This is a genomic window from Allobosea sp. NPDC003192 (assembly GCF_050275675.1).
In the GTDB taxonomy this organism is placed as follows: domain Bacteria; phylum Pseudomonadota; class Alphaproteobacteria; order Rhizobiales; family Beijerinckiaceae; genus Allobosea.
On the sequence record NZ_JBNNPK010000001.1, the window covers coordinates 1 to 56534 of the forward strand.

The window sequence follows — 56534 nt, forward strand, 5'->3', positions numbered from 1 at the left end:
CTCGATGATCGAGGCCGCGGCCGATCGCATTGCCGGCCATGCCCGCACCACGCCGGTGATGCGACTCCTGAATTGAGGAAGACCGATGCGACGTGTCGTCGTCACCGGACTGGGCATGGTGACTCCGCTCGGCTGCGGGGTCGAGCCGAGCTGGTCGCGTATTCTGGCTGGCGAAAGCGGCGCCGGCCCGATCACTACTTTCGACGTCTCCGATCTGCCGGCCCAGATCGCCTGCAGCATCCCGCGCGGCGACGGCTCCAACGGCACCTTCAATCCCGATGATTGGATGGAGCCGAAGGAGCAGCGCAAGGTCGACGATTTCATCATCTTCGCCATGGCCGCGGCGACGCAGGCGCTGCGCGATTCCGGCTGGAAGCCCGAGAGCTACGAGGACCAGATCGCGACCGGTGTCGCCATCGGTTCCGGCATCGGCGGGCTCGGCGGCATCTACGAGGCCTCGCTGCTCCTCAAGGAACGCGGACCGCGCCGGCTCTCGCCCTTCTTCATTCCTGGCCGTCTGAGCAATCTCGCCGCCGGCTATGTCTCCATCGAGCACGGGCTGAAAGGCCCGAACCACGCCGTCGTCACGGCCTGCTCGACCGGCGCCCACGCCATTGGCGACGCGGCCCGCATGGTCGCGCTCGGCGATGCCGAGGTCATGCTGGCGGGCGGTGCCGAATCGGCGATCAACCGCATCGGCATCGCTGGCTTCTGCGCCTGCCGCGCGCTCTCGACCGGTTTCAACGAGACGCCTGAAAAGGCCTCGCGCCCCTATGACAAGGATCGCGACGGCTTCGTCATGGGCGAGGGCGCCGGTGTCGTCGTGCTCGAGGAACTCGAGCACGCCAGGGCCCGCGGCGCGCGCATCTATGCCGAAGTCGTCGGCTACGGCATGTCGGGCGACGCCTATCACATCACTTCGCCCTCCGAGGATGGCGATGGCGCCTATCGCTGCATGCAGGCGGCGCTGAAGCGCGCTGGACTGCGCGCCTCGGATGTCGACTACATCAACGCGCACGGCACCTCGACGCAGGTCGGCGACGAGATCGAACTGCGCGCCGTCGAGCGCCTGCTCGCGAATGCGCCGAACCGACCGGCCATGTCCTCGACCAAGTCGGCGACCGGTCATCTGCTCGGCGCCGCCGGCGCGATCGAGGCGATCTTCTCGGTGCTGGCGATCCGCGACCAGATCGTGCCGCCGACGATCAATCTCGACAATCCCTCCGTCGAGACCGAGCTCGATCTCGTGCCGCACAAGGCCAAGAAGCGGAAGGTCGATATCGCGCTGTCGAATTCGTTCGGCTTCGGCGGTACGAACGCCTCGCTGGTGATGCGCCGCCTGGTCGACTGAGGACAAGCGCGCTTTCGCCACAATTTTCGCTAGCCTGTCGCCGCCGTCGTGCCAGTATGCGGCCGGCATTGCCATTGGATCGGGTCGGCGCCGGCATCGCCGGTCGCGATGTCAGGGAATCGAGCGAAAGAATCATGAGTCAGCCGCCTCGCGTCGCGCCCCGGAGTCCAAACGAGGCGTTGAAGCCTGTCGCGCCGCCGGCCCCGCCGCCGAAGGTGCGCAAGCGCCGGCGCTCGCCTTTCATCGCACTGCTCAGCGGGCTGTTTACGACTGCTCTCATCCTGGCCGGCGCGCTCGGCGGCGGCATCGCCTATCTTGATAGCCGCAGCAAGGCGCCGGGGCCGCTCGCGACCGATCGCGTCCTGATCATCCCGAAGGAGCACGGGGTGACGGAGATCGCCGACTTGCTGCAGCGCGAGGGGCTGATCGAGCACCCCTGGGCCTTCAAGGTCGCGGCCTACACCTCGGGCAAGGCGGCCAGCCTCAAGGCCGGCGAATACCTGTTCAAGGCACGCGCCAGCCAGAAGGACATTCTCGACGTCATCGCCGAGGGCAAGGCGGTCGAGCACTCGATCACCATCCCCGAGGGGCTGACCAGCGAGCAGATCATGGCTCGCCTGCAGCAGAACGATATGCTCTCCGGCGATGTCATCCAGGTGCCGCGCGAGGGCGCGATCCTGCCCGATACCTACAAGTTCCAGCGTGGCTCGACGCGCCAGGCCATCGTCGACCGGATGACGCGCGACCAGCGCCGTATCCTCAACGAGGTCTGGGCAAAGCGTCCGGCCGATCTGCCGATCAAGACGCCGGCGGAGTTGGTGATCCTCGCCTCGATCGTCGAGAAGGAAACCGGTCGCGCTGACGAGCGGCCGCGCGTCGCCGGCGTCTTCATCAACCGGCTGAACCGCAAGATGAAGCTGCAATCCGATCCGACGATCGTCTACGGCCTGGTCGGCGGCAAGGGCACGCTCGGCCGCGGCATCACGCGCCCCGAAATCACCCAGGCGACGCCCTACAACACCTATGTGATCGAGGGCCTGCCGCCGGGGCCGATCGCCAATCCGGGCCGCGCGGCGCTGGAGGCCGTGGTCAACCATTCGCGCACCAAGGATCTCTACTTCGTTGCAGACGGCAGCGGTGGCCATGCCTTCGCCGAGACCCTGGAGCAGCACAATCGCAACGTCGTCCGCTGGCGCCAGGTCGAGTCGGCCCGCCGCGAATCCGGCCGCCCTGCTCCTGATGGCGGTGTCGACCGCGCCGAGCCGCCTCCGGGACCGGATCAGCGCACCGAGGCGCCGGCTGGCTCCCGCCCTGAGAACCAGGCGGCGACGGCGCCTGACGGCGCCGAGCCAGAGACCTTCCCGGTTCCCGGCAATCGCCGTGCGGCCATCGGCCAGCCCGTCCAAACCGGCGCAGCGAGCGGTCCGGCCGGCACGCGGGCGCGCGCTTTCGACGCCTCGGAAGGCACGACGCGGGATCCGCTGCTCAACAAGACCTTCGATCTCAACAGTCCCAAGCAAGTGCCGCAGCTGAAGCCCTGACTTAGAGGCTGTCAGCGCCTGGCTTTCCACATCTGCCGCTTGTCGTCGCCGCTGGGCCTGAATAGGGTCCGCGCGCAACACGACAGGAAAGACGGCGGCTGATGGCAATCGAGAGCATGACGGGGTTCGCGCGGGTGGCCGGTACGTCCGGAGCGCACGCCTTTGCCTGGGAGGTCCGTAGCGTCAATGGCCGTGGCCTCGACGTCCGCGTCCGCGTCCCGACCGGCTTCGACAGCTTCTCGGAAGCGGGACGCAAGCAGTTCTCGGCTGCCTTCACCCGCGGCACCCTCCATGTCAGCCTCGCCATCACCAGCGAAGCGTCCGCTCCGCGCCCACGCATCAACCAGGAGGCGCTCGCCGCCCTGATAGAGGCCGCGAGCCAGGTGAAGCTGCCGGCCGGGATCGCTCCGGCGACGCTCGATGGCCTGCTGGCGATCCGCGGCGTGGTCGAAGTCTCCGAGGAGAGCGGCGATGCCTTGTCCGAGCTCGAAAAGCCGGTGCTCGCGGCACTCACCGAGACGATCAGCGCCTTGAAACAGGCGCGGCTCGCCGAGGGGCGGGCGCTCGAGGCGATCATCAACGGCCATCTCGACACCATTGCCCGCCTGACGCTCGAGGCCGAAGCCCATCCCGGCCGCAGCGTCGACGCCATTCGCGCCCGCCTTGCCGGGCAGGTCAATGCTCTGCTGGAGGCGAGCACCGCGCTCGAGCCGCAGCGCCTGCACCAGGAGGCTGCGCTGCTCGCTGTGAAGGCCGATATCCGCGAGGAGATCGACCGGTTGCATGCCCATGTCGCGGCGCTGCGTGAGCTGCTCGCCCAGGGCGGCCCGATCGGCCGCAAGCTCGACTTCCTGGCGCAGGAATTCGGCCGTGAGGCCTCGACGCTCTGCGCCAAGGCGGGCGATCCCGGCCTGTCGCGCATCGGGCTGGATCTGCGCACGACCGTCGACCAGCTGCGCGAGCAGGTCCAGAACGTGGAGTGATGGGGATGGCCGATCTCATCCGCCCGGCCCGTCGCGGCCTCATGCTGATCCTCTCCTCGCCCTCCGGTGCCGGCAAGTCGACGCTGACGCGGACGCTGTCGCAGAAGGAGACCAATCTCGATCTTTCGATCTCGGTGACGACGCGCGAGCGGCGTCCCTCCGAGATCGACGGCGTGCATTACCGCTTCATCGGGCGCCAGGACTTCGACCTGCTGCGCGAGCGCGACGATCTGCTGGAATCCGCCGAGGTCCACGGCAATGGCTACGGCACGCCGCGCCGGCCGGTCGAGGACGCGCTGAAGGCGGGGCGCGACGTTCTGTTCGACATCGATTACCAGGGCACGCAGCAGATCCTGGAGAAGGCGCGCGAGGACGTCGTTGCGATCTTCATCCTCCCGCCGTCGATGGCGGAGCTGCGCTCGCGCCTTGTCAGAAGGGCGGAGGATGCGCCGGAGGTGATCGCTCGCCGGCTCGCCAATGCCCGCGACGAGATCGCGCGCTGGAACGTCTACGACTACGTCATCATCAACGATGATCTCGGCGCCGCCTACGAGTCGGTCCGCTCGATCCTGGCGGCCGAGCGGCTCAAGCGCAGCCGCGCCACCGGCATGCCGGCCTTCGTCGAGACCCTGCTGGGCGAGCCGGTCGGCTGATCAGGCTGGCTGCGCGAGGGCGTTGGCGAGCGCGACGAAACCGCTGACCGGGACTTCCTCGGCCCGCATGGTCGGCGACAATCCTGCCGCCTCGATCATCGCCGCCGGCTCGGCGAGCACGGCTTTCAGACTCTGGCGCAGCATCTTGCGGCGCTGGCCGAAGGCGGCGAGCGTCACTCGTTCGAGCAGCCGGCGGTCACAGGGCTCCGGCCGCTGGCGCGGCACGAGCTGGACGATCGAGGAGGTGATCTTCGGCTGCGGCACGAAGGCGGTCTTCGGCACATCGAACAGGATCTTCGTCTCGCAGCGCCAGTTGGCGAGCACGGCAAGCCGGCCATAGGCAGCGCGCTGCTCCGGCGTCGCGACGATGCGCTCGGCAACCTCGCGCTGGAACATCAGCGTCAGCGAGGTCCACCAGGGCGGCCAGGGCTCGGCGCTGAGCCAACCCACGAGCAGCGGAGTGCCGATGTTATAGGGCAGGTTGGCGACGATCCTTGCCGGATTGCCGCCAAGCAAGCTGGAAAGATCGACCGCGAGCGCGTCGCCGTCGACGACTTCGAGCCGGCCCGGATAGTGGGCGGCGATCTCGCCCAGCGCCGGCATGCAGCGCCGATCGCGCTCGATGGCGATGACGCGGCCGGCGCCGTTCGCCAGCAGGGCGCGGGTGAGCCCGCCCGGACCGGGGCCGATCTCGACGACGGTCTGGCCTTCGAGCGGCCCGGCGGCCCGGGCGATCCGGCCGGTCAGGTTGAGATCGAACAGGAAGTTCTGGCCGAGCGCCTTCTGCGCCATCAGCCCGTGGCGCTCCACCACCTCGCGCAAGGGCGGCAACCCGTCCTGTGCGGTTGCGCTGCTCACGCCGGCTCTCCGCATTCGGCGGCCGCCATCCGGGCCGCAAGCCGCAAGGCCGCGCACAGGCTGTCCGGCCGGGCGATGCCCTTGCCGGCGATGTCGAAGGCGGTGCCGTGATCCGGAGAGGTCCGGATGAAGGGCAGGCCGAGCGTGACGTTGACGCCGTCGTCGAAGGCGATCGTCTTGATCGGGATCAGCGCCTGATCGTGATACATGCCAAGGGCGACATCGTAGCCGGCGCGGGCCCGCGCATGAAACAATGTATCGGCTGGATAGGGACCGCTCGCCTCGATTCCGAGCGCCCGCAACTGCGCGATCGCCGGTGCGATCACCGCGTCATCCTCCTTGCCGAGTGCCCCGCCTTCGCCGGCATGCGGGTTGAGGCCGCACAGCGCCAGCCGGGGACGCGCGACGCCGAAGCGGCGCTGCAGGTCCGCGGCCGCGATCCGGCCGGTCTCCACGATCAGCTCGGTCGTCAGTTGCGCCGGGACGGCCTCCAGCGGGATGTGGATCGTCACCGGAATGACGGCGAGCTCTTCCGACCAGATCATCATCACCGGCCGCGGCGTCGCCGCGCGCCCGCGGCCCGCCAGCTCGGCCAGGAACTCGGTATGGCCCGGGTGCCGGAAGCCGGCGGCATAGAGCACGCTCTTGGCGATTGGATTGGTCACGAGCGCGGCGGCTAGCCCCGCCTGGACGGCTTCGACCCCTCGCTCGATGGCTTCGATCACACCGGCTGCGTTGGCGGGATCGGGAACGCCGGGTTGCGCTGACGAGCCGTTGTCGAGCTCGATCACCGGCAGGGCGGTGGCGAAGCAGGCTTCGGCATCATCCCAACCGACGCTGCGTAGCCGAACCGGCGGCCCGATACGCTCCGCCAGCCCGCAGAGATGCGCGATATCGCCGAGATAGACGAAGGGAGGGATGGCTCGCTCCTCGCGCTGCCGCCAGGCGGCGAGCGCGAGCTCGGGTCCGATCCCGGCCGGATCGCCTTGTGTCAGGGCGAGCAAACGCTGAGACAAGTGCCCTCAGCGGCTGGAGGAGACGCCGTCGCCAGCACTGCTCGAGCCGAGATTCTGCGAATAGCTGATCTCGCCCAGCGTACGCAGTTCGAGGCGGAGCATGACTGTCCGGGTGTCCTTGGTCGAGCCCGCCTGCCGGTCGGCATAGGACTGCGAATAGGACACGTCGAAGATCGTGCACTCATCCTGATAACGCAGGCCCACTGAGGTCGACGCCGTCTGGAACGGGCCAGTGTTCGGATAGGACGGGATCGCATTGCCGGCCGGATTCGCGGTGTAGAGCGCCAGTGCGTCGCGATAGCGCTCACGATCGTATTTGTACTTGTCGAGATCGAACAGCACGCTGCCGCGCACGCTCCAGTACTGAGCGAAGGTGAAGGACTGGCTGATGCTCAGGCCTTCCCGGCGCCGGGGAATGCCCAGTTCCGGCTGCGGCTCGTAGCGGCTGTAACCGATCGACGTCGACAGGAACTTGTAGCCGAAGACGGCGGAGGCATCGATGCGCTGAGCCTCGAACGTCGTCTCGTTGAAGCGCCCGCCGGCCTGGAGCAGCAGGCCCTTGAACGGCTGGAACTGCGCCTTGGCGATATAGTCGGAACGGCGGGTGTCCAGGCCCGAATTGAGGCCGGTATTGGCGAGGTCGCCGGTGGCGTAGGAGTTGCGGCCGCCGAGATGGTAGGACTGGCCGACCAGGAGGTTGGCGTAGGATTCCTTGCCGAACGTGCCGCTGTAGCGCAACCCGACATTGGCCCGGCTGCCGCCCTCGACACGGTCGAAACCAGAGAACTTGTTCAACTCGAACAGATTGGTGTCGTCGAAGACGAGGCTCTGCGAATCCTCGTTGGCGACCCGCAGGCTGCTGGTCTCGTTCGGCCGCGCGATAACCTGCGCGACGGGTTCGACGATATGTGTTCCCCACGAGGTCGAGGCGACGAAGGGGAAACGGTACATCAGGCCGGCTGCCGGCATCGCACGGCCGAACACCTCGTCCGAGGGGTCCGCGATCGTGGCGACGTGGGCATTGGCATACTTGGTCGTGTTCGGGTTGATCGAGAACACATCGGCCCGGACCGACGCAAAGGGGGTCCAGACCTGGCCGATCGGGTCGATAAAGTTGCGCCGCCAGTCTACCTCGGCAGTGGCGCGCGCGATCGAGCCGGCCATGCCCGTCACCAGGCACTGTCCCTTCTGATAGACCGCGCAGCCGTCGAACAGCGAATAGTTCGGTGTCGTGATCAGATAGGTCTTCTGAGCCGGCAGCTCCTTGAAGGATGCCGCCTCGCGCGTCAGATGGGTGAGGTTGACGGTGAACGACAGCTCGCCGCCGATCATCGACGGCTTGTGGATCCGCTTGTTGTAGTCGACGACCGGCGCGACGATCGGCTGCTGCTTCTGCCAGTCGTAATAGGTCAGGGGCTGGAAATAGTAGCCGCGCATGTCGAACCAGGCATCCGCGCTCTGGCCGTTGAGCGAGACGGTCGAGGTCGATTCCTGCAGATAGGTCGAGGCGGTGAGGCTCTCGCTGCGGATCCGGTAGTTCTTGAAGAAGAACCTGTCGGTCGCGGCTGCGACGTCCCAGCTGAAGTTCCAGCGCGGGTTGATGTACACCTTGCCGGAGCTCTCGACCGAGCCGCGGAACTCGTCGTCGCCAGCGCCGAACGGGCTCGTCAGGAACGCCTTCCTGTCCTGCTGGAAGATGCCGGCGGCGCGGATGTTGTACGAGCCGTTGACGAAGCGATGGCGCCACTCGACCTGGCCGAGCAGGCCCTGGCGCGAGAGGTATGTCGGCGTCACCGTCAGATCGTAGTTCGGCGCGAGATTGATGAAGTAGGGTAGGCCGACGCCGTAGCCGAGCGCCGACGTGTTGATGAACTGCGGAGCCAGGAAACCGGTCTTGCGCTTAACGGTCGCGTCCGGCCCCGACATGAACGGGATATAGGCGATCGGAACGCCGGCGAATTCCAGCCGAGCATCCTCGTAATAGATCATCTGCTCGGCTTTTTTGTGAATGATCCGGGCAGCGCGCACCTGCCAGAAGGGCGGGCGTTCGGGTTGATCGACGCAAGGCTCGCAGGCGGTGTAGATGCCCTTGTCGAAGACGAAGACCTCGCCGTCTGTGCGCTCGGCGCGGGGCGCCGAGAAGCGGGTCTTGTCGGTGTTCACGACGCGCAGCGAATCGATGAAGCCGTCGCGGAAGTCGTCGGTCAGGTTGAAGCGGTCGCCGGTGATCACCGTGCCGTTGGATTCGGTGATGCGCGCATTGCCGGTCGCAACGACGCGCTTGCTCTGGCGATCGTAAACGACACGGTCGGCCTCGATCGTGCGGCCTTGATAGAGAATCTGGACATCACCGACCGCCGAGACGGTGTTGTTGTCCTTGTCATAGACGAGCTCGCGCGCGTCCACGACCATGCGCTCCTGCGGCTTGGCCGCTGGAGCTTGGGCATAGGCAAGGCTCGTCCAGCCGAGGACCGGGGCGAGCGTCGTCGCCAGCGCGGTCGCTGCTGCAAGGCGCGTGATGCGTCTTACGCCGGAAGCCATGAACTCAATCCAAAATTAACCATAGCCACCGTATTCTCAGCCATCTTCCTGATGGAGGAGCGCAAGCGCGCCGAGCAGCGTGCCCACGATCGCGGGCAGCCAAGCGGCCACCGAGGCGTTGACGATCCCCGATGAGCCCAGCTCCTCAGATAACTGTGTCGCAACATAGAGCACGAACCCGGCCGCGACGCCACCTACCACCAACTTGGTCACACCACCAAACCGGAAAAATCTTAAGGAAACGGATGCCGCCACCAGGATCATTGCGATGAGCAGCAACGGCCGCGCCTTGAGAGCTTCGTAGCGCAGCTCATAGCGTGTCGTGTCGAGCCCTGCCTTCTGGGTCCGATCGAGCACGGCGGGCATCGACCAGAACCCGACCGAGTCGGGTGGAGTGAAACTTTGTCGCACCTGGTCGGGCTCCAGCGTCGTCGCGACCAGGTATGTCGAGTAGCTCTGTGGCTCTTCCGTGGCCGAGGTGACACGCGCCTCCGACAATTCCCAATAGCCGCGATACAGCACCGCCTGCTTCGCCTCGATGCGCTCGCTGAAACCGCCATCGGGCGAGAAGGTGAAGAAGGCTACCTGGGTGAGCCCGACGCCGTCCTGCAGCGCCGCCGCTGCCCGAATGATCGCCTGGCCATCGACGCTGCGCTGGCGAATCCAGATCTCCTTGCCGACGACCTGGCCGGTCCTGACGAAGAGAGAGGCTTCGAGCGCGGTGGCGCGCTGCTTCAACTCGGCGGCGATCGGATTGTAGATGCCGATCGAGACGAGCCCGACCATTCCGGCGACCAGGGCCGCAGGCTGCAGGAATTGCCAGGCGGAGATGCCAACCGAACGGGCGACGACCAGCTCGAGCTTCCGGCTCAGATTGAGCAGGGCGAACATGCCGCCGAACAGCACCGCGAACGGAAAGATCTGCTCGGCGACGGAGGGGGCGCGGTAGAGCGCGAGCTGGATGATGCTCGGCGTGGTCGCGGTCGGCGAGTCGCCGGCGCGCCGCATCAACTCGACGAAGTCGAGCGTCGCGATCAGGAAGAAGAAGGTGCCGAACACGCTGAGGATCGCGCGCAGGAAGCGCTGCGTCAGATAGCGGCCGAAGGTTGTGAAGAGCAGCATCAGGCCCGCCGAAATCGAGCTGTCAGCGCGACGAACGGCGCGATCAATGGCTCAGTCAGCCTGTCGATGAGGACCCGGGTGCGTGAGCCGAAGCCGATTGCGAGGGCCGAGAGCAGGATCGTTCCGAGCGGCAGGATGTAGAGCAGGGCAGCCGCGAGGGGCGAGCGCACGCTGGCGGTCCAGGCGGCATAGGCGCCGATCCGGATGGCGCCGACGAGGAAGATGGCGATCTGGATCGCGGCGGCGCGGCCCTGGCGGGTGGTGCGTGCCTCGCCGAGGATGGCGAACGCGACCAACATGAAGGCGATCGGATAGAGCGGCGCCGAGAGCCGGTTGTGCAGCTCGGCCCGGAAGCGTCCTTCCTGGATCTTGTAATAGGGCTCGTCCTTGTTCTGCGTTAGCAATGCCCAGGTCGTGCGCTCGCGCGGCTTGTAGATCACCTTGTCGCCATCCCCGCCGCCGGCGCCGTCGGATTCGCCCGTCAATGCGGACAGGTTGAGCGCATAGCGCTCGAACGAGATGATCGAGCTGGAGTTCTGGTTGCGGCTCTCGCGCTGGATCGTGCCCTTTTCCAGCATCAGGAAGCTGTTGCCGTCGGCCTCTGCCGACTGGCCGCGCTCGGCGATGTAGACGGCAGGCTGGTTTGGATCACGGCGGTCCTGCATGAAGATGCCGAGCAGGGCCTGTCCCTGCTTTTCGCGATAGTGGAAGGTGACGCCGGAATCGAGCGAGACGAACTGGCCTTCCTTGACCACGTTGGCGACGAAGTCGGCGCGGATCAGCGTGATCAGGTCGCGCAGCGAGCGGAAGCCGGCTGGCATCACCGAAAGCGCCATCCAGCCGACCAGAGCGGAGGTTATCAGCGTCAGCGCGATGAAGGGGCGTGTCAGTCGGCGTGGCGCGACGCCGGCCGCGTTCATCACGATCAGCTCGGAATCGCTGTTGAGCTTATTGAGTGTGTAGAGCGTCGCCATGAACAGCGCGACCGGCGCGATGCCAGCGATCAGCGCCGGCAGCGAAAGCAGGGTCACGGTGAAGAAGATCAGGACCGTCTGGCCCTTGCCGGTGATCAGGTCGACCTCGCGCAGCGCCTGCGTCACCCAGATCACGCTGGTCAGCCCGACGAGCAGAATCACCGCCGCGCCGGCGGCGATCTTCAGGATGTAGCGGTCGAGAAGTCCGAAACGCACGAAGGTGATGATCCCGGGGGCTGCTAGCCTTGAAGAAGGCGCTCCCCTTGGACGGCTCGCCTCGAACTCCCTATGGTATAGCTTCGATCATGGCGCAAACGGGAATCGTTTGTGGCCTTTGCGAGCCCCGATCCGGATCAGCTCTTCCCAGCTCTGTCCCGCAACCCGTGAGCCTTCGATGTCGCAGCGCCTGAAGCTTGAGGTCAAAGCCCTGAACGCCATTGCCGGGGAGGATCTCGTCATTCTCGTCTCGGACAGGCTGGCGCCGCCGAAGGCTGCCGAGGACTGGATCGGGTCCGGCGCCCATGCCCTGATCGCGCGTGCGGCCGCCGCCGACCGCTTCAAGGGCAAGGCGCTCTCCGGGCTCGCGCTGCTCGCGCCGGATGGAGACGGCTACGAGCGCCTGATCCTGGTCGGCGTCGGGCCGGAATCCGAGCGTGGCAAGCTCGATTTCGCCGCGCTCGGCGGCGCCATTGCCGGCCGGCTCGGCCATGGGCGCAGCGCGGACATCGTCGCGGCGATGCCCGAAGGCGAGCTCTCCGCCGACGAGATCGCCGAGATCGGGCTCGGCCTGCGGCTGAGGAGTTATGTCTTCGATCGCTACAAGACCAAGAGCCGCGACAAGGACCAGGCCGAGCCGAAGACCGTGACGCTGCGCGTGGCTGATCCAGCCGCGGTCAAGAAGGCGCTGAAAGCGCGCGAAGCCATTGCCGGCGGCGTCGAGTTCGCTCGCGATCTCGTGAACGAGCCGCCGAACGTGCTCTTCCCCGAAGAGTTCGCCGAACGCGCCGGCAAGCTCGAGAAGCTCGGTGTCGAGGTCGAGATTCTCGACGAGAAGGAATTGAAGAAGATCGGCATGCGAGCGCTGCTCGGCGTCGGCCAGGGCTCGCATCGCGAGAGCCGCGTCGTGGTGATGCGCTGGAACGGCGGGGCCAAGGGCGACAAGCCGGTCGCCTTCGTCGGCAAGGGCGTGACCTTCGACACCGGTGGCATCTCGATCAAGCCGGCGGGCGGCATGGAGGACATGAAGGGCGACATGGCCGGCGCCGCCTGCGTCACCGGGTTGATGCAGGCGCTGGCCGCCCGCAAGGCCAAGGTCAACGCCGTCGGCGTGATCGGCCTGGTCGAGAACATGCCGGACGGCAAGGCCCAGCGGCCGGGCGACATCGTCACCTCGCTCTCCGGCCAGACCATCGAGATCATCAACACCGATGCGGAAGGCCGGCTCGTCCTCGCCGACGTGCTCTGGTACACGCAGGAGCGCTTCAAGCCAGTCTTCATGGTCAATCTGGCGACGCTGACCGGTGCGATCCTGGTCGCGCTGGCGCAGGAGAATGCCGGGCTCTTCTCGAACAGCGATGAGCTATCGGAGCGGCTCACGGCGGCCGGCAAGGCGACCGGCGAGACCGTCTGGCGCATGCCGCTGTCGCCTGCTTACGACAAGATGATCGATTCCAAGTTCGCCGACATGAAGAACTCGGCTGGCCGTCATGGCGGTTCGATCACGGCGGCGCAGTTCCTACAGCGCCATGTCAACGACACGCCCTGGGCCCATCTCGACATCGCCGGCACCGGCATGGGCTCGCCGAACAGCGAGACCAACCGCTCATGGGGCTCGGGTTGGGGCGTGCGCCTGCTCGACCGGCTGGTGGCGGACCACTACGAAGACTAATTCGGTCTATCAGCAGAATCTCGCAAAGAACTGATCGAACTGGGTTATGGCCGAAGTCCTGTTCTACCATCTCCAGGCGCGACCGCTCGAGCAGGTGATTCCGACCTTGCTTGAGCGGTCGCTCGCCCGCGGCTGGAAGGCGGTGGTCGAACTGTCGAGCCGCGAGCGTCTCGCCGCGCTCGACGACCGGCTCTGGACCTATGTGGATGAATCCTTCCTGCCGCATGCGACGGCGGCCGAGCCGGATGCCGCTGCGAACCCGATCGTGCTCACCACCGCCTCCGACAACCCGAACGGTGCGCAGGTCCGTTTCTGCGTCGATGGCGTCCGTATTCCCGACGCATTGGACGCTTACGAGCGCGTCATCCTGATGTTCGACGGCGACGATCCCGATGCGCTCGCCTCGGCCCGTGAAGACTGGAAAAAGCTGCGGACGCTCGGTGTTGCCGCCACCTATTGGCAGCAGGACGAGACCGGCCGCTGGGAGAAGAAAGCGTGAAAGTTCCTGTTGCCCTGGCCTTGGCGGCTGCGCTCGCCGGCTGCTCCGTCGACATGGGCGGATTTTCCTTCGTGTCCAATGAGCGCGGCACCCGTACCAGCAGCGCCTCGGCCCGTGTCTCGACGCAAGAGGCGATGCTGACGCCGGAAGGCGAGTGCAGCGCCGATGTCTCGCTCGATCCCTCGACCCGGCCGCTCCCGAAGGAGATTGCCGTCGGCATTACCGAATGCGAGCTCGTCCGCCTCAAGGGCAAGCGACCGACAGACGTGCTGATCGGCGACAATGGCAAGGGGCAGCGCGAAGTGCAGGTGCTCTATTCCGAGCCGGGCAATCGCGAGATTTACATGTTCACTGACAACCGCCTGGGCCGGATCGTCAAGCCGGGCCAGCCCGAGCAGCAGGGCTGACGCCTGCCGATCGGCCGAGGATTCCGTCTCTGACGTGGCCAAGGAAACCGTTCGATCACTTGGCTCGTTTGTGAGTCGATCGGAACGGCCGAAGGCGCAGAGCGGAGTGTCGAGATGCAGGTTCAGTGGCAAAGACAGGCGGCACTCGGCGGCCTGGGACTTTTTGGCATTGCGCTTATGGCGGCATCGCCTGTCGCAGCGCAGGTGGTCGATTTCCGCTCCTCCGACCGCGAGATGAATCGTGCGATCGCCGAGGCACGCCGGACGCTGCCGGATTTCGTCGCGCTCTATCGCGCCGGCAAGGGCGAACGCCATGCCGTGAAGGTTGCGATCCCCTATGATCGCGGGCGCGAGCACGTCTGGATGAACCTGACCGCCATCGAAGGCGACGTCTTCGTCGGCCAGATCGCGAACGTTCCCGTCCATCTCGAGAAGCTGAGCCGGGGAGACAGCTATCGCGCCGCCAGCGCGATGGTCAGCGACTGGAACTACATGTCGGACGGCCAGATGCATGGCAGCTACACCACCCGCGTCGCGATCAAGAAGCTCACCCCGACACAGGTCAGGGAACTCGGCCTCAAGCTCGCGCCATTGCCCTGAGCCTCAGGCGCTCTCCAGCTCCTCGCTCAACATCAGCCATTCCTCTTCGGCTGCGGCCAGCGCCTCGGTCAATTCGCCGCGCTGGCGCGAGAGCTGCAGCGCCTTCTCCGGCTCGCGCGCGAAGGCGCCGTTGGCGAGCGCGCCGTCGACCTTCTCGATCAGCCCGGTCAGCTTGGCGATGCGTGCTTCGGCGAGGTTGAGCTTCTGCCGGAGTGGCCCCTGCGACTGGCGTTTGGCCGCCGCGCCCTTGCGCTCGTCGGCTTTACTTGCGCCATCAGCCTCCGCCTTGCTGCGTTGCGCCGGCTTGTCGCGGCCCAGCACGAAGTCGCGATAATCGTCCATGTCGCCGTCGAAGCTCTTCACCGTGCCGTCCCCGACCAGCCAGAGCCGGTCGGCGCAGGCCTCGATCAGGAAGCGATCGTGGCTGACCAGGATGACGGCGCCGGGATAGTCGTTGATCGCCTTGACCAGTGCGGTGCGGCTGTCGATGTCGAGATGGTTGGTCGGCTCGTCGAGGATGAGAAGATGCGGGCCGCCGAAGGTGGCGATGCCGAGCATCAGGCGCGCCTTCTCGCCGCCGGAGAGGTTCTTGACCGGCGTGTCGGCCTTGTTGGCGGGAAAGCCGACCTGCGCGGTGCGGGCCCGCACGCGTGCTTCCGGAGCATCCGGCATCAGCTCGCGGATATGGCCGACGGGAGTATCCTCCATCCGCAATTCGTCGAGCTGGTGCTGGGCGAAATAGGCGGTCTCCAGCTTGGAGGAGCGCCGCATCTCGCCCGAGAGCGGCGCGAGCCGCCCGCCGATCAGCTTGCAGAAGGTCGACTTGCCGTTGCCGTTCGAGCCGAGCAGGGCGATGCGATCATCCGGAGCCAGCGAGAGGTTGAGCCGCTGCAGCACCTTGCGCTCGCCATAGCCGGCGCTGGCGCTTTCCAGTATGATCATCGGCGGCGAGAGCGGCCGCTCAGGCGCCGGGAAATTGAACGGCTGGACGTCGCGATCCTCGATGATCGCGATCTCCTGCATTTTCTCCAGCCGCTTGACGCGCGACTGCGCCTGCCGCGCCTTGGTGGCCTTGGCCTTGAAGCGGTCGACGAAGGATTGCAGGTGCTTGCGCTCGGCATCCTGCTTCTCGCGCGCCTTGGCGAGATGGGCCTGCTTTTCGGCCCTGAGCTTCTCGAAAGCACTGTAGCCGCCGCGATAGATCGTCAGCTTGCCCTGGTCGAGATGCAGGATGTGGTCGACGCAGGTGTCGAGCAATTCGCGGTCGTGGCTGACCACCAGAACCGTGTGCGGATAGCGCTCGAGATAGTCGTAGAGCCAGAGCGTGCCTTCGAGGTCGAGATAGTTGGTCGGCTCGTCGAGCAGCAGCAGGTCAGGCTCGGAGAACAGCACCGCGGCGAGGGCGACGCGCATGCGCCAGCCGCCGGAAAAGTCGGAGCAGGGGCGCTGCTGCGCCTCCTCGTCGAAGCCGAGCCCGTACAGCACGGTCGCGGCCCGCGCCGGAGCGGAATGGGCGCCGATGTCGGCGAGCCTGGTCTCGATCTCGGCGATCCGCATCGGATCGGTCGCGCTCTGCGCTTCCCTCATCAGCGCCGCACGCTCGGTGTCGGCGGCGAGCACGACTTCGATCAGCGTTTCGGGTCCACCCGGAGCCTCCTGCGCCACCCCGCCGATGCGCATGCCCTTGGGCAGGGCGACATTACCGCCCTCGGGCGACAGATCGCCGGTGATGATGCGGAACAGCGTCGTCTTTCCGGTACCGTTGCGACCGACGAGGCCGACGCGCGAGCCTGTCGGCAGGAAAGCGCTGGCCTTGTCCAGCAGGAGGCGTTCGCCGAGGCGGTAGGTGATGTCGTTGAGGGTCAGCATGGCGAGCGGGGTTTAGCCTGCTTTGGACCCGCCTGGAAACGGTGGGGTGGCAGGAAATCTGCCGGCGGGTATGCGTGGGCCCGGCTGCCCTTGGGGCATGGCCATGGTTTCTCCATGTTTCCGCCACGGCATGGCCGGGCGGCCCCGGCATGCAAGGGCAGGGTAACGCACTGATTCGCAAAGAGCATCCATGGAATTAGGCCCGCTGGTCCGGCGTCCGCGCCGGGTATCTCTCGCAGCCGCGCTCGTCGCGCTGCTCGCTGTGGTCCTCGGCAGCGCCGCCGCGCTCGCTGCTTTCGCGCCGTTGCCCGGCGCGATCTGAGGTGGTTGCGGCGCGTTCCGCGCTTCAAGCAACGTTAACCGCGCTCGTGTTGGCTGTTTCGACCCAGTCGACGTCGGGCGGAGACCTGATTCGTGTTCAGCCTCAGGATCAGGCTTCCGGTCGCCATGCTGGCGTTGGCGCTGCTGGCTGCGCTGGCGGTGGGCTCGGCGGCTTATCTTGCCGTGTCGAGCTGGGCACAAGGCGCGGTGCGCGAGCGCATGCATGCCCTGGCCGAAAGCCATGTCCGCGCCATCGAACGGCGCTGGTCGCAGCTGCGCGCCGAACTCGCCGTCCAGGCCCGCAGCGCCTTCACCGTCTCGGCGCTCGACGAGATCGGCAAATGGTTGGAGCTCGGCCAGCACGATTACCGGAGCATTCTCGGCCATTACCAGGGCGATGGCTCGTTGCCTTTGGCCGACCGCATCGCCCGCACCGGCCGCGAGCACCAGCATGGCTACTCCTGGCGGCATGTGCCGATCCACGAGACGTATTCGGCGGCGCTGAAACAGTTCAATTACGCCGACATCTACCTGGTCTCGCGCAAGGGCAGGGTGGTCTACAGCGTCACCAAAGGTCCCGAGTTCGGCCGCCTGCTGAACGACGAGGATCTCGCCGGCACCGGGCTCGCCAGATCCGTAGAACTGGCGCGAGGCAAGGCCGCCGGCGAGCAGGTGGTACTCGACTTCGCTCCTTATGATCCGGCCGGCGGCGATCCGCGCGCTTTCCTGGCGGCGCCCTTCTACGATGCCGAGGCAGGCGGGGGCGAGCAGGTCGGGACGATCGTCATCGCCGTCGATACCCGTCTGATCGACGATGTGCTTGCGTTCAACCCGGTCGGTTCCAGCGCCGAGCGGATCTTTGTCATTGGCTCCGACGGGTTCATGCGCTCGAATCCTGCGGCTCGGCGCAACGAGGCCTCGCCGCGCGAGACGCTCGACCGTAATCGGCTGGCGGCGCAGCCGGAGAAAACGCTCATCCGCATGACCAGCCAGGACGGCCAGCCGCTCGTCGCGAGCGGCGAGGAGGTCGTGATCGGCGATTGGCGCTGGCTGCTCTGGCTGACCGCACCGGAGGAGAGCGCCTTCGCCGTGGTCGGCACGATCCGCAGCGCCGTCGTTTCCGCGGGCCTGCTGGTGCTGTTGCCGCTGTTCGGCATCGCGATCCTGCTCGGCTGGTCGGTGGCGCGCCCGATCGCGCGGCTCTCGGACAGGCTTGCGGGCGTCGCCGCGGGGCGGACCGAGGAGGAAATTCCCGGTGCCCGGCGTCGCGACGAGATCGGCGGCATCGCCAAGTCGATCGAACTGATCCGGGAAACTCTGCGTGGCGAAGCAAGGCGGCGGGAAGCCGAGCAGGACACGCGCCGAGCCGAGGCCGAGCAGCATCAACGCGCCCTGCTGAACGAACTGGCGGGCGAGCTGGAGGATTCGGTGCGGACCGTTTCGGCCTCGGTCTCGGTTTCCGCGGAAACCCTGGGTACGACGGCGCATCAACTGGCGGAGGGCGCGCAGGAGACCCAGGCCGGCGCCGCCGATACCGATAGTGCGACCGGCAATGCGATCCGCAGCGTGCAGTCGATCGAGCGCGCGGCGCAGGACCTGCTCGGCGCTGTCGATGCCCTCGCGATCGAAGTGCGCACTTCGGATGCGACCGCGGGCCAGGCGCGCGAGCATGCGGATTCGGTGAGCGGGATCGTCGACGGCCTCTCCAACGGCGCGGCGCGCGTCTCCGAGGTGGTCGGGCTGATCTCCGCGATCGCCGGCCAGACCAATCTGCTCGCGCTCAACGCCACTATCGAGGCGGCCCGCGCCGGCGAAGCGGGCAAGGGCTTTGCAGTCGTCGCCAGCGAGGTGAAGTCGCTGGCGACGCAGACCGCCAATGCAACGCAAGACATTGCGCGCCAGATCGAGGCGATGAACCAGGCCACCGCGGCAACCGTAGAGGGCATCGCCGGCATCCGCGCGCTGGTCCAGGAGCTTAACGAGGCGACGCGCCGCACCAGCCAGACCATGCAGCGCCAGCATGAGGCGGCTCACGCCATCGCCGCCGATGTCCTCGCTGCGACGCAGGAAATCGTCCTGATCGGCCAAGCCACCAGCCAGGTCGCACTCGCTTCGCGCAACACCGCCGGCGCCTCGGACGCAGTGCTGAAGGCGGCGGGCGAATTGACCGAGCTGGCCCAGGCGCTGAATGCGCGCGTCGATCACGTCATCGGCGAATTGCGCGTCGCATAGAGCCGGGCTCTAAACTTCGAAGCGAGAGCCGGATCGGACCCGGCTGAAACAGCCTGGTCCGATCCGGCTCTACGGCTTGTCGCCGGAGCCCGTGTTGGCTAACGCTCTGAGCATGAGCCATACCGCTTTCTATGCCGGGTCGTTCGACCCCGTCACCAACGGCCATCTCGACATGATCGAGGCCGCCTGCCGGCTGGTCGACAAGCTGGTCCTCGCCATCGGTGTCCATCCCGGCAAGACGCCGATCTTCACCGCCGAGGAGCGGGCCGAGCTGTTGCGCGCCGTTGCAGGTCCCGTAGCAGCCGAGTTCAAGACCGAGCTCGAGGTCACGACCTTCGCCGACCTGACCATCGACGCCGCGAAGCGTTCCGGCGCCACAATCCTGGTGCGCGGCCTGCGCGACGGCACCGATCTCGACCTCGAAATGCAGCTCGCCGGCATGAATCACACCATGGCGCCCGACCTGCAGACCGTGCTGCTGCCCTCGACGCCGCAGGCGCGGCACATCACCGCGACTCTGGTACGCCAGATCGCCTCGATGGGTGGCGACGTCTCCGCCTTTGTTCCGCCCATTGTCAGCGACAGGCTCAAGGCGAAGTTCGCCAAGCGCTGACGCGTTCGCAAACGCCATCGATGTGCATTTGCCTGACGGCGATCTGCATTAGCGTTTGCAATTTGCAAACGCCGATGGTGTCTCTGGACTAATCTGAATCGGTGCGCGGTCTCGGCGCATCGCCCTCCAACGAGTGTTCCATGCGCCTGTCCCGCTATTTCCTGCCGATCCTGCGCGATACGCCCAAGGAAGCGGAGATCGTCTCGCACCGGCTGATGCTGCGCGCCGGTATGATCCGCCAGCAATCCGCCGGCATCTATTCCTGGCTGCCGCTCGGTCTCAGGGTCCTCAACAAGATCAGCGCCGTCGTCCGCGAGGAGCAGAACCGCTCGGGCGCGATCGAGATCCTGATGCCGACCATCCAGTCGGCCGATCTCTGGCGCGAGAGCGGGCGCTACGACGCCTATGGCAAGGAGATGCTGCGGATCAAGGATCGCCACGACCGCGACATGCTCTACGGCCCGACCAATGAGGAGATGGTCACCGAGATCGTCCGCTCCTACGTCAAGTCTTACAAGGACCTGCCGCTCAACCTCTACCACATCCAGTGGAAGTTCCGGGACGAGGTCCGGCCGCGCTTCGGCGTGATGCGTGGCCGCGAGTTCCTGATGAAGGACGCCTATTCCTTCGATCTCGACAAGGAATCGGCGCGTCACGCTTACAACCGCATGTTCGCCGCCTATCTGCGCACCTTCACCCGGCTCGGTCTGAAGGCGATTCCGATGCGGGCCGACACGGGCCCGATCGGCGGAGACCTCAGCCATGAATTCATCGTGCTCGCCTCGACCGGCGAGAGCGAGGTCTTCTGCCACAGCGACTACCTGACCTTCGACACGCCGGCCGCGGACACCGATTTCGACAGCGTCTCCGGCCTGCAGGGCATCTTCGACAAGTGGACGAGCCTCTACGCCGCCACCGAGGAGATGCATGACAAAGCCGCCTTCGAGGCGATCCCGGAGGACAAGCGCGTCTCGGCGCGTGGCATCGAAGTCGGTCATATCTTCTATTTCGGCACCAAGTACTCCGAGCCGATGGGTGCGAGCGTCACCGGCCCGGACGGCCAGCAGGTTTTGCTGCATGGCGGTTCCTACGGTATCGGCCCGAGCCGTCTCGTCGCCGCGCTGATCGAGGCCGGTCATGACGAGGGAGGTATCGTCTGGCCCGAGGAGATCGCGCCCTTCGACATCGCCGTGCTCAACCTCAAGACCGGCGACGCCGCGACCGACGGCGCCTGCGAGCAGCTCTACAGGGGCCTCGCCGCCAAGGGCTACGACATGGTCTATGATGACCGCGACGAACGCCCGGGTGGCAAGTTCGCCACCGCCGATCTGATCGGTATCCCCTGGCAGATCATCGTCGGCCCGAAGGGGCTGGCCGAGGGCAAGGTCGAGCTCAAGCGCCGCGCGGGCGGCGAGCGCGAGCTGGTCTCGCTCGAGGCGGCGCTGGCGCGCTTCCCGGGCAAAGGCACGGAGACGAGGGCGTGAGCGGAGGAGGGCGGTCATGAGCGCCGTCGCCGAGGCTCCGGCCGCCGAGAGCGTGCCGACCGGCACGAAGGCCTTCGCCGGCTTCGAGTGGCTGCTCGCCGGCCGCTATCTGCGCACGCGCCGGCGCGAGGGCTTCGTCTCGGTCATCGCCGGGTTCTCTTTCCTCGGCATCCTGCTCGGCGTCGCCACGCTGATCATCGTGATGTCGGTGATGAACGGCTTCCGCAAGGAGCTGCTGGAGAAGATCGTCGGCGTCAACGGCCATATCTTCGCGACGCCGATCGACCGGCCGCTCGACGATTACGAGCAGGTCGCAGCGAGGCTGCGCCAGGTGCAGGGCATCAAGCTGGCGATCCCGCTGGTCGAAGGACAGGCGCTCGCCTCCTCGCAGGTCGGCAATGGCGGCGTGCTGGTGCGCGGCATCTCGGAAGAGGACATCAAGTCGATCCCCTTCATCGCGAATAATGTCCGGCAGGGCACGCTCGATGGCTTTGCCACCGCCAATGGCGTTGCGATCGGCCGCCGGCTCGCAGGCTCGCTCGGCCTCCAGGTCGGCGACACCATCACTATCGTCACCCCGCGCGGCGCTTCGACGCCCTTCGGCACAGCGCCGCGGATCAAGGCCTATCCGGTCACGGCGATCTTCGAGATCGGCATGTCGGAATTCGACGCCTCCTTCGTCTTCATGCCGCTTGGCGAGGCCCAGGCTTATTTCAATCGCGATGGCGACGTGAACGTCATCGAGATCTTCATCAACGACCCAGACCAGACGCAGGCCGTGCGCGACCGGATCGAGCAGGACGCGCCGCGACCGCTCGTGCTCTCCGACTGGCGCCAGCGCAACCGCACCTTCTTCAATGCGCTCGAGGTCGAGCGCAATGTGATGTTCATCATCCTGACCCTGATCGTGCTGGTCGCGACGCTGAACATCGTCTCCGGCCTGATCATGCTGGTGAAGGACAAGACCGAGGACATCGCGATCATGCGCACCATGGGCGCCTCTCGCGGCACGGTGCTGCGGGTGTTCCTGATCACGGGGGCAGCGATCGGCGTGTTCGGCACCATCGCCGGCTTCCTTCTCGGCGTCGTCTTCGCCAAGAACATCCAGACCATCAACAAGGGGCTGAGCAAGCTGCTCGGTGTAAATCCCTGGGATCCGACCGTGCGCTTTCTCAGCGACATTCCCTCGGTGATCGACTGGCGCGAAGTCGCCGCCGTGGTGGTGATGACGCTGATCCTTTCGCTGCTGGCGACGCTCTATCCGGCCTGGAAAGCGGCGCGGCTCGACCCCGTCAAAGCCCTGCGGATGGGTTGAGGAACGCAGGCTGATGGCAACCGAGACCCCGGCGCTCTTCCTCTCGCAGATCGAGCGCTACTATCCGCAGTCCGACGGCCCGCTCGAGGTGCTGCGCAAGGCCGATTTCGCGATCTGGCCGGGCGAACTCGTCGCGCTGGTCGCGCCGAGCGGCACCGGCAAGTCGACCCTGCTGCATGTCGCCGGCCTGCTCGAAAGCCCCGATGGCGGCGAGGTCTTCATCGGCGGCGTGCCGACATCGCAGCTCGACGACAAGGGCCTGACCCGGCTGCGGCGCACGGAGATCGGCTTCGTTTACCAGTTCCACCATCTCCTGCCGGAATTCACGGCGCTGGAGAATGTCGTGCTGCCGCAGCGCATTCGCGGGCTCGGCAAGGTCGAGGCGGAATCGCGCGCGACCGAGCTCCTGAGCTTCCTCGGTCTCGGCGAGCGGCTCGACCATCTGCCGGGTGAATTGTCGGGCGGTGAGCAGCAGCGCGTCGCCATCGGCCGTGCCGTCGCCAATGCGCCGCGCGTGCTGCTGGCCGACGAGCCGACGGGCAACCTCGACCCGCACACCTCGTTGCACGTCTTCAACACGCTGGTGGCGCTGGCGCGCGCCTCGGGACTGGCGGCGCTCATCGCGACCCACAACCTCGATCTCGCGGCCCGCATGGACCGCCAGGTCACGATCCGCGACGGGATGGTGGTGCCGCTGGCCTGAGCTTTTCGGCTCAGCGACCGCCGCGATCGTAGCACTCGGCGAAATAGAGCATGAAGGCGTCGACCAGCCCGTCTTCGTAAGGAGCGGTCTTCGCTTCCCAGCGCGCCACATAGGCGTCCCAGAGCTTGCCCTTGCGCGATGAGAGCAGGCCATCGAGGCCGCGCCCGGCGTCGAGGCCTTCGGCGACCGCCTGCGGATCGAGGTCCTCGACCAGCATGCGCAGCGCGTGCTGCATCGCCGAGTATGTCTTGATCTGGTGGATCTTGAGATCCTTGAAGCTCTCCTCGAACGCCTTCTGAGCGTTGAGATAGCCGCTGGTCGGCCGGCCGAAGATCAGCTTGAGCGCGTCCTCGATCGTCGGCGAGAACTTCAGCGGATTGTTGTCCTGCGCCTGGATCATCGTCTGGTTGGAGCTGCGCGCGATGCGCTTGCTCTCGGCGCGAGCTGCCAGCAGCGCCTTCAGCTCGATGGCGATCAGCCGCATCAGCGCGCCGGTCTGCTCGGCGAAGGCGCCAGGATCCTGCCAGGACAGTTCCTCGACCGGCAGGCCGGCGCCGCGCGCGAAGCGGGCGATGAACTCGCCGGGCGAGATCGACGGGCCGCTGGTCGGAAAGCCCATTGGCGGCGGAGGTGGTGGCGCGGAAGCCGCGGGCCGCGGCGGCGGCTCGTAGGGAGCGTCGAAGCTGGGGCGTGCCGGCGGCTCGGCCGGCGCTTCGTCCCACGGGGTGCCGGCGGATGCTGCCGAGGGCGGACGGCGCGGCGTCGGGATCGGCGCGATCGGCTCGGGTTCCGGTGTTGGCGGCGCCTGGTAGGGCGCCCAGGCCAGATCGTCCTGACGTGGCGCGGGCGCCGGCGTGGCCGGCGGCGGCGCGGGATAGGCCTGCGCCGGCTCCGACGGCGTCGGGATGTCGGCCGCCCAGTCGATGAAGGGCGCGTGCACCGGCTGGTATCTCTGCGGCGGGATCAGGTCGCGGCGGGCGATCGGCGGCGCTTCGTCGCCATTCGACTCCCACAGCGATTCGCCGGGCGGCGGCGGCATGGGGGCACGCTCCAGTGGGCCGGGCGCTCCGCGCTCCGCCTCGTCGATCGCGACTGCGATGATGTATTGGCCGATTTCGAGCCGGTCGCCGTGCTGCAGCCGATAGGGTGACTGCACCCGGTAGGCCCCGCCATTGACGAAGGTGCCGTTGGTCGAGATGTCGCGCAGCCAATAGGCGTTGTCGCTGAAGCGAATCTCGCAATGCCGGCCGGAGATGGCGCGGCTGGGATCGGGCAGGCACCAGTCGAGATGCTGGTCACGGCCAATGTCGAGCCCGCGCCCGCCGCTCAGCGTCACGCTGAGCGGGCCGCCATCGGGCAGCGAGGCCTGATTCTCGATCGTCAGCGTCAGCGCCATGTCGGGCCGCCCGCCTTGCCGCCATCGAGCACCGGCCGCCGCATCGGCGCCGGGGCCATGCTACGCTCTCGTCCTGCCGCTATCGTCATCGATCAGACGAATGCACGCTTCGACGCAGTTTCGCAATGCGGCATCGCGCTCGCGCTCGGGAACGCGCCCGAGCGCGACCTGTACGGCAGCCGCCGCGATCTTGGCGGTTAGGTCGGGCGGGCAGGGTATCGGGTGGCTCGCCAGCATGCTGCCGCCCGAATAGCCCGCCGCCCGGGCGATCCAGGTGCCGGGCTCCTCGCTGTCGCCGGCATCGGCCGCGGCAAGGGCGGCCCAGCGCAGGTCGTCGCTGGGGTCGCGCACCCAGGCCTCCGCGGCTTGCAGGCCGGGATCGGGTGCCGCGTTCGGCGAGCGCATTCGCTGTATCGTCTGTATCGCCCACCAGACCGCCTCGCGGCGCGGCAGGATGAAGGCGCAGAAACCGATCGCCTCCTTCGGCTGGGAGCCCTTGGCGAGGCGGGCCAGGAAGCTCAGGGTTGGTTCAGTCGACGGGGGCGTGCCGACGAACTCCCCGACAGCTGGAAAAGCGTCGAAAACCTCGCGGGCCGTGCTGAAGCGGAGCCGGGTCATGTCGTGCTCGGTCGATCCTGCTCAGTTGATCTTGACGAAGCCGCCGGTGATGGTGGTCGTGGCGCTGCCTTTGACCGCGGTCGTGACGCCGTCGACCGTGATATTGGTCGATTTGATGGTGATGCTCATCGGCGTCATCGTGATCTCGCTGCCGCCGCAGACAAATTTGATCTCCATCGCGGCCTCGACATAGAGCTTGCCCTGCTTGACGTGCAGCTTGTCGCTGCCGCTCAGGATCTGCGTCGTGCGGGCGAAGTCGGTCGGGCCGCCCTCGAATTTCTCGCCGACGTCGCGGGTCTCGCTGTTGAAGACCTCGGTCTTGTGGTCTCGCTCCGCCTGCATGGAGAAGACCTCCTTGCCGGCGAGATCTTCGAACTTGATCTCGTTGAACTTGCCCGATTTGCCGCCGCCATCGGTCGATTCCGACTTCAGGCCCGACTGGGTCTTGTTCGCCGGCAGGTCGTAGGGCGGCATGTGCTGGTCGTTGACCACCGCGCCTGTGATGATCGGCCGGTCCGGGTCGCCTCCGATATAGGAGACGACGACCTCCTGGCCGATGCGCGGGATGATCTGGCCGCCCCAGTTCTTGCCGGACCAGGGCTGTGCGACGCGCACGCGGCAGGACGTCGTATCCTTCTCGCGGTCCCAATGGAAGCGCAGCCAGACGCGGCCGTATTTGTCGACGTCGATGTCGCCTTCCTCGCCCTTGTTCTTCTCACCGACCACCTTGGCGGTGTCGGGGCCGATGTGGAGCGGCGAGGGCGTCACCAGCGGGGCGCGGAAGCGCTTGGTCGCCTTCTGCAGTTCGTAGGAGCCGTGATAGATCGCCTGGTCGGTGCGCTTCGACGAGCGATAGCTCTGGACCCCATAGCTATGCGTCGCCCGGACCACGAGGAATTCCGCGTCCTCCGAGCCGACCGGATGATCGGTCAGCGTCATCAGGGTGCCGGGGTTGAGGCTTGGCGCTTCGCCGACAGCGAGCCGCCGCTCGTCCTGCGCCTGTTCGGCCTGCACCTGGATGCGTGCGAGCTTCTCGCCCTTGCCGCGATCGAGGTAGGCGCCGGGATAATCGAAAGCCTCGTACGACTTGGTGCGGGGGAAGCCATCCTCGGCACGCGCCGTCAGGTCCGAGGTGGATTTCTCGAAATCGTAGTCTTTGATCTCGATCTTGCCGGTCCGCAGCCGCCGCTGCGCCGTCCATTGCGTCAGATGCTCGATATGGCGCCGCTGGGCTCCGTCCGTCGGCATGAACGGATAGGCGCTGCCGGCTCCGGCAAAGGTCGGCTCGGCCGCGGGCGTGACCGCGTCATGCGAGCTGCGGGCATCCGACAGGACCAGCTTGTGATCACCCTCGGTATGCTTGAAGTAGTAGTAGATGCCATACTTCTCCATCAGGCGCAGGACGAAGTCGAGGTCGCTCTCGCGGTACTGCACGCAATAGTCGATCTCCGGAGGTGCCTCGCTGACGCGGTCCTCGAAGCTCGCCTTGTCCTCTTTCCCGAAGATCGTCTTGATGATGTCGAGCGCGGTCTTGTTCTTGAAGATGCGGCAATCCGACCGTTGCGAGAGCAGCCAGAGCCAGGGGCGCAGCACGAAACGGTAATGGTCGATGTCCTTGTCTCGGCCGAGCCATTGCGCCTCGACCAGGACGCCGTTGAAGATCCGATCTTCACCGTTCTTCAGCGTCATCTTGATGTGGCACTTCTCGCCGATCAAGTCTTGAAGATTGTCGCCGCGAGATGTGCTGACAGCTTCGATCTGATACACGAATAATTCGCTGAGAGCTTCTCGTGCCTCAAACTTTAAAAGCGAAAAGACATCTTGCCCTGCCGGTGTCGTAAAGGAGGCAAGTCTTTTCGATTGTCCAAGGGCGGCGGCCATTAACCAAACCTCGTGGCTTGCGATAAGAGACGACTATTGACGCAGCAAACGCTGCGAGGCATACTTCGCGCCGTCAGTCTTCAACCGCCTCAGCGAACCTAAACGGGAGGAAGACCGTGCGCAAGCAGGCCCTTGTCATGGTTAGTGCCGCTCTTGCCGCAGGCTTCTGCGTCCTGTCGCCCTTTTCTGCGCAGGCCCAAGCCTACAAGGCGGACGATATCGTCAAGCACTTCGGAACCGCGAAGCCGAATCTCGGCGTCTCGCGCGGCCTGTGCGTCGGCACCGAGGCCGAATGCAACAAGGCGGGCCACGTCGTGAAGCCGCCGACCGCCTTCGATCTCGTGGTCAAGTTCAAATACAATTCCGACGTGCTCGAGCCCGAGGCGAAGGCGAATCTCGACGAGTTCGCCAAGGCGCTGAAGGACCCCCAGCTCTCGACCAGCAATTTCCTGGTCGAGGGGCATACCGATGCGAGCGGCACGGCCGATTACAATCTCAGCTTGTCGGACCGCCGGGCCAAGGCCGTGGTGCGCTATCTCAGCGATCGCGGGGTCGATACCGCCAAGCTGGTGGCGCGAGGCCTGGGCCAGAGCAAGCCGCTCGTCGCCGACAAGTTCTCCGCCGATAATCGCCGGGTCGAGACACGGCTGCAGGTGGAGTGACGGCCAGGCGGCCGCGCCCATATTCTCGATCGATCGTGAGGGGGCATGGCCGCGCTCAATTTCGCTGACCTGGCGAAGCCGGTTTCGGCTGACGATCCTTGCGGCCCCGATCCGGATGCCGATCCCGACGTCATGAATGTCATGGCGCGCCTCGAAGTGGCGCTGCCGACATCCTATTTCCGGCGCGACGACGAGGGGCGGCAGATCCCGTTCGATCGCAGCGCGATCGATTTTCCCGCGGCCTTCGGCGACCTCGGCAAGATCCTCAAGCAGAGCCGTGACCTGCGCGGTTTCGTGCTGGCGGGCAAGCTGTGCCTGCTCAACCGAGACATCGCCGGCTTCGCAGCCTGTCTCGGGCTGATCAACAACTATCTCGGCGACTATTGGGAAGAGGTCTATCCCAGGGCCGAGGACGGCGACTTCATCATGCGCGAGGTCGCGCTGCAGGGCCTCGACGAGAACGCCACCATCGCCCTGCCGCTGCAGCATGCGCCGATCTTCACCAGCAAGCGGCTGGGGCCGGTGATGTTCCGCAGCCAGCTCGTCGCCACTGGCGAGCTGCGTCCCGGCGAGGACGAGCAGCATCCGGATGCCGGCGGGATCATCGCCGCGCTGAAGGAGGCGGAGCTCTCCGACCTGTCGGCGATGCTTGGCCATGTCAGCGCGATCCGGGATGCGCTGACCCGGCTGCGTGCGATCTGGGCCGAGCGGCTCGGCGCCGACCAGGCGGTGACTTTCCAGCGCCTCCCGACGCTGGTCGGGCAGATCATCGCCTTTCTCGAAGCTGCGATCGAACGGCGTGCGCCGGGCGGGCAGGGCGCTGCCGCCGCTGTCGACGCACCTGTCGACGCGGGCGGGACGGTCATGGTCGCCCAGGTCGCTGTTCCAGCCGGAGCCTGCGCCTCCGTCGCGGAGGCAGAGGCCGCGCTTGCCGCTTGCCTGGGCTACTTCCGCCGGGTCGAGCCGTCGAGCCCGGCGGTGCTGCTGATCGGACAGGCGCAGCGCTTGATCGGCAAGTCGCTGATCGAGGTCATCCAGATCATGTTCCCGGAGCACGTCGACAAGGCGATGCTCGAGATCGGCGACGACACGAAATACCAGCTGCCGCTGGAGCGTCTCGGTGGCGACGGCTACGACAGCGGCAGCAGCGGCTATGATGACGACTCGTCGAGCAGCGACGACGACGGTTCGTCCTATGACGACAGCTCGTCCTACGGTGACGAGGCGAGCAGCGAGGACGGCGAGGCCGACGAATCCGGCGATGCCGAGGCAGAGGCCACGGACTCCGAGAGCGCCGACAGCTCGGCGCAGGAGGAGTGGCCCGAGACTGAGCCTGAGCCGAAAGCGCCTGCCGCAGCCGCGCGCGTGCCTGCGATCACCGTCGCGAACCGCGCGGAGGCGATTGCCCGGATGAAGTCGATCGCGGCCTTCTACCGCCATGCCGAACCGTCCAACCCGGTCCCTCTGCTGATGGACAAGGCCTGCGGGCTGGCGCAGCAAGATTTTCTCTCGCTGCTGAGCGATATCCTCCCTGAAGTCGGCATAAGGCAGAGCAGCGACGAATAGTGTCGCGACGACCCCCCTCTAATGGGTCGGCGCGCCTCATTCGTTCGGTGGATGCGGTGACGTCATCCATCTGCAAACCTGAGCTGGCTGGATCATGCGCAGCCGATGCGAGCAGTTCGACGAGAACTGTCAAGCCGTCGGCAAGTGTGTATGGTATAGCGAGCTGGATCGTAGGCGTGGCATCACGCTCTCCTTGCGTGATGCCTCTAGAGGAAGGGGCGCCGTCATGGCCGGAGATTCGGGTCAGAAATTCATTCGCCGCAACAGGCCGCCGCGGGTCCATATCACCTACGAGGACCCCTACAACGCCGACCAGAAGGTCGAGCTGCCCTTCGTGATGGGTGTCCTCGCCGACCTCTCGGGCAATGCCTCGGCGGTCGAGAAGCCCGACGTCGGTGAACGCAAGTTTCTCGACATCGACATGGACAATTTCGATCAGCGCATGGCCGCGATCGAACCGGGCGCGGCATTCGCCGTGCCGAACAAGCTCGGCGGCGAGGGGGGCGACAAGCTCTCGGTCTCGCTCAAGTTCAAGAAGTACGACGACTTCAATCCGGCTGCGATCGCCCGCCAGATTCCGGCGACGGCCAAGCTGCTGGAGGCGCGCGAACAGCTCGCCAACCTGCTCCGCTACATGGACGGCAAGGTCGCAGCCAGCGATCAGCTCAAGGCTCTGCTCGCCGATCCGAACCTGATGGCGGCGCTGAAGGACAAGCTCGGCGAAAAGCCGGCTGGTGACGACAAGCAGGACGGCAACGGGTAAGCGAGGCGGCCATGGCGGAAGCACAGATTCAACAACCCGGCGCAGCGGCTGCTGAAACCCGCGACGTCGATGATTTCTCCTCGCTACTGAAGCAGAGCTTCAAGCCCAAGACCGAACGGGCGGCGAGCGAGGTCGAGAACGCGGTCGCAACCCTGGTCAACCAGGCGCTCGCCGACTCGACGCTGATCAAGGGCGACGTGCTCGACACGATCGAGGAGATGATCGCCCGGCTCGATGCCAAGCTCAGCGAGCAGATGAACGAGGTGCTGCACGCGCCGGAGTTCCAGAAGCTCGAGAGTGCCTGGCGCGGCCTCAACTACCTCGTCTTCAACTCCGAGACCGACTCGCAGCTGAAGATCAAGGTGATGAACGTCGGCAAGACCGAGCTCTACCGCAACCTCAAGACCTATCCCGGCGCACGCTGGGACCAGAGCCCGCTCTTCAAGCAGGTCTATGAGCAGGAATTCGGCCAGCTCGGAGGGCAGCCCTTCGGCGCCCTGGTCGGCGACTATCATTTCAGCCATGTCCCGACGGATGTGCAGCTGATGCGCGATCTCTCCAAGATCGCGGCCGCCGCCCATGCGCCGTTCTTCACCGGCGCCGACCCGAACCTGATGGGCATGGACTCCTGGACGGAGCTCTCCAACCCGCGCGATCTCGGCAAGGTCTTCGATACGCCGGACTACGCGGCCTGGAAGGGCCTGCGCGACGCGGCCGACTCCCGTTATGTCGGCCTGTGCCTGCCGCGGGTGCTGGCGCGGGTTCCCTACGGAGCCAAGTCCGAACCGGTCGAGGAGTTCGCCTTCGAGGAGGACACCGACGGCCACAAGGGCGAGAAATACGCCTGGATGAACGCCGCCTACGCCATGGCGGTGAACATCAACCGCGCCTTCAAGGAATATGGCTGGTGCACCCGCATCCGCGGCGTCCAGTCCGGCGGCGAGGTGCTCAACCTGCCGACCCACACCTTCCCGACGGATGATGGTGGCGTCGACCTGAAGTGCCCGACCGAGATCGCGATCAGCGATCGTCGTGAGGCGGAGCTGGCCAAGTCCGGCCTGATCCCGCTGATCCATCGCAAGAACACCGACAAGGCGGCGTTCATCGGCGCGCAGTCGCTCTACAAGCCCAAGGCCTTCTTCGGGCCTGACGGCGTCGCGGCGACGGCCTCCGACAACCTGTCGTCGCGCCTGCCCTACATGTTCGCGGTGTCGCGTTTCGCGCACTATCTGAAGTGCATGGTGCGCGACAAGATCGGCTCCTACAAGGAGCGTGAACCCCTGCGTCGCTGGCTGCAGGAGTGGATCACCGAGTATGTCGACGGCGATCCGCTGAACTCCAGCGAGGAGACGAAGGCGCGCAAGCCCCTGTCCGACGCGCGCATCGACGTCTTCGAGGACGAGGAGAACCCGGGCTACTATTCGGCCAAGTTCTATCTCCGGCCCCATTTCCAGCTCGAGGGCATGGATATCGGTCTGAGCCTCGTCTCGCGCCTGCCGGCGCCCAAGACCTGAGACCCGGGCGCGCTCGAAGGCGCGCAGGCCACCCAGGATGACAGTTGGCCCTGCGCTGATTGCGCAGGGAGAGTGGCGACGCATGGGGGGAGCTCTCCAGGCGACGCGAGTTCTATGCCTAAATCACCCCAAACAGCCAACTTTTGGAGAGCATCATGGCTAGTGACTTCCTGCTTGAGATCGACGGTATCAAGGGCGAAAGCCAGGATTCCAAGCACAAGGACACCATCGAGATCGAGTCCTTCTCCTGGGGCGTCAGCAACTCCGGCACCCATGCCGCCGGTCACGGCGGCGGCGCCGGCAAGGCGAGCTTCCAGGACCTGCACTGCACCGCCAACGTCAGCAAGGCGTCGGCGACCCTCATGCTGAAATGCGCCAACGGCGAGCACATCAAGAAGGCCGTGCTCTTCGTCCGCAAGCAGGGCAAGCAGCAGCAGGAATTCTACACGGTCACGCTCGAGGACCTGCTGGTGTCGAGCTATCAGTCCGGCGACTCGACCGGCGGCAACCCGGTCCCGACCGACCAGTTCTCGCTGAACTTCGCCAAGATCAAGTTCGAGTACAAGCCGCAGAACACCGACGGCTCGCTCGGCTCGGCCATTACCGGCACTTACGATCTCAAGAAGAACAAGGAATAATACACCTCCAGCGTCGACCCCGTCTCGGCGGGGTCGGCCTGGAAACGGCCTCCGGTGCTACGATCCGGGTTCTGTTTCCGTCCCTTTCGGACTCCTCGCCATTGCGGCAGCAATCGCGAGGAGTCCATCGTTTGAGCGATCGCGCCGAGGATACCGCAGATGCTCGACCCCAAGGCGAAGAACCGGTTGCGCCCGCCGCTGATGTTCGCTTTCCGCGAAGCACATCGCGCCAAGGACGCCAAGGTCCATCTCGACCTGCGCGATGCGGGCGGCGAGCGCGTCGTCGCCGGACGTCGGGCTGCGCCGCGGACTGCGATCACCGAGAGCAAGCTGCGGCAGGAGATCGCGCTCGATCTGGAGACGCTGGTCAACACGATCAATTTCGGCTCCTCCACCGATCTGTCGCGCTTCGAGAACGTTCGCCGTTCCATCCTCAATCGCGGCTTCCCGGACATCCAGAACAAGTCGATCGACGAGCATCGGGTCGGTGCGATCAAGACCGAGCTGGCCCAGGTCCTGCTCGCTTACGAGCCAAGGCTGTTGAAGCAGTCGATCGTGGTCGAGCGTGACGAAGGGCTCGACAAGGCGGAGCTGAAGATCCGTTTCGTCGTGCGGGCCGACTTGAACTGCGAGCCGCTCAACATTCCTGTCCAATTCGTCGCCGACGTCGAGCTCGATACCGGCAAGATCGCGATCAAGAACCGATAGCGCCTCATGAACCAGGAATTCCTCGACTTCTATAATCGCGAACTCCGGCTCTTCACCGAGCATACGAAGGAGTTCGCCGAGGAATATCCTGGAATCGCCGAGCGGCTCGGCGGGCTGGTCGGCGAGCGCATGGACCCGATGGTCGGCGGCCTGCTCGAAGGCGCCGCCTTCCTCGCCGCGCGTGTCCAGCTCAAGCTCAAGCACGAGTTCCCCGAGTTCACCAACAACCTGCTCGAGCAGCTGATCCCGAACTACCTCGCGCCGACGCCGTCGGCGCTGCTCGCCGGCATCGCGCCGACCTATGGCGATCCGGCCTTGCGCGAGGGCGTCGAGGTGCCGCGCGGCTCCTATCTCGACGCGACCTATGTCGAGCGCGACCGCCGCGTCGCCTGCCGCTATCGGCTGGGCTCCCCCGTGACTCTCTGGCCATTCGACGTCGCCTCTGCCGAGTACATCGCCGCACCGGGCCGGCTGCAGGCGCTCGGGCTCCCAGCCGATGGGCGGGTGCTGTCGGGGCTGCGCCTTTCCTTGACCCATCGCATTGCCAGCGATCCGGCGGAGGAGCCGTCGCCGGAGCAGGCGAGCAAGCTCCCGACCAGCTGGTTTGCCGGCTGCAAGACCCGCGAGCTCACCGTGCATCTGCTCGGCACCGAGGCCGATGCGATCGCGCTCTACGAGCAGCTCTTCGGCGACTGTCTCGGCATCTATTTCCGCTATCTCGACGAATTCGGCGATCCGGTGGTGCTGTCGGGTTCGCAATGCACGCTGGAGCAGATCGGCTTCGGCGAGGACGAGGCCCTGCTGCCGGCCGACACCCGGATCTTCCGCGGCTTCGACCTGCTGCGCGAGCAGTTCTGGTTCCCGCGCAAATTCCTCGGCTTCAAGCTGGCCGGGCTCGAGAAGGTGATGTCCCGGCTCAAGGCCAAGACGGTCGACATCGTCTTCGTCTTCGACGAGGTCAATGCCCGCCTGCCGGCGGCGGTGCAGCGCGAGATGTTCGCGCTCTATGCCGCTCCGGCGGTCAACCTGTTCGAGAAGACCACCGACCGCATCCCGGTGCGCCGCAACGAGCACGAATACCATGTCGTGCCTGACCGCAGCCGCATGCTCGACTACGAGCCGCACTCGATCCTCGACGTCTACGCGCATTATACCGGCGGTCGCGACAAGCAGCCGGTCCATCCACTCTATTCCTCGCCCGAGGGCGCCTCGCCGACGCACGGCCTGCTCTATACGCAGCGGCGCTTGCCGCGCCGGCGCTCGGTCGCCGAACGGCGCGAGGGGCGGGCCTCGGACTATACCGGCACCGAGATGTTCATCTCGCTTTATGAGCCGGCGACGGTGTCCGATGCGGCGGCCGTGGCGGAGCTGAGCGTTCGCGCACTCTGCTCGAACCGTCATCTGACCGAGCATCTGCCGACAGGCACGGGTGGCGCCGATTTCCGCCTGATCGACAATGTCGTGCTCGACGTGAGCTGCCTCGCCGGGCCGACGCCGCCGCGCGAGCCGATCGTCTCGCAGCTCAGGCTGCGGTCCGAGACGGCGAGCACCGGCGTCGTCACCTGGCGGCTGATCAACCTGCTCAGCCTCAACCATCTCGGCCTGGTCCAGCGCGGCGCCGGCGAGAACGCCGAGGCGCTGCGCGAGATGCTCTCACTCTTCGCCGATCTCGCCGACAGCGCCACCGAGCGCCGCATCCGTGGGATCAAGAGCGTCGACAGCCGTCCGGTGATCCGGCGGTTCCCGCAGCGCGCGGGGACGGGAGCCGCCCGCGGGCTCGAGATCACCGTCCTGTTCGACGAGAAGGCGTTCGAAGGCAGCGGCGTCTTCCTGCTCGGCTCTATCCTCGACCGCTTCTTCGCCGAGTATGCCGCGATGAACCATTTCACCCAGACGGTGATCCGCACGGTCGAGCGCGGTGAGGTCATGCGCTTTCCGCCGCGCGCCGGCACGAGGCGCATCCTGTGAACGAGAGCGCGCCATCCTTGCCGCCGCCGGCCGCGCTGGACGATCTGCGCGTCGAGCCGCCCTTCGTCGAGGGGCTGCGGGCCGAACCCTGGCGGCACGATTTCTACGCGGTGCTCCGCCGAATCGAGCGCAGCTTCCCCGAGCGCGAGCGCATCGGTGATGGCGCTACGAGGCGTGACGAATACATTGCTCTCGGCGAGCAGCCTTATATGGATTTCCCGGCCTCGACCTTCGCCGAGGCCGATCGCGACTTGCAGGGGCGCTTGCGTCTCTTCGTCAAGTTCCTCGGGCTGCTCGGGCCGCAGGGCGCGCTGCCGCTGGCGACCACAGAGGAAAGCTATCACTGGCAGATCGTCCGCGACGACGCCTTCCCGCGCTTCCTCGACATCTTCAATAACCGCTTCCTGCAGCTCTTCTTCCGGGCCTGGGCCGATTCCCGGCCAGTGGCCCAGCACGACCGGCCCGACAAGGACCGCTTCATAGCCTATGTCGGCAGCATGGTCGGATTGGGCTCGGCGCCCTATCAGGGCCGCGACAGCGTCCCCGATCCTGAGAAGCTCGCCCATGCCGGGCTCGCCGGAGCGCAGGCCAAGTCGGCCTCGCGCCTGCGCAGCCTGCTCACCGGGCTATTCGACATCGAGGTCGAGGTCGAGCAGTTCGTCGGCATGCGGCTGGTCTTCGATCCTGAGGATCGCACCAAGCTCGGCCGCGGCCAATGCGCGCTCGGCAGCAACGTCCTGCTCGGCGCCAGCGTCTACAGCGTCGAGGACAAGTTCCGGGTCAAGCTCGTGGCCCGCGATCTCGATCAGTTCAACCGCTTCCTGCCGAATGGCGACCGCTGCGAGCCCTTGGCCGATGCGGTGTTCTTCTATCTCGGCGAGCAGTTCGAATGGGATGTCGAGCTCGCCCTGCCGGTCGGCAAGGTCCGGCCGATGCAGCTCGGCCGCTTCGGCGCGCTCGGCTGGTCGAGCTGGGTCTCGCCGAACTGGAACGTGCCGGACGGCAGCCTGCGCCGCGATGCCCGTTTCCACCCCGCCGAACGCATGCGGCTGAAGCGCAGCCAGAAACAACCGACGAAACGATAGGAGGCAGCCATGGCCGATATCAGTCTCGAAGCCGTCACCGGCAAACTCAACCGCGTCGGCTATGAGGCCTTCATCCAGGCGCTGCGCCAGGCGAAGGGCGCCGGCAACCGCAATGTCGAGCTGGCGCACTGGCTCGCCCAGATCCTGCAGCGGCGCTCGACCGATATCGGGCTGACTGCGCAGCATTACGGGCTCGACATGGCCCGGCTCGCGACCGACATCGGCGGCGTCATCGAGGGCTTCCGCAAGAACGAGACCGAGATGCCCGGCGTCGCCAATAACGTCGTCGACGTGCTCGACCGCGGCTGGCACTACGCCACCCTGTTCTTCGGCGAGACCCAGATCCGGACCGGCCATGTCCTGGTCGCGGCGTTGAAATCGCTCGAGCTCAAGCGCGCGTTGACCGGCATCTCCAAGGAGTTCGGCAAGATCCCGGTCGAGGAGCTCGCCGCCGGTCACGCCAAGATCTGGAAGGACTCCGAGGAAGAGAACCTGCGGCCGATGGACGGATCGGGCCTGCGCGCCGCCGGTACGCCGGGGGCCGAGCAGGCCGAAGGGGCTAAGGGCACGACGGCGCTCGATCGCTTCTCGCAGGATCTGACCGAGAAGGCGCGCTCCGGGACGATGGACCCGATCCTCGGCCGCGACGACGAGATCCGCCAGGTCATCGACGTGCTGATGCGCCGGCGCCAGAACAACCCGATCCTGACTGGCGAGGCCGGCGTCGGCAAGACGGCGATCGCCGAAGGCTTCGCCCAGCGCATCGTCGCCGGCGACGTGCCGCCGCCCCTGCGCGGGGTCAAGGTCTGCGCGCTCGATATCGGCCTGATGCAGGCCGGCGCCTCGATGAAGGGCGAATTCGAGCAGCGCCTGCGCTCAGTCATCGACGAGGTCCAGTCCTCACCGACGCCGGTGATCCTGTTCATCGACGAGGCGCATACGCTGATCGGCGCTGGCGGCCAGGCCGGCACCGGCGATGCCGCCAATTTGCTGAAGCCCGCTCTCGCTCGCGGCACGCTGCGTACCATCGCGGCGACGACCTGGTCGGAATACCGCCAGTATTTCGAGAAGGATCCGGCGCTGACCCGGCGCTTCCAGCCGGTCCAGGTCGACGAGCCGGACGTCCTGCGCTGCTGCACCATGCTGCGCGGCCTGATCGGGCCGATGGAGAAGCATCACAAGGTGCGCATCTCTGACGCTGCCATCGTCGCGGCCGTCCAGCTCTCCTCGCGCTACATCCCGGCGCGCCAGCTCCCCGACAAGGCGGTGAGCCTGCTCGACACTGCCTGCGCCCGCGTCGCGATCAGCCAGACCGCGACCCCGGCTGCGATCGAGGACGCCCGCGTCGCCATCGCGGCGCTTGAGAAGGAGAAGCTCGCCCTGATCGCCGACAAGGATCTCGGCGACGCCACCGATGAGCGCCTCGGCAAGATCGAGGAAGAGAGTGCCGAGCTCAAGGCGAAGCTCGAAGCGCTGGAGGCAGATTGGGCCTCGGAGCTCGCGCTGGTCGAGGAGATCACGCTGCTACGTGGCAAGCTCGGCGAGAAGCCGGCCACTGAAGCTGCGCCCGCCGATGGCGAAGCGCCGCCCGAGGCTGCTCCCGCCGAAGCCCCGGCCGATCCCGAGGCGACGCGCGCCAGCCTGAAGGAAAAGTTCACGACGCTCGGTGCGATCGATCCGGCCAACCGGATGATCTACGCCCATGTCGACGAGCAGTCGGTCGCCTCGGTCGTCTCCGACTGGACCGGGATCCCGGTCGGCCGCATGGTCAAGGACGAGATCGAGACCGTGCTCAACCTCGCCGCGACGCTGAACAAGCGCGTGGTCGGGCAGGGGCACGGCATCGGCATGATCGCCAAGCGCATCGAGACCAATCGCGCCAAGCTCGACAATCCGAACAAGCCGATCGGCGTCTTCATGCTCTGCGGCCCGTCGGGCGTCGGCAAGACCGAGACGGCGCTGGCGCTCGCCGAGTCGCTCTATGGCGGTGAGCAGAACGTCATCACCATCAATATGAGCGAGTTCCAGGAGGCGCACACCGTCTCGACGCTGAAGGGCGCGCCTCCCGGCTATGTCGGTTATGGCGAGGGCGGCCGGCTGACCGAGGCCGTCAGGCGCAAGCCCTATTCGGTGGTGCTGCTCGACGAGGTCGAGAAGGCCCATCCCGACGTGCACGAGCTGTTCTTCCAGGTCTTCGACAAGGGCCAGATGGAGGACGGCACCGGCCGGCGCATCGACTTCAAGAACACGCTGATCATCCTGACCTCGAATGTCGGCACCGACGAGATCATGCGCATGGCCGGCGACGAGACGAGCCGGCCGGATGCCGAGGAACTCGCGGTCGCGCTACGGCCGGCGCTGCTCAAGGTCTTCCCGCCGGCGCTGATCGGCCGTCTGGTGACCATCCCGTACTATCCGCTCTCCGGCGAGATGCTGGGCGGCATCGTGCGCCTGCAGCTCGGGCGCATCGGCAAGCGCCTGCGCGACAACCACAACGCCGCCTTCATCTATGACGACGCCGTGGTCGAGCACATCGTTGCCCAGTGCAACGACCCGGATTCGGGCGGGCGCATGATCGACAACATCATCACCAACTCGATGCTGCCGGCGCTCTCGCGCAGCATCCTCAACCTGCAGCTGGAGAAGAAGCCGCTGACCGAGGCGAAGGTCACGGTCGAGGACGGCGCCTTCCACTACGCCTGCAATTGAGGGCTGCCGTCGTCATTGCGAGCCCCCGGGTCTTGCTTTCGGCAAGCCCGAGGGCAGGCTCCGCGAAGCGATCCAGGAGGCGTAGAACTCTACGTCTCCCTGGATTGCTTCGTCGCTTCGCTTCTCTCAATGACGGGATGAGGCCAGCAGCGAGACAAGCATCGCCGCCGATCTCTGTTTGAGGTATACTTGCGCGGCGGGATCGAAGCGGAAACAGACACGTGCAACCGGTTCGCCTGAAGCGACGGCCCGACGAGGCCGCAAGTTCGACCTCTCTCCAGCCTGAGGGGGGAACGACGCTACGTCCGCGCAGCGGCGGTGGAAGATCCGGGTCGGGGCGCGGCGGGATGTTGCCGTGGACGCTTGCGGTACTCGCGATCATCGGCGCCGGGGTCACCGGCTACCTGCTCTATGAAGAAAAGAGTCGCGTTGCCGCCTTGCAGCAGGAGCAGGCGATCCTGCAGAGCAGCTATGACGAGAAGCTGAAAGCGCTGCAGCGCCGCCTCGTCAGCGCCATCGTCGCCTCCGGCAATTCGCCCGGTCTGCCGGCCCAGCCGGGCCAGCCTCCCGCTTCGGGCAAGGCGGGCGACCAGCTTGCCGATTTGATCACCCGCCAGATCGAGCTCGAAGCCCGTCAGGCCCTGCTCGGCGCGCTCACCGGCCAGGCGGTCGGCCCGATCCTGCCGCAGGGCGGGGCGCAGGCTCAAGGCGGCACCCAGTTCGCCGATGGCCAGAACGTGCTCGACCGCGTCAATCCGGCCGTGCTGGCGCAGCAGCGCCGGCAGGTCGCGGCGGCGGTCAAGGCAGCTGAGACGATGTCGCTCGACCAGCGCATCGCCATACTCGGCCAGTCGCTCGACCGGGTCCAGAACGGCCAGAACCAGCAGCTCCCGGCGCTGGGTCGCCAGCTCGTCGGGCGCGTGCAGGAGGTCAGGGCGGCGCTATCCGAGGTCGGGCTCGACCCGGCCAAGGTCAAGCTGCCGCCGGGCCGACCGGGCATGGGCGGCCCTCTCATCCCGATCACGGTGAAGCCCGGCACGTTCGAGCACGCGCTGATGCAGCTTGGCGAGGCGAGGGCGGTCTTCGGCCGCTGGCGCGATCTGGCGGCGATCATGCCGTTCCAGCGTCCGGTCGCAACCGACGACACCACCACCAGCAATTTCGGCCCACGCTCCGACCCGTTCACCGGCGGTACCGCGATGCATGCCGGCATGGATTTCCGCGGTGAGACCGGTACGCCGATCCGCGCGCCCGGCGCTGGAAAGGTGCTGCGCGCCGAGGTCGCCGGTGGCTACGGCAATCTGGTCGAGCTCGACCATGGCAACGGCATCACCACGCGCTATGGCCATCTCTCGGCTTTCGACGTCAAGGAAGGCCAGCTCGTCGCGGCCGGGCAGGTCATCGGCCGTGTCGGTTCGACCGGACGCTCGACTGGTCCGCATCTCCACTATGAGACGCGGCTCTCCGACGAGGCGCGCAACCCGCTGAAATTCATCCAGATCGGCGACAAGATGGCCGTCGGGCCAAGCGGCCTGCGCTAAGCCGCGGGCTACCCGACGACCTGCCAGGCGCTTCCCGTGTCGTAGAAGAAGCGCTCCTCGGCGATACGGTCGCCCTGCCAGCGCTGGAAGGCGAGCTCTTCGAGGCGGCGCGTCACGCCCGCCTTGTCGGTCGCGTCGAAGATCCAGCGAACGACGACATGGTCGCCATCGACAAGCACGGCGACGGGCGGGTGGGTGTGCATCTTTTCCAGCCGCGCCAGCGCGCGCGCCTCATGCGCCATCAGCGCCTCGCGCCCGCGACGCGGCTCGTTGGCGTTCTCCTGCATGGTCGCGTCGTAAGTATAGAAGTCGCGGATCGCGCCGACATGGTCGCCGCTGACGACGGCGGCGACGAAGGCATCAACTCTGGCGCGCTCAGGCATGGTCATCTCCATCTCGTCAGCCGAGATGGGAGAATAGCTACATCAGCAACCGCGCGTGTCAGCATCAGCTCCGGTGCTTGGGCGCGCCGGGCTTGGTCGGGCTTTGCGGTGCGATCGGGTCGCTCGCTGGAAAGGTGTCCTTCAGCGCCTTGTCGAGCTGCTTGTCGCCCTTGCTGCCGGCCTTCTTCTCATCTTCGCGCTGCTTGCGCTGCTCCTTGCGCAAGCTTTCGACGGCCTGGTTCGCGGAATTCGCCATGGCATTCCCCCATTTTGCGTCGCAGGGCCAGCCTGCAATGTCCGCTCAACGCAGGTGCCGAAGCGAAAGTTCCTATCATGACGGGGCCAGCGCGCTGGCGAATACGACGTGGAGTACGCGGCCCGGGAAGGATCTTCTCCTTCTTCTGCCAAATAAGAAAATTCACGCTACCTGATGTAAATTGATTGGTTGCCATTCAGGTTATATGTGGATTGTTCGATTTACAGAACATCCGAATGACCAGTGGTATGGCGGGTGGCGGCGAGCGAGAGCAGCGTTGAGCGGCTCGCGTTGGTTCCACGCGTGCAGAGCAAGCACATGTTCGAGTTGCAGGATCAGGCCGAAAACCTCAATGCTGCGTTCGGAAAGTCGGATGCAGCCGAGCGCCTCGCAGGGCTGGTGCGTCAAGTCGCAGGCCGTCTCGTCTTCACCACCAGCTTCGGCCTCGAAGACCAGGTCGTCACCCATCTGATCGCGACGCAAGATCTTCCGATCGAGATCGTCACGCTCGATACCGGCCGGCTCTTCGGCGAGGTCCACGCGCTCTGGGCCGAAACCGAGGCGCGATACGGCGTCACGATCATACCGTTCTATCCGCGGCACGACGCCGTCGAGGCCTTCGTGCTCGGCCATGGCATCAACGGCTTCTACAATTCGATCGAGGCCCGCAAGGCCTGCTGCAATGTCCGCAAGGTCGAGCCGCTCGGCCGGGCGCTCGCCGGCGCCGCCGCCTGGATCACCGGATTGCGCGCCGACCAGTCGGCTGCGCGCGGCGGCGTCGCGCTCGCCGAGGTCGATCGCGAGCGTGGCCTGATCAAGCTCAACCCGCTGCTCGACTGGTCGCGCGACGAGGCGCTGGCTTTCGCCCGCAAGCACGACATCCCGCTCAACCCGCTGCACGAGCAGGGCTTCCTCTCGATCGGCTGCCAGCCCTGCACCCGCGCGATCCAGCCGGGCGAGCCGGAGCGGGCCGGGCGCTGGTGGTGGGAAGAGGAGGCCGCCAAGGAGTGCGGCCTGCATGTCGGCCCCGATGGCCGATTGGTGCGGTCCAAGCCGACCGCGGAGGTTTTGGCGTGATCCAGCTCAGTCATCTGCAGAAGCTCGAAGCCGAGGCGATCTTCATCATCCGCGAGGTCGTTGCGACCTGCGAGAAGCCGGTGCTGCTCTATTCGATCGGCAAGGACTCGGCCGTCCTGCTGCACCTCGTCATGAAGGCCTTCTATCCCGGCAAGCCGCCATTCCCGCTGCTCCATGTCGACACGACCTGGAAGTTCCGGGACATGATCGCCTTCCGCGACCAGACCGCCAGCCGCCTCGGGCTCGACCTGATCGTGCACATCAACGAGGAAGGCGTGCGTGCCGGCGTCAACCCGTTCGCCTCCGGCTCGCGCCTGCACACCGACGTGATGAAGACGCAAGGGCTGAAGCAGGCGCTCGACAAATACGGCTTCGACGCGGCCTTCGGCGGCGCCCGTCGCGACGAGGAGAAAAGCCGGGCCAAGGAGCGCGTGTTCTCGCTGCGCTCGGCCCAGCATCGCTGGGACCCGAAGACCCAGCGGCCGGAGCCCTGGCGCCTGTTCAATACGCGTAAAGGCCCCGGCGAGAGTTTCCGCGTCTTCCCGCTGTCGAATTGGACCGAGAAGGACGTCTGGGACTACATCGCCCTCGAGAACATCCCGGTCGTGCCGCTCTATTTCGCCGCGCCGCGCCCGGTCGTGCGGCGCAACGGCGCCTGGATCATGCGCGACGACGAGCGCATGGACTTGCTGCCCGGCGAAAAGCTCGAAACCCGCATGGTCCGCTTCCGTACCCTCGGCTGCTATCCGCTGACCGGGGCGGTCGAGAGCGAGGCGGCGAACCTCACCGACATCATCGCTGAGATGCGGGCGTCCCGCTCTTCCGAGCGCGAGGGCCGCGTCATCGACCATGACGGCTCAGGCTCGATGGAGCAGAAGAAGCAGGAAGGCTATTTCTGATGGCGGCGCTCGCGAAGTTGAAGGGCCAGCCCGTTCCGGCTGGCCAGCCGCATCCCGCCAACGACCAGGGTCAGAACACCGAGGGCAGCGCCCGCGCCCTGTTGCGCTTCATTACCTGCGGCTCGGTCGACGACGGCAAGTCGACGCTGATCGGCCGTATCCTCTACGAAGCCGGCGCGGTCTTCGACGACCAGCTCACCGCGCTCGACTCAGATTCCCGCAAGTTCGGCACGCAAGGCGCGGCGCCGGATTTCGCCTTGCTGGTCGACGGGCTCTCGGCCGAGCGCGAGCAGGGCATCACCATCGATGTCGCTTACCGCTATTTCTCGACCGATCAGCGCAGCTTCATCGTCGCCGATACGCCCGGCCACGAGCAGTACACCCGCAACATGGCGACCGGCGCCTCGACCGCCGACCTTGCCATCATCCTGATCGATGCCCGTAAGGGCCTGCTGCCGCAGACGCGCCGGCATTCCTTCATCGTCTCGCTGGTCGGCGTCCGCCATGTCGTCGTCGCCGTCAACAAGATGGACCTGGTCGGCTATGACGAGGCAGTCTTCCGCCAGATCGAGCAGGACTATCGCAAGGCGGTCGCTGGGCTAGGCTTCGCTAGCATCGATTTCGTCCCGGTCTCGGCCCGCGACGGCGAGAACGTCACCAGCCTATCCAGGCTGATGCCCTGGTATCGCGGCCCGGCGCTGCTGCCGCTGCTCGAATCCGTCGTCGTCGTCGCCGAGGCGGAAGTGGAAGCCGGCTTCGCCCTGCCGGTGCAATGGGTCAACCGGCCCGATCTCGACTTCCGCGGCTTTGCCGGCACGGTCGCGCGCGGGCGGCTGCGCGTCGGTGATGCGGTTGCGGCACTGCCCTCCGGCCGCCGCAGCACGATCGCGCGCATCCTCGCACCGTCAGGCGACGTCTCGCAGGCGAGCGCCGGCCAGTCGGTGACGGTCACGCTTGCGGACGAGATCGACGTGTCGCGTGGCGACGTCATCGCCTCGGTCGTGCATGCCCCGGTGGTGAAGCAGGAATTGCAGGCGCGGCTGCTCTGGACTGGCGAGGCGGCGCTGCGCGAGGGCGGCGAGTTCATCCTCAAGCTCGCCACCGCGAGCGCCAACGCCACGATCGTCCGCCTGCACCACAGCGTCGATATCGAGAGCTATGCCGAGGCGCCGGCGGAGAGCCTGGCGATGAACGGCATCGGCCTGGCGACGCTGACGCTCGACCGGCAGCTCGCAGTACTCGACTACACAAGCAGTCGCGAGCTCGGCGGTTTCATCCTGATCGACAGGCTCAGCAACCAGACGGTCGCCTTCGGCTTCATTGAGACCCGTAAGGCCCAGGACAAGGCTCGTTCGATCACCGAAGCTGGTGCGGCCAGTCGTGCGGTTTTGCGCCTCGTCGGCTGGCGAGGCACGCAGGAGCGGCGCACCTGGTTCGAGGCGGCGAGCTGGCGCCTGGCGAGCGGCTTGTTCGTGTTCGCCGCCGTGGCGCTGCCGACCGGGCAATGGGGGCTCGCGGCTGCGTTGGGGCTCGGCGATGTCGCGTTGCGGCCGTTGCTAAAGGGCCTGCATGCGAGACTGTGGGCGAAGCGGACGCCGCCTGCGCTCTATGACGGGGCCGGGATCTAGGAGGCTTAAGAGCGCCGGACGGCCTTCTGCCGGCCCGGCGTTGCGCAAGCGGTGACTAAGCCGCCTGGGAATAGGTCGTGCCAGCGGAAGCACGTGCTCCGAGCTGGTAGGTCTGGCCATAGGCTTCCGACGCGCCAGTGATCTCCGCCGGCGGCGGAGGTGGCGGTGGCCGGTGCGAGGCCCGTTCTTCCATCTGCTTCTTGAAGTCCGCCATCTCCTCCTTGGAGATCTTGCCGTCCTTGTCCGCATCCATCGCGGCGAAGAGACGGCTGAGCAGGCCGTTCGAGCCGTCGCCATCGGGGGCGACCGCCTTCAGGAATTCTTCCTTGGCGACACTGCCGTCGGAATTGCTGTCGAGCTTGGCGAAATAGTTCTTGTCGTCGCCGTCCTTGGCGTCGGCCTTGGTCTGCGTCGAGGCGTTGGCCGTCTCCGATTGGAGCATCAGCAGGAGAGCCTGTATCTGCTGCTCGGCCTTCTCGAATTTCGTCTTGAAGGCGTCGGATTCTGCTTTGCTGACCGAACCGTCCTGGTCGGCGTCCATCGCCTTGAACAGCTTCTCGGTCTTCTTGCTGTCGGCGCCTTTTGGCGCGCCGGCTGCGAACTCCTCGAAGCTGAGCGCCCCGTCGGCATTGCCGTCGAGCTTGTCGAAGCTCGGTGGTTTTCCGGGCGGTGGCGGGCGAAAGCCCCCAACGCCGCCAATGCTTGTCATGCGATACTCCTGGTTACGCACCGCCCGGATATGGGCGGCGCGGTCGAGTATCGTGGATAATTATTGGTAAATTCCTAGCGGGCTGGAAACCACGCCGGGGCGACCGCTCAGCCTGCCAGCACCGCGGTCGCCTCGATCTCGACCATCGCCTCGGGCTCGACCAGGGCGGCGACGGCAACCACAGCCATGGCTGGGAAATGCCGCCCGAAATTGGCGCGATAGGCCGGGCCGAGCTCGGCGAGGCTGTTGCGATAGGCTTCGATGTCGGTGACGTACCAGGTCAGGCGCACGATATCCTCGACCTTGCCGCCACCGGCCTCGATCACCGCCTTGATGTTGGCGAGGGTCTGGCCGACCTGCGCGACGAAGCCCTTGGCGAAGACGCCCTGGGCGTCCCAGCCGACGAGACCGCCGGTCATCAGAAACTTGCCTTCGGCGACCATGCCGTTGGCATAGCCGCGCGGTTGCGGCCAGCCTTTGGGCAGGACGGCGCGGGCGCGCTGCGAAGTGGGGTCGGAGGGCGGCATGCCGCTGGTCATGGCGTTATCTTTCTCAAGCGATAGTCAGGAAGCCGTGGCTTCCTGCCGCGCGATCTCGCGCAGGGCGAAGCGCTGCAGCTTCCCGGTAGAGGTCTTCGGCAGGGTTGTCACAAAGGCGATGGCGCGCGGGTATTTGTAGGGTGCGATCGTCGCCTTGACGTGGTCCTGCAAGGCCTTGGCGAGGGCTGCATCGCCGGCGAAACCCTCGCGCAGTAGCACATAGGCCTTCACGATCTGGCCGCGCTCGGGGCAGGGCGCGCCGACGACACCGCATTCGGCCACCGCCTCATGCGTCAGCAGGCAGGCTTCGACCTCCGGTCCGGCGATGTTGTAGCCGGCCGAGATGATCATGTCGTCGGAGCGGGCCTGGTACCAGAAATAGCCGTCGCCATCGCGCAGATAGGTGTCGCCGGTGACGTTCCAGCCATCAAGGATGTATTTGGCCTGGCGTGGATCGGCGAGATAGCGGCAGCCGGTCGGGCCGCGCACGGCGAGGCGACCCGGCGTGCCGTCCGGCACCTCCTTGCCGTCCTCGTCGACGATCTTCGCCTCGTAGCCGGGCACCGGCAGGCCGGTCGAGCCCGGCCGGATCTTCTCATGCGGCGCGCCGATGAAGATGTGCAGCATCTCGGTCGCGCCAATGCCGTCCATCAACGACATGCCCGTCGCTTCGCGCCAGGCGTCGAAGGTCCCCTTCGGCAGAGCCTCGCCGGCGGAGACGCAAATGCGCAGCGAGGAAAGGTCGCGCTCGCCGAGCTTGCCGAGCATGGCGCGATAGGCGGTCGGCGCAGTGAAGCAGACGGTCGCTCTATAGCGCTCGATCGCCTCGGCGAGATCGGCCGGCGCGACCTTGGCCGGCAGCACGCAGGCGGCGCCGATCCGCAAGGGGAAGAGAACGATGCCGCCGAGCCCGAAGGTGAAGGCGAGCGGCGGCGAACCGATGAAGCGGTCGTCGGGGGCAGCCTTCAGCACGCGCGCGCCATAGGCATCGCAGATCGCCAACAGGTCGCGCTGGAAATGCATCGTGCCCTTGGGCTCGCCGGTGGTGCCGGAGGTGAAGGCGATCAGGCAAACATCGTCCTGAGCCGTGTCAGCCGGCACGAAACTCTCGTAGCCGGCTTTCTCCATCAGCGTTTCGAGCTCGCCGTCACCCCATGTGACGATGGTCGAGAGTTCCGGCGCAAGCTGTTGCGCTGCCTTGAGTTCGTCGACCAGCGTCGCGTCGCAGAGTGCCAGCCCGATCTTGGCCTTTCGGATCGGATAGGCGATCTCGCCGGCGCGCAGCATCGGCATCGTCGCGACCACGACACCGCCGGCCTTCAGCACCGCGAAATAGGTCGCGACCATCATCGGCGTGTTGGCGGCGCGCAACAGCACGCGGTTGCCGGGCACCATGCCGAGATCGCGGGTCAGCACATTGGCGATGCGGTTCACCTTGTCGGCGAGCGCCTGATAGCTCCAGGTCTCGCTCGGTCCGATCACCGCATCGCGCCCGCCACGCCCCTCGGTGACATGACGATCGACGAACTCGGTGACGACGTTGAGCCGTTCCGGATAGCTCAGCCCGGCGACGGCGAGGTCGAGGCGCGGCCAGCTCTCGCGCGGCGGCAGATTGTCCCGCGCGAATGTGTCCACATGTCCCGACCGCATGAGATCTGCGGTACCCATCTCGTTCCCCTGGTCTATTTTTCGAGCATGGTCCTGTCGCAAAGTCGGCTCCTCCCGTTTGCGGCCCATGCTCGCGCCTATTTCAGCAAGTCGCGCGCGATCACGACCTTCTGCACCTCGCTGGCGCCCTCATAGATCCTGAGCGCCCTGATCTCGCGATAGAGTTCCTCGACCTTGACGCCGCGAGTGACGCCGAGGCCGCCATGGATCTGCACGGCACGGTCGATCACCTTCTGGGCGTTCTCGGTCGCGACCAGCTTGGCCAGCGCCGCCTCGCGGGTGACGCGGGCCGCGCCGCGGTCCTTGGTCCAGGCGGCGCGGTAGACGAGGAGGGCGGCAGCATCGACCTCGGTCGCGCTGTCGGCGATCGCCGCTTGCGAGAGCTGGAGGTCGCCGAGCGTGCCGCCGAAGAGCTTGCGGCCCTTAGCGTGCGACACCGTCTCGTGCAGGGCGCGCCGGGCGAAGCCGAGTGCGGCGGCGCCGACCGTCGAGCGGAAGATGTCGAGCGTCGCCATCGCCACCTTGAAGCCATCGCCGGGACCGCCGATGCGGTTCGTCACGGGGATTCGGCAACCATCGAAGCGCAGGGTCGCCAGCGGATGCGGCGCGATCACGTCGATACGCTCGGCGATCGAGAGGCCGGGGGTGTCGGCGTCGACCAGATAGGCCGAAAGACCGCGCGCGCCCGGCGCCTCGCCGGAGCGGGCGAAGACGACATAGTGGTCGGCGATGCCGCCATTCGAGATCCAAGTCTTCTCGCCGTCGATCCGGACATGGGTGTTGCCGTCCGGCGTGGCGGTTGTCGCCAGCGCCGCGACGTCCGAGCCGGCCTCCTTCTCGGAGAGGGCGAAGGCGGCAATCTTCTCGCCACGCGCCACCGACGGCAGTATCCGCGCCTTCATCTCGGCCGAGCCGGCGACGCTGATCGAGCCGGTGCCGAGCCCCTGCATGGCGAAGGCGAAATCGGCGAGCCCGTCGCGGGCGGCCAGGATCTCGCGGGCGAGGCAGAGCGTGCGCACGTCAAGCGCGGCATGCAGGCCGCCATATTCGGCCGGGACCGCAGCCTTGAGGAAACCGGCTGCGCCCAGCGCCTTCACGCGGGCGCGGCAGGCCTCGTCGACATCGTCATGTGGCAGGCCGGGCAGGGTGGCGTCGGCCCAGGCGGAGAGCCGCCCGGCGAAGTCGCGGTGATGCGCCTCGAAGAAGGGCCAGTCGAGCGTGTCGCCGAGAATGCCGGTGCCGAGCGAAGCCATCTCAGTTGCCCTCGAACACCGGCTTCCGCTTTTCGGCGAAGGCGTGATAGGCGCGGGCAAAGTCCTCTGTCTGCATGCACAGTGCCTGCGCCACCGCTTCCGCCTCGATCGCGGACTCGACCGACATCGCCCATTCCATTTCGAGCATGCGTTTGGTCATGGCGTTGGCGAAGGTCGGCCCGTCGGCGAGTTCGGCCGCGAGCGCCTGCGCCTCGGCGAGCACGCCTTCGCGGGCGATCAGCCGGTTGAGGAAGCCCCAGCGCTCGGCCTCCTCGCCCTTCAGCACGCGGCCGGTGTAGAGCAGCTCGGCGGCGCGGCCCTGGCCGACGATGCGGGGCAGCATCGCGCAGGCGCCCATGTCGCAGCCGGCGAGGCCGACGCGGTTGAACAGAAAGGCGATCTTGGTCTCGGCCGTGCCGAGGCGCAGATCGGAGGCCATGGCGACGATCGCGCCGGCGCCAGCGCAGATACCGTCGATCGCGGCGATCACCGGCTGCGGGCAGGCGCGCATGGTCTTGACCAGCTCGCCGGTCATCCGGGTGAACTTGAGCAGGTCCCTGGTCTCCATCGCCACCAGTGGCCCGATGATCTCGAAGACGTCGCCGCCCGAGGAGAAGTTGCCGCCGGCGCCGGTGACCACGATCGCCTTGACGTCCTCGTCCTTTTGCGCCGCCAGGAAAAAGTCGGTCAGCTCGCGATAGCTCTCGAAGGTCAGCGGGTTCTTCTTCTCCGGCCGGTTCAGCGTCACGGTCGCGACCTTGCCGGCGACCGAGAGCTGGAAATGCTGCGGCTTGAAGCCGGACAGCGGCAGGGTGACGGAGTTGGCGCTGGTCATTGGTCGTCTCCCGCCGCGGTCGGCGTGCCGTTCTGGCGGTTGCTGATGGCCTGGTGCAACGAGGTCTTGACCCCGCCGAGCAGGCGGAAGAGCTGGCCGATCTCGGCAGGGCCGAGGCCGGCGAAGAGCTCGGCGATCCAGTCCTCATGCCGTTCGGCCATCGCCTTGAAGGCGCGCCGGCCCTGCGCGGTCAGCGTCAGCACCTGAACGCGCCGGTCCTGCGCGGCCGGGCGCTTGTCGACCAGGCCGTCGGCGAGCAGGCCGGCGACCACGGCGGTGACATTGCCGTTCGATACCATCAGGCGCTGCGAAACCTCGCCGACGGTCATGCCGGTCGTCGATTTCTCCAACTGCGCCATCAGGTCGAAGCGCGGCAGCGTCGTCTTGAATTCCTCGCGCAGGCGGGTGCGGATCTCGCTTTCGATCAGGGTCGAGCAGGTCAGCATCCGAAGCCAGAGCCGCAGCTCGTCCTTGTGGTCGCCGGGGCGCTCGCTGGCCTTGGTCTCGCGATCGAGCAGGGGGGCGGTGGACGGGATTTCCATGGTTCAGAACTCCCCGCCATTGATCAGGATGGATTGGCCGGTGATGCCGCGGCTTTGCGGGCCACAGAGATTGAGGACCGCCGCCGCGACCTCCTCCGGCGTGATCAGCCGGTGCTGCGGATTGTCCTTGGTGAGTTCCGCCAGCGCTTCCTCGCGGCTCTTGCCGGTCTTGGCGGCGATCGTGGTCAGGCTTCCGGCGACCATGTCGGTGTCGGTATAGCCAGGGCAGACCGCGTTGACGGTGACGCCGGAGCGCGCCGTCTCCAGAGCCAGCGAGCGCACCAGGCCGACCACTGCATGCTTGGCCGCGACATAGGCCGAGACGTAAGGATAGCCGCGATGCCCCGCCGTCGAGGCGATCGCGATCAGTCGCCCGGAGCGGCGTTCGGTCATGCCGGGCAAAGCAGGCCGGAAGCAGTTCACCGTGCCGATCAGGTTGATCTCGACCATGCGCCGGAACAGAGCCGCCTCGCTGCGCTGGAAGCTGGCGCTTTCGGCCGCGCCGGCATTGGCAACGACGATGTCGAAAGGCTGTCCCGCCGCGAGCCCGGCCATCACCTCGCGCACTGCCGCCTCGTCGGTCACGTCGACGGAATGGGCGGCGTCGGCCGCACCGGCGAGCACCGCCTGTTGCAGGATGTCGTCATTGCGGCCGATGATCGAGACGCGGGCGCCTGCCTGGCGCAGAGTGGAGGCGATAGCGCGGCCAATGCCGCGTCCGCCGCCACTCACCAGGGCATGCTGTCCCGCCAGAGCCGATGCCATGCCGTTCACTCCCTCTTGGCAGCCAATATATTTTAGGTCTGAAACATTTTGCAAGAGGCGAGGGGAGAGTTGCGCATCGGTACTGAATGGCGCGAAATATCAGAGATTTATGTGTGTTATCGTCGAGCTTGGCTCGTGTGGCCCGCGGCTCGACGCTAACTTTCGACCGGAGGCTTGAGCCAAAATTATTTTAGGTTTAAAATGATTTTCTCAGCCAAGGAGGACGTCATGCGCATTGCGGTGGTGGGCGGCGGGCCGGCAGGTCTCTATTACGCGCTGCTGATGAAGCGGGACTGGCCTGAGCTCGACATTACCGTCTTCGAGCGCAATCGCCCCGACGACACCTTCGGCTTCGGCGTCGTCTTCTCCGACCAGACGCTCGACCTGTTCAAGGCGGCCGACCTGCCGAGCTACGAGGCGATCGTCCGCAGCTTCGCCTATTGGGACGATATCGAGATCCATTTCAAAGGCACGGTCCGCCGTGTGCCCGGCAACGGCTTCTGCGGCTGCTCGCGCCGGACGCTGCTGACGCTGCTGCAGGAGCGGGCGCGCCAGGTCGGCGTCAAGCTGGTCTTCTCGCAGGAGATCGAGGACGTCGCGGCGCTGAAGCGCGACTACGACCTCGTCGTCGCCGCCGACGGCATCAATAGCCGCATCCGCGAGGGCGATCGCGAGCGCTTTGCGCCGCAGGTGGATCTCCGGCCGAACCGTTTTGTCTGGATGGGCTCGACCCGGCCCTTCGACGCCTTCACCTTCTTCTTCAAGCAGACCGAGCACGGCGTCTTCATCGCCCATTGCTACCAGTACGAGCCGGGGCAATCGACCTGGGTGCTCGAGACCGATCCAGAGACCTTCGCCCGCGCCGGGCTGGAGGGCCTGGACGAAGCCGGCACGGCCGCCTTCCTCGAGCAGGTCTTCGCCGAGGAATTGCAGGGCCACAGGCTGATCACCAACCGCTCGCTCTGGCGGCAGTTCCCGATGATCCGCTGCGGCCACTGGGTCGCCGACAATGTCGTCCTGCTCGGGGACGCCAAGGCGACGGCGCATTTCTCGATCGGCTCCGGCACCAAGCTCGCCATGGAGGATTCGATCGCGCTGCACCGCGCCTTTCACCGCGCCGGGCTCGACGTCAAGGCGGCGCTCGCTGCCTTCGAGACCGGGCGGCGCGAGGAGGTCGAAAAGACCCAGCATGCCGCCGACGTCTCGCTGGTCTGGTTCGAGCAGCTCAAGCGCTTCTGGGATTTCGAGCCGTTGCGCTTCGCCTTCGGCCTGATGACGCGCTCCAAGGCGATCACCTACGACAACCTCGCTCTGCGCGCGCCCGAGTTCGTCGCGGCGATCGACAGGCTGGTTGCCGACGATCTCGGCGCCGAGCAGGCGACGCGCCGTGACGGCACGCCGGTGCCGCCGGCTTTCCAGCCCTTCCACCTGCGCGAGATGAAGGTGGAGAACCGCTTCGTCGTCTCGCCCATGTGCCAGTATTCGGCGCAGGATGGTCTGCCGGGCGACTGGCACCTGATGCATTACGGCGCCCGCGCCATCGGCGGGGCAGGGCTCGTCTTCACCGAGATGACCTGCGTCTCGGCCGATGCCCGCATCACCCCCGGCTGCACCGGCCTTTACAATGACGAGCAGGAAGCCGCCTGGGCCCGCATCGTCGATTTCGTCCATGGCAACTCGGCGGCGAAGCTCTGCCTCCAGCTCGGCCATGCCGGCCGCAAGGGCGCCAGCAAGCTGATGTGGGACGGCATGGACCGCCCACTCGCCGAGGGCGCCTGGCCGATCGTCTCGGCCTCACCGCTACCGTACTACCCGGAGAGCCAGGTCCCGCGCGAAATGACCCGCGCCGACATGGGCCGGGTCAAGGCCGACTTCGTCGCGGCTGCGCAGCGCGGCCTGCGCGCCGGCTTCGACATGCTCGAACTGCACTGCGCCCATGGCTATCTGCTGGCGAGCTTCCTCTCGCCGCTGACCAACCAGCGCACGGACGAGTACGGTGGCTCGCTCGAAAACCGTCTGCGCTTCCCGCTCGAAGTCTTTGCCGCCCTTCGCAAAATCTGGCCGGCCAGCAAGCCGATGTCGGTGCGCATCTCGGCGACGGACTGGCAGGAAGGTGGCATCAGCGCCGAGGATTCGGTCGCGATCTCCGAAGCCTTCGCTGGAGCAGGCTGCGACCTCGTGGACGTCTCGACCGGGCAGACCACGCCGCGGGCGCGCCCGCTGTATGGCCGCATGTTCCAGACGCCGTTCGCCGACCGCATCCGCAACGAGGCCGGCGTCGCGACCATGTGCGTCGGCGCCATCACCACGGCCGACCAGGCCAACACCATCGTCGCCGCCGGCCGCGCCGATCTTGTTGCGCTCGGGCGCCCGCATCTGGCCGATCCGTCTTTCGTGCTTCGGGCGGCCGCCTGGTACGGCGCCGACGTCGCCCAGCCGGTGCAGTACCAGCCCGGCAAGGACCAGCTCATGCGCAACACGCCGCGCGAGCGCGACGAGCTGCAGGAGCTCAAGCTTAAGGCCAAGCCGAGTCGGCATGGTGGCGCGCCGGCGGCTCCGGTCGCACGGGCTGCGGAATAAGCGGGAACCCGATCTCGCAATCGCGGGTTGATCTCCGAACGCATTGATCAGCTTCGGAGATTCGCCATGACCGCCAGGACGACGCTGCTTGCTGTGCTGACGACGGCCGCGCTGACGACGGTCGCCACAGCGCAGACGCCACAGACCAACAAGACGCCCGACAATTCCGGCGTCGGCCCCAAGACGACGCATCCGAGCCAGGTCGACAAGGGCCAGAACATGATCCTGCCGTCTGCCGGACAGGCTGGGCAGTCGGCGGCCCCGACAATGGTCTATGACTGCAGGAACAAGCCGCAGGACTGCACGACGCCGCCGGGCCCCGGCGACAAGAGCAGCGTGCCGACGCAATCGACGCCGAAGGACTAAGCCGTAATATTGCAATTATGCAATTCATGATTGGCTGAATGCCAACTTCATGGCGTTGCTGCAAAGACTATATCGGTGGGCAACGGAAACGCCTCGGCAGATGAGGCGCATCATCAAAGGGGCCCACACCATGCAGCTCACCGGCATCCACCACGTCACAGCCATCACCGCTCAGGCGGCACAGAACCGGCGCTTCTATGTCGAGACGCTCGGCCTGCGCCTGGTCAAGAAGACGGTGAACCAGGACGATACCTCCGCCTACCACCTGTTCTACGCGGACGGCGCCGGCTCGCCCGGAACCGACCTGACCTTCTTCGACTGGCCGACCGCTCCGGCAAAGCGCGGTACGCATTCGATCACGCGGACCTCGCTCAGGGTCGCAAGTGAAGCGTCGCTCGACTTCTGGCGCGAGCGCCTCAATGCGGCTGGCGTCAAGGTCTCCGATACGCGCCTGCTCAATGGCCGCGCTGTGCTTGATTTCGAGGATCCGGAGGGCCAGCGCCTGACGCTCATCGTCGATGGCGGGACGATCCCCTTCGTCGCCTGGGAGAAGAGCCCGGTGCCGGCCGAACATCAGATCCGCGGGCTTGGGCCGGTGACGATCTCGGTTCCGCAGGTAGAGCGCACGGAACTCGTCCTGACCAAGCTGCTCGGACTGGAGCGGATCGCCGACTATCGCGACGCGGCTCATGCCAGCGGCGACATCCATGTCTTCCGGATCGGCGAGGGCGGTCCGGCAGCGGAGCTCAATGTCGCGGTCGAGCCCGGTCTTGCTCCGGCGCGCGAAGGCGCCGGCGGGGTCCACCACCTGGCGCTGCGTACGCCGAGCTTTGGCGAGTACGATGAATGGGCCGAGCGGCTGCGCGCCTCGGGCTACCCGAACAGCGGGCCGGTCGATCGCTTCTATTTCCGCTCGCTTTATCTGCGCGAGCCGAACGGAGTGCTGATCGAGATCGCCAGCGACGGGCCGGGCTTCGCCACCGACGAGCCCTTCGAGACGATGGGCGAGGGGCTGTCGCTGCCGCCCTTCCTGGAGTCGAAGCGGGCGGCCATTGAGGCCGGTCTCAAGCCCCTGGCCTGACGAGGTCCGGTCCACGAAAACGCGCTGCGGCCCGGTTGGCCGCAGCGCGGCTGACTCTGCGTAAATTTGTTTTGATTCATCGGGAATTAACCAAGCAAGGGCTGAATGAGCCTTGTGAGGTTGGGGCCTCCCGAGACTGACGAACAGGCCGTTGCGGTCTGCCTGCGCGATTGAGTGCGGCGGCAAGACAAGCAGGGCGCTGCGTCTCAGCGGGATGCCTTTGTGGTGTCCCGAGGCGTTGCGTATGCGTAGCTCGAACAAGTTCGCCGGCTATTCCTATAGCTTGAAACGCCGGCGCGGCAGCCCCTTCATGCGTCTTGGTGTCCTTGTGGTCGTCGCCGGTGGTGCGATGGCCGGGCTGTCAACCTGGTCGAGCCGGCAGGCCGAGCCGGTTGCCGGCATGGGGCATCTCGCTTCGAAACAGGCGCAGCACCGCTCGGCGCCCACGCCCGCGAACAGCGCGACGCCACTGCTCCGTCCAGGCTATGTCGCAGGTTACGTCGCACAGTCTCTCGCCGACAGTGCGCCGCTCTCCGGTCGGTTCCAGTCCGCTATACCGACACAGATTGCGACGATGCTCGATCCCGAGACCACCGGCTCGATCGCGCCGTCCGAGCCGGTCGGCGGCCCAAGCCTGGCGACGACCACGGTCGCCGTCCAGCCCGCCACGGCCGGGCCGCAACAGATCGCCTTGATCGCGCCGCGCCCCGTTCCACGGCCGTCCGATCTGAAGCTGCCGACGCCGCCCGAGCCGCGCCTCGCGGCCCGTGCGACCTCGCGCCAGGGCAAGGACGTCGTCGCCAAAGTCGAGCCCGCGACCGACAACCGCAACTTCTTCGAGAAGCTCTTCGGCGTGAATGCCAATGCACCGCAGAGCTCCGGCGAGCGCCTCGCCTATGCGGCGCCGCAGGACGACATCACCCAGCGCAGCGGCCGCGGCAGCGGCCTCACCGTCGCCCCGGCGCCGATGCCTGTGCCGATGTCGTCGGCGACACCGGCTGCCAGTGGCAAGACCGCAGTCTACGACATTAGCGCGCGTGTGGTTTATTTGCCCAATGGCGAGCGGCTGGAGGCCAATTCCGGCCTCGGCGAGATGATGAACGACCTCCGCTTCGTCCATGTCCGGATGAAGGGTCCGACGCCGCCGCATGTCTATAATCTGACCGAGCGCGAAGCCCTGTTCCATGGCGTGCGTGCGATCCGCATGCATCCGGTCGGCGGCAGCGGCAAGATCTTCGGCCGCGCCGGCTTGCTGGTGCACAACTACCTCCTCGGCCCGCGCGGCGACTCCAATGGCTGCGTCTCGGTCAAGGACTATGACCGCTTCCTGCAGGCCTTCCTGCGCGGCGAGATCAAGCAGCTCGTCGTGGTCGGGGGACGGAGCTGAACGCTCCGCCAGCCTTGCACCGCCCGAGCCTGGCTGGTCTGATGGCCGGATGACGAGACCGGCCAATCTTCCGACATATCTGCTGGCGCTTGCTGCGCTGGTACTCCCTCTGGCGGTGGCCATTCCGGCCGCTGCCGAAGTGCGTTTCGGCAACAATGTCCGCATCGGCGGGCACGATGCCTCGAACCAGCGCTTCGATCGCCGGAGCCGCGGTGTCTACCACATCTACGAAGGGCGGCCGCGCAATCCGGGCTGCAGCTGGCGCTCGGATGGCAGGGGCGGGCGTGTGAAGGTCTGCCACCTTCAGCGCATCAGACGGCACTGACAAACGAAAAGGGCCAGCGCGAAGCTGGCCCCAATCCATTCAGTAGCAGGCAGGCCCGCGGAATGACCGCCGGCCTGCCGACCTCCGTCTCAGAACTCCTCCCACCCGGCATCGCCGCCGCGGGCGTTCGCGACCTTGCGGGCAGGGGCCGGAGCGTAGGCCGGAGCGTGGCGCTCGCGGCGTGGGGCAGGGCGCTGCTGGGTAAAGGCCGCCTCTGCCAGC

General features: G+C 66.5%; 51 protein-coding genes (1 of these 51 running past the window's edge). 32 read left to right on the forward strand and 19 right to left on the reverse strand.

Translation table 11 applies throughout. From position 1 onward, the window contains the following. Window positions 1-85: 85 nt before the first annotated feature. The 4 genes from fabF to gmk all read left to right on the forward strand — a co-directional run bounded on the left by fabF (window position 86) and on the right by gmk (window position 4528). Window positions 86-1351 carry a beta-ketoacyl-ACP synthase II gene (gene fabF, locus ACQKLX_RS00005; protein WP_427358329.1) on the forward strand — a complete coding sequence of 422 codons (1266 nt, stop codon included), beginning with the start codon at window positions 86-88 and terminating at the stop codon, window positions 1349-1351. 134 nt (window positions 1352-1485) lie between these two features. Beyond that, a complete protein-coding gene (mltG, locus tag ACQKLX_RS00010; RefSeq protein WP_427358330.1) occupies window positions 1486-2892 on the forward strand; it encodes an endolytic transglycosylase MltG in 1407 nt (468 codons plus the stop codon). Between the two features lie 101 nt (window positions 2893-2993). Then, entirely contained in the window at window positions 2994-3875 is an 882-nt protein-coding gene (locus ACQKLX_RS00015) for a YicC/YloC family endoribonuclease (RefSeq protein WP_427358332.1), read from the forward strand. Further along, window positions 3875-4528 (forward strand): guanylate kinase, encoded by a 654-nt coding sequence (gene gmk, locus ACQKLX_RS00020; protein ID WP_427358334.1) that lies wholly within the window; start codon window positions 3875-3877, stop codon window positions 4526-4528. Before ACQKLX_RS00015 ends, gmk begins: the two co-directional genes overlap by 1 nt. On the opposite strand, the gene rsmA is transcribed toward gmk, so the two are convergent. From rsmA to lptF, 5 genes are read right to left on the reverse strand one after another with little or no spacing between them, the layout of a single operon-like run. After that, window positions 4529-5401, reverse strand: coding sequence for a 16S rRNA (adenine(1518)-N(6)/adenine(1519)-N(6))-dimethyltransferase RsmA (gene rsmA / locus ACQKLX_RS00025; RefSeq protein ID WP_427358336.1), 873 nt, complete (start codon window positions 5399-5401; stop codon window positions 4529-4531). Next, entirely contained in the window at window positions 5383-6402 is a 1020-nt protein-coding gene (gene pdxA, locus ACQKLX_RS00030) for a 4-hydroxythreonine-4-phosphate dehydrogenase PdxA (protein ID WP_427358338.1), read from the reverse strand. Before pdxA ends, rsmA begins: the two co-directional genes overlap by 19 nt. Before the next feature lie 6 nt (window positions 6403-6408). Beyond that, window positions 6409-8943, reverse strand: a complete 2535-nt coding sequence (locus ACQKLX_RS00035) for an LPS-assembly protein LptD (RefSeq protein ID WP_427358340.1) — start codon at window positions 8941-8943, stop codon at window positions 6409-6411. Between the two features lie 36 nt (window positions 8944-8979). Next, window positions 8980-10065 (reverse strand): LPS export ABC transporter permease LptG, encoded by a 1086-nt coding sequence (gene lptG, locus ACQKLX_RS00040; protein WP_427358342.1) that lies wholly within the window; start codon window positions 10063-10065, stop codon window positions 8980-8982. After that, a complete protein-coding gene (gene lptF / locus ACQKLX_RS00045; protein WP_427358344.1) occupies window positions 10065-11255 on the reverse strand; it encodes an LPS export ABC transporter permease LptF in 1191 nt (396 codons plus the stop codon). Before lptF ends, lptG begins: the two co-directional genes overlap by 1 nt. Before the next feature lie 178 nt (window positions 11256-11433). Here lptF and ACQKLX_RS00050 point away from each other — a divergent pair, with 178 nt between their 5' ends. The 4 genes from ACQKLX_RS00050 to ACQKLX_RS00065 all read left to right on the forward strand — a co-directional run bounded on the left by ACQKLX_RS00050 (window position 11434) and on the right by ACQKLX_RS00065 (window position 14433). After that, window positions 11434-12927, forward strand: coding sequence for a leucyl aminopeptidase (locus ACQKLX_RS00050; RefSeq protein ID WP_427358346.1), 1494 nt, complete (start codon window positions 11434-11436; stop codon window positions 12925-12927). A gap of 46 nt (window positions 12928-12973) precedes the next feature. Beyond that, on the forward strand, window positions 12974-13426 hold the full coding sequence (locus tag ACQKLX_RS00055; protein ID WP_427358348.1) for a DNA polymerase III subunit chi: 453 nt from the start codon (window positions 12974-12976) through the stop codon (window positions 13424-13426). Further along, window positions 13423-13833: a hypothetical protein gene (locus tag ACQKLX_RS00060; RefSeq protein ID WP_427358350.1), complete on the forward strand. Its 411-nt coding sequence runs from the start codon at window positions 13423-13425 to the stop codon at window positions 13831-13833. The genes ACQKLX_RS00055 and ACQKLX_RS00060 overlap by 4 nt, the downstream gene beginning before the upstream one ends. A 177-nt stretch (window positions 13834-14010) precedes the next feature. Beyond that, window positions 14011-14433, forward strand: a complete 423-nt coding sequence (locus ACQKLX_RS00065) for a DUF2314 domain-containing protein (protein WP_427358352.1) — start codon at window positions 14011-14013, stop codon at window positions 14431-14433. Between the two features lie 3 nt (window positions 14434-14436). On the opposite strand, the gene ACQKLX_RS00070 is transcribed toward ACQKLX_RS00065, so the two are convergent. Next, window positions 14437-16302, reverse strand: coding sequence for an ABC-F family ATP-binding cassette domain-containing protein (locus ACQKLX_RS00070; RefSeq protein ID WP_427358354.1), 1866 nt, complete (start codon window positions 16300-16302; stop codon window positions 14437-14439). Window positions 16303-16492: 190 nt separating this feature from the next. Here ACQKLX_RS00070 and ACQKLX_RS00075 point away from each other — a divergent pair, with 190 nt between their 5' ends. From ACQKLX_RS00075 to ACQKLX_RS00100, 6 genes are all read left to right on the forward strand, one after another. Continuing rightward, the gene (locus tag ACQKLX_RS00075) at window positions 16493-16624 is read left to right on the forward strand and encodes a hypothetical protein (RefSeq protein WP_427358356.1); all 132 of its coding nucleotides are present in this window, start codon (window positions 16493-16495) and stop codon (window positions 16622-16624) included. A gap of 92 nt (window positions 16625-16716) precedes the next feature. Further along, on the forward strand, window positions 16717-18855 hold the full coding sequence (locus ACQKLX_RS00080; RefSeq protein ID WP_427358357.1) for a methyl-accepting chemotaxis protein: 2139 nt from the start codon (window positions 16717-16719) through the stop codon (window positions 18853-18855). Between the two features lie 112 nt (window positions 18856-18967). Further along, window positions 18968-19468 (forward strand): pantetheine-phosphate adenylyltransferase, encoded by a 501-nt coding sequence (coaD, locus tag ACQKLX_RS00085; RefSeq protein ID WP_427358359.1) that lies wholly within the window; start codon window positions 18968-18970, stop codon window positions 19466-19468. A gap of 140 nt (window positions 19469-19608) precedes the next feature. Further along, entirely contained in the window at window positions 19609-20952 is a 1344-nt protein-coding gene (proS, locus tag ACQKLX_RS00090; RefSeq protein ID WP_427358361.1) for a proline--tRNA ligase, read from the forward strand. A 16-nt stretch (window positions 20953-20968) separates the two neighbouring features. Then, on the forward strand, window positions 20969-22267 hold the full coding sequence (locus ACQKLX_RS00095) for a lipoprotein-releasing ABC transporter permease subunit (protein WP_427358363.1): 1299 nt from the start codon (window positions 20969-20971) through the stop codon (window positions 22265-22267). Between the two features lie 13 nt (window positions 22268-22280). After that, entirely contained in the window at window positions 22281-22970 is a 690-nt protein-coding gene (locus ACQKLX_RS00100; protein ID WP_427358365.1) for an ABC transporter ATP-binding protein, read from the forward strand. 10 nt (window positions 22971-22980) lie between these two features. On the opposite strand, the gene tagH is transcribed toward ACQKLX_RS00100, so the two are convergent. The 3 genes from tagH to ACQKLX_RS00115 are packed head-to-tail and all read right to left on the reverse strand — an operon-like array spanning window position 22981 to window position 26865. Further along, window positions 22981-24366: a type VI secretion system-associated FHA domain protein TagH gene (gene tagH / locus ACQKLX_RS00105; protein WP_427358367.1), complete on the reverse strand. Its 1386-nt coding sequence runs from the start codon at window positions 24364-24366 to the stop codon at window positions 22981-22983. Between the two features lie 60 nt (window positions 24367-24426). Further along, window positions 24427-24984: a DUF6931 family protein gene (locus ACQKLX_RS00110; RefSeq protein WP_427358369.1), complete on the reverse strand. Its 558-nt coding sequence runs from the start codon at window positions 24982-24984 to the stop codon at window positions 24427-24429. A 21-nt stretch (window positions 24985-25005) separates the two neighbouring features. Beyond that, on the reverse strand, window positions 25006-26865 hold the full coding sequence (locus ACQKLX_RS00115) for a type VI secretion system Vgr family protein (RefSeq protein ID WP_427358371.1): 1860 nt from the start codon (window positions 26863-26865) through the stop codon (window positions 25006-25008). Between the two features lie 116 nt (window positions 26866-26981). Here ACQKLX_RS00115 and ACQKLX_RS00120 point away from each other — a divergent pair, with 116 nt between their 5' ends. The 10 genes from ACQKLX_RS00120 (at window position 26982) to ACQKLX_RS00165 (ending at window position 40019) form a co-directional block, all read left to right on the forward strand. Then, a complete protein-coding gene (locus ACQKLX_RS00120; RefSeq protein WP_427358373.1) occupies window positions 26982-27527 on the forward strand; it encodes an OmpA family protein in 546 nt (181 codons plus the stop codon). A gap of 45 nt (window positions 27528-27572) precedes the next feature. Next, on the forward strand, window positions 27573-29093 hold the full coding sequence (locus ACQKLX_RS00125) for a type VI secretion system protein TssA (protein ID WP_427358375.1): 1521 nt from the start codon (window positions 27573-27575) through the stop codon (window positions 29091-29093). A 226-nt stretch (window positions 29094-29319) separates the two neighbouring features. Further along, on the forward strand, window positions 29320-29856 hold the full coding sequence (gene tssB / locus ACQKLX_RS00130) for a type VI secretion system contractile sheath small subunit (RefSeq protein WP_427358377.1): 537 nt from the start codon (window positions 29320-29322) through the stop codon (window positions 29854-29856). An 11-nt stretch (window positions 29857-29867) separates the two neighbouring features. Next, on the forward strand, window positions 29868-31370 hold the full coding sequence (tssC, locus tag ACQKLX_RS00135) for a type VI secretion system contractile sheath large subunit (RefSeq protein ID WP_427358379.1): 1503 nt from the start codon (window positions 29868-29870) through the stop codon (window positions 31368-31370). A gap of 155 nt (window positions 31371-31525) precedes the next feature. Next, entirely contained in the window at window positions 31526-32008 is a 483-nt protein-coding gene (locus ACQKLX_RS00140) for an Hcp family type VI secretion system effector (RefSeq protein ID WP_427358381.1), read from the forward strand. Between the two features lie 159 nt (window positions 32009-32167). After that, entirely contained in the window at window positions 32168-32716 is a 549-nt protein-coding gene (locus ACQKLX_RS00145; RefSeq protein WP_427358383.1) for a type VI secretion system baseplate subunit TssE, read from the forward strand. A gap of 6 nt (window positions 32717-32722) precedes the next feature. Next, window positions 32723-34684: a type VI secretion system baseplate subunit TssF gene (tssF, locus tag ACQKLX_RS00150; RefSeq protein ID WP_427358384.1), complete on the forward strand. Its 1962-nt coding sequence runs from the start codon at window positions 32723-32725 to the stop codon at window positions 34682-34684. Further along, entirely contained in the window at window positions 34681-35769 is a 1089-nt protein-coding gene (gene tssG / locus ACQKLX_RS00155; protein ID WP_427358386.1) for a type VI secretion system baseplate subunit TssG, read from the forward strand. The genes tssF and tssG overlap by 4 nt, the downstream gene beginning before the upstream one ends. Window positions 35770-35778: 9 nt before the next feature. Next, window positions 35779-38478, forward strand: coding sequence for a type VI secretion system ATPase TssH (tssH, locus tag ACQKLX_RS00160; RefSeq protein WP_427358388.1), 2700 nt, complete (start codon window positions 35779-35781; stop codon window positions 38476-38478). 347 nt (window positions 38479-38825) lie between these two features. Then, window positions 38826-40019: a M23 family metallopeptidase gene (locus tag ACQKLX_RS00165; RefSeq protein WP_427358390.1), complete on the forward strand. Its 1194-nt coding sequence runs from the start codon at window positions 38826-38828 to the stop codon at window positions 40017-40019. A gap of 8 nt (window positions 40020-40027) precedes the next feature. Here ACQKLX_RS00165 and ACQKLX_RS00170 read toward each other — a convergent pair whose 3' ends face one another. Together ACQKLX_RS00170 and ACQKLX_RS00175 are read right to left on the reverse strand one after the other, a co-directional pair. Continuing rightward, window positions 40028-40408, reverse strand: coding sequence for a nuclear transport factor 2 family protein (locus tag ACQKLX_RS00170; protein WP_427358392.1), 381 nt, complete (start codon window positions 40406-40408; stop codon window positions 40028-40030). A gap of 58 nt (window positions 40409-40466) precedes the next feature. Next, window positions 40467-40658, reverse strand: a complete 192-nt coding sequence (locus tag ACQKLX_RS00175; protein WP_427358394.1) for a hypothetical protein — start codon at window positions 40656-40658, stop codon at window positions 40467-40469. A 318-nt stretch (window positions 40659-40976) separates the two neighbouring features. On the opposite strand from ACQKLX_RS00175, the gene ACQKLX_RS00180 reads away from it, so the two are divergent. Genes ACQKLX_RS00180 through cysN form a run of 3 tightly spaced genes read left to right on the forward strand, consistent with a single transcriptional unit; the run spans window position 40977 to window position 44262 of the window. Next, window positions 40977-41735 carry a phosphoadenylyl-sulfate reductase gene (locus ACQKLX_RS00180; protein WP_427358395.1) on the forward strand — a complete coding sequence of 253 codons (759 nt, stop codon included), beginning with the start codon at window positions 40977-40979 and terminating at the stop codon, window positions 41733-41735. Next, window positions 41732-42634 (forward strand): sulfate adenylyltransferase subunit CysD, encoded by a 903-nt coding sequence (gene cysD / locus ACQKLX_RS00185; RefSeq protein WP_427358397.1) that lies wholly within the window; start codon window positions 41732-41734, stop codon window positions 42632-42634. The genes ACQKLX_RS00180 and cysD overlap by 4 nt, the downstream gene beginning before the upstream one ends. Beyond that, entirely contained in the window at window positions 42634-44262 is a 1629-nt protein-coding gene (cysN, locus tag ACQKLX_RS00190; RefSeq protein WP_427358399.1) for a sulfate adenylyltransferase subunit CysN, read from the forward strand. The genes cysD and cysN overlap by 1 nt, the downstream gene beginning before the upstream one ends. Before the next feature lie 55 nt (window positions 44263-44317). Here the strand turns inward: cysN and ACQKLX_RS00195 are convergent, their stop codons facing one another. From ACQKLX_RS00195 to ACQKLX_RS00225, 7 genes are all read right to left on the reverse strand, one after another. Next, window positions 44318-44971 carry an EF-hand domain-containing protein gene (locus ACQKLX_RS00195; protein WP_427358401.1) on the reverse strand — a complete coding sequence of 218 codons (654 nt, stop codon included), beginning with the start codon at window positions 44969-44971 and terminating at the stop codon, window positions 44318-44320. A 107-nt stretch (window positions 44972-45078) separates the two neighbouring features. After that, on the reverse strand, window positions 45079-45510 hold the full coding sequence (locus ACQKLX_RS00200) for a RidA family protein (RefSeq protein ID WP_427358403.1): 432 nt from the start codon (window positions 45508-45510) through the stop codon (window positions 45079-45081). Between the two features lie 24 nt (window positions 45511-45534). Then, window positions 45535-47178 (reverse strand): benzoate-CoA ligase family protein, encoded by a 1644-nt coding sequence (locus ACQKLX_RS00205; RefSeq protein WP_427358405.1) that lies wholly within the window; start codon window positions 47176-47178, stop codon window positions 45535-45537. Between the two features lie 77 nt (window positions 47179-47255). Beyond that, entirely contained in the window at window positions 47256-48431 is a 1176-nt protein-coding gene (locus ACQKLX_RS00210; protein WP_427358407.1) for an acyl-CoA dehydrogenase family protein, read from the reverse strand. 1 nt (window position 48432) lies between these two features. Next, the gene (locus ACQKLX_RS00215) at window positions 48433-49266 is read right to left on the reverse strand and encodes an enoyl-CoA hydratase family protein (RefSeq protein ID WP_427358409.1); all 834 of its coding nucleotides are present in this window, start codon (window positions 49264-49266) and stop codon (window positions 48433-48435) included. Next, window positions 49263-49808, reverse strand: coding sequence for a MarR family winged helix-turn-helix transcriptional regulator (locus ACQKLX_RS00220; protein ID WP_427358411.1), 546 nt, complete (start codon window positions 49806-49808; stop codon window positions 49263-49265). The genes ACQKLX_RS00215 and ACQKLX_RS00220 overlap by 4 nt, the downstream gene beginning before the upstream one ends. A gap of 3 nt (window positions 49809-49811) precedes the next feature. After that, a complete protein-coding gene (locus tag ACQKLX_RS00225) occupies window positions 49812-50573 on the reverse strand; it encodes an SDR family NAD(P)-dependent oxidoreductase (RefSeq protein WP_427358413.1) in 762 nt (253 codons plus the stop codon). A gap of 228 nt (window positions 50574-50801) precedes the next feature. Here ACQKLX_RS00225 and ACQKLX_RS00230 point away from each other — a divergent pair, with 228 nt between their 5' ends. The 5 genes from ACQKLX_RS00230 (at window position 50802) to ACQKLX_RS00250 (ending at window position 56312) form a co-directional block, all read left to right on the forward strand. Further along, window positions 50802-53153, forward strand: a complete 2352-nt coding sequence (locus ACQKLX_RS00230) for a bifunctional salicylyl-CoA 5-hydroxylase/oxidoreductase (protein ID WP_427358415.1) — start codon at window positions 50802-50804, stop codon at window positions 53151-53153. Between the two features lie 66 nt (window positions 53154-53219). Beyond that, window positions 53220-53519 carry a hypothetical protein gene (locus tag ACQKLX_RS00235; RefSeq protein ID WP_427358417.1) on the forward strand — a complete coding sequence of 100 codons (300 nt, stop codon included), beginning with the start codon at window positions 53220-53222 and terminating at the stop codon, window positions 53517-53519. A gap of 100 nt (window positions 53520-53619) precedes the next feature. Further along, window positions 53620-54600 carry a ring-cleaving dioxygenase gene (locus tag ACQKLX_RS00240; protein WP_427358419.1) on the forward strand — a complete coding sequence of 327 codons (981 nt, stop codon included), beginning with the start codon at window positions 53620-53622 and terminating at the stop codon, window positions 54598-54600. 244 nt (window positions 54601-54844) lie between these two features. Beyond that, window positions 54845-55987 (forward strand): DUF2778 domain-containing protein, encoded by a 1143-nt coding sequence (locus tag ACQKLX_RS00245; protein ID WP_427358421.1) that lies wholly within the window; start codon window positions 54845-54847, stop codon window positions 55985-55987. Between the two features lie 49 nt (window positions 55988-56036). Further along, entirely contained in the window at window positions 56037-56312 is a 276-nt protein-coding gene (locus ACQKLX_RS00250) for a hypothetical protein (protein ID WP_427358423.1), read from the forward strand. A gap of 89 nt (window positions 56313-56401) precedes the next feature. Here ACQKLX_RS00250 and ACQKLX_RS00255 read toward each other — a convergent pair whose 3' ends face one another. Next, window positions 56402-56534, reverse strand: partial view of a methyl-accepting chemotaxis protein gene (locus tag ACQKLX_RS00255; protein WP_427358424.1) — the end only. Its footprint extends 1955 nt past the window's final position; 133 of the gene's 2088 nt are visible here — the last part of the coding sequence; the start codon falls outside the window, past its right edge — the gene reads right to left on this strand; it ends in the stop codon at window positions 56402-56404.

Coding starts and splice junctions, on each gene's coding strand:
- ACQKLX_RS00210 (WP_427358407.1), bottom strand. CDS start 48,431: ATGGCTTCGCTCGGCACCGGCATTCTCGGCGACACGCTCGACTGGCCC.
- ACQKLX_RS00170 (WP_427358392.1), bottom strand. CDS start 40,408: ATGACCATGCCTGAGCGCGCCAGAGTTGATGCCTTCGTCGCCGCCGTC.
- ACQKLX_RS00145 (WP_427358383.1), top strand. CDS start 32,168: ATGCTCGACCCCAAGGCGAAGAACCGGTTGCGCCCGCCGCTGATGTTC.
- cysN (WP_427358399.1), top strand. CDS start 42,634: ATGGCGGCGCTCGCGAAGTTGAAGGGCCAGCCCGTTCCGGCTGGCCAG.
- ACQKLX_RS00180 (WP_427358395.1), top strand. CDS start 40,977: ATGTTCGAGTTGCAGGATCAGGCCGAAAACCTCAATGCTGCGTTCGGA.
- fabF (WP_427358329.1), top strand. CDS start 86: ATGCGACGTGTCGTCGTCACCGGACTGGGCATGGTGACTCCGCTCGGC.
- ACQKLX_RS00110 (WP_427358369.1), bottom strand. CDS start 24,984: ATGACCCGGCTCCGCTTCAGCACGGCCCGCGAGGTTTTCGACGCTTTT.
- ACQKLX_RS00195 (WP_427358401.1), bottom strand. CDS start 44,971: ATGACAAGCATTGGCGGCGTTGGGGGCTTTCGCCCGCCACCGCCCGGA.
- proS (WP_427358361.1), top strand. CDS start 19,609: ATGCGCCTGTCCCGCTATTTCCTGCCGATCCTGCGCGATACGCCCAAG.
- ACQKLX_RS00055 (WP_427358348.1), top strand. CDS start 12,974: ATGGCCGAAGTCCTGTTCTACCATCTCCAGGCGCGACCGCTCGAGCAG.
- ACQKLX_RS00065 (WP_427358352.1), top strand. CDS start 14,011: ATGGCGGCATCGCCTGTCGCAGCGCAGGTGGTCGATTTCCGCTCCTCC.
- mltG (WP_427358330.1), top strand. CDS start 1,486: ATGAGTCAGCCGCCTCGCGTCGCGCCCCGGAGTCCAAACGAGGCGTTG.
- tssF (WP_427358384.1), top strand. CDS start 32,723: ATGAACCAGGAATTCCTCGACTTCTATAATCGCGAACTCCGGCTCTTC.
- ACQKLX_RS00235 (WP_427358417.1), top strand. CDS start 53,220: ATGACCGCCAGGACGACGCTGCTTGCTGTGCTGACGACGGCCGCGCTG.
- ACQKLX_RS00200 (WP_427358403.1), bottom strand. CDS start 45,510: ATGACCAGCGGCATGCCGCCCTCCGACCCCACTTCGCAGCGCGCCCGC.
- coaD (WP_427358359.1), top strand. CDS start 18,968: ATGAGCCATACCGCTTTCTATGCCGGGTCGTTCGACCCCGTCACCAAC.
- ACQKLX_RS00015 (WP_427358332.1), top strand. CDS start 2,994: ATGGCAATCGAGAGCATGACGGGGTTCGCGCGGGTGGCCGGTACGTCC.
- tagH (WP_427358367.1), bottom strand. CDS start 24,366: ATGGCGCTGACGCTGACGATCGAGAATCAGGCCTCGCTGCCCGATGGC.
- ACQKLX_RS00115 (WP_427358371.1), bottom strand. CDS start 26,865: ATGGCCGCCGCCCTTGGACAATCGAAAAGACTTGCCTCCTTTACGACA.
- ACQKLX_RS00250 (WP_427358423.1), top strand. CDS start 56,037: ATGACGAGACCGGCCAATCTTCCGACATATCTGCTGGCGCTTGCTGCG.
- tssC (WP_427358379.1), top strand. CDS start 29,868: ATGGCGGAAGCACAGATTCAACAACCCGGCGCAGCGGCTGCTGAAACC.
- ACQKLX_RS00175 (WP_427358394.1), bottom strand. CDS start 40,658: ATGGCGAATTCCGCGAACCAGGCCGTCGAAAGCTTGCGCAAGGAGCAG.
- ACQKLX_RS00035 (WP_427358340.1), bottom strand. CDS start 8,943: ATGGCTTCCGGCGTAAGACGCATCACGCGCCTTGCAGCAGCGACCGCG.
- tssH (WP_427358388.1), top strand. CDS start 35,779: ATGGCCGATATCAGTCTCGAAGCCGTCACCGGCAAACTCAACCGCGTC.
- lptG (WP_427358342.1), bottom strand. CDS start 10,065: ATGCTGCTCTTCACAACCTTCGGCCGCTATCTGACGCAGCGCTTCCTG.
- ACQKLX_RS00220 (WP_427358411.1), bottom strand. CDS start 49,808: ATGGAAATCCCGTCCACCGCCCCCCTGCTCGATCGCGAGACCAAGGCC.
- ACQKLX_RS00050 (WP_427358346.1), top strand. CDS start 11,434: ATGTCGCAGCGCCTGAAGCTTGAGGTCAAAGCCCTGAACGCCATTGCC.
- ACQKLX_RS00075 (WP_427358356.1), top strand. CDS start 16,493: ATGGAATTAGGCCCGCTGGTCCGGCGTCCGCGCCGGGTATCTCTCGCA.
- tssB (WP_427358377.1), top strand. CDS start 29,320: ATGGCCGGAGATTCGGGTCAGAAATTCATTCGCCGCAACAGGCCGCCG.
- ACQKLX_RS00205 (WP_427358405.1), bottom strand. CDS start 47,178: ATGGGTACCGCAGATCTCATGCGGTCGGGACATGTGGACACATTCGCG.
- ACQKLX_RS00245 (WP_427358421.1), top strand. CDS start 54,845: ATGCGTAGCTCGAACAAGTTCGCCGGCTATTCCTATAGCTTGAAACGC.
- rsmA (WP_427358336.1), bottom strand. CDS start 5,401: ATGCGGAGAGCCGGCGTGAGCAGCGCAACCGCACAGGACGGGTTGCCG.
- ACQKLX_RS00100 (WP_427358365.1), top strand. CDS start 22,281: ATGGCAACCGAGACCCCGGCGCTCTTCCTCTCGCAGATCGAGCGCTAC.
- ACQKLX_RS00070 (WP_427358354.1), bottom strand. CDS start 16,302: ATGCTGACCCTCAACGACATCACCTACCGCCTCGGCGAACGCCTCCTG.
- gmk (WP_427358334.1), top strand. CDS start 3,875: ATGGGGATGGCCGATCTCATCCGCCCGGCCCGTCGCGGCCTCATGCTG.
- ACQKLX_RS00240 (WP_427358419.1), top strand. CDS start 53,620: ATGAGGCGCATCATCAAAGGGGCCCACACCATGCAGCTCACCGGCATC.
- ACQKLX_RS00125 (WP_427358375.1), top strand. CDS start 27,573: ATGGCCGCGCTCAATTTCGCTGACCTGGCGAAGCCGGTTTCGGCTGAC.
- ACQKLX_RS00095 (WP_427358363.1), top strand. CDS start 20,969: ATGAGCGCCGTCGCCGAGGCTCCGGCCGCCGAGAGCGTGCCGACCGGC.
- ACQKLX_RS00140 (WP_427358381.1), top strand. CDS start 31,526: ATGGCTAGTGACTTCCTGCTTGAGATCGACGGTATCAAGGGCGAAAGC.
- ACQKLX_RS00225 (WP_427358413.1), bottom strand. CDS start 50,573: ATGGCATCGGCTCTGGCGGGACAGCATGCCCTGGTGAGTGGCGGCGGA.
- ACQKLX_RS00230 (WP_427358415.1), top strand. CDS start 50,802: ATGCGCATTGCGGTGGTGGGCGGCGGGCCGGCAGGTCTCTATTACGCG.
- ACQKLX_RS00215 (WP_427358409.1), bottom strand. CDS start 49,266: ATGACCAGCGCCAACTCCGTCACCCTGCCGCTGTCCGGCTTCAAGCCG.
- ACQKLX_RS00165 (WP_427358390.1), top strand. CDS start 38,826: ATGTTGCCGTGGACGCTTGCGGTACTCGCGATCATCGGCGCCGGGGTC.